This window comes from Fulvivirga sp. M361 (genome assembly GCF_007097395.1).
Taxonomy (GTDB): Bacteria; Bacteroidota; Bacteroidia; order Cytophagales; family Cyclobacteriaceae; genus Fulvivirga.
This window is the reverse complement of the sequence record NZ_VKDC01000015.1, coordinates 57672-115342: the sequence shown is the minus strand read 5'-3', so window position 1 is coordinate 115342 and position 57671 is coordinate 57672. Positions and strand designations below refer to the sequence as shown.

45 protein-coding genes and 1 riboswitch (2 of these 46 cut by a window edge) are annotated in these 57671 nt (G+C 42.2%); of the genes, 21 read left to right on the top strand and 24 right to left on the bottom strand.

Going from position 1 to position 57671, the window contains the following annotated elements; all coding sequences use genetic code 11:
- The 4 genes in view from FNH22_RS17320 to FNH22_RS17305 are tightly spaced (at most 12 nt apart) and all read right to left on the bottom strand, a layout consistent with a single transcriptional unit that may run on beyond the window.
- Positions 1–3072, bottom strand: partial view of a hypothetical protein gene (locus FNH22_RS17320; RefSeq protein ID WP_143399689.1) — the 5' portion only. Its footprint begins 1881 nt before the window's first position; the window shows 3072 of its 4953 coding nt (coding positions 1–3072); the start codon lies at positions 3070–3072; its stop codon lies off the left edge, out of view.
- Between the two features lie 12 nt (positions 3073–3084).
- A complete protein-coding gene (locus FNH22_RS17315) occupies positions 3085–3714 on the bottom strand; it encodes a hypothetical protein (protein WP_143399688.1) in 630 nt (209 codons plus the stop codon).
- Positions 3711–4259 (bottom strand): OmpH family outer membrane protein, encoded by a 549-nt coding sequence (locus FNH22_RS17310; protein ID WP_143399687.1) that lies wholly within the window; start codon positions 4257–4259, stop codon positions 3711–3713. Before FNH22_RS17310 ends, FNH22_RS17315 begins: the two co-directional genes overlap by 4 nt.
- On the bottom strand, positions 4250–7738 hold the full coding sequence (locus tag FNH22_RS17305) for a fibronectin type III domain-containing protein (RefSeq protein WP_143399686.1): 3489 nt from the start codon (positions 7736–7738) through the stop codon (positions 4250–4252). The genes FNH22_RS17310 and FNH22_RS17305 overlap by 10 nt, the downstream gene beginning before the upstream one ends.
- A gap of 617 nt (positions 7739–8355) precedes the next feature.
- Here FNH22_RS17305 and FNH22_RS17300 point away from each other — a divergent pair.
- The 8 genes from FNH22_RS17300 (at position 8356) to FNH22_RS17265 (ending at position 13880) form a co-directional block, all read left to right on the top strand.
- Positions 8356–8940: a Crp/Fnr family transcriptional regulator gene (locus FNH22_RS17300; RefSeq protein WP_143399685.1), complete on the top strand. Its 585-nt coding sequence runs from the start codon at positions 8356–8358 to the stop codon at positions 8938–8940.
- A 204-nt stretch (positions 8941–9144) separates the two neighbouring features.
- Positions 9145–9831: a type 1 glutamine amidotransferase domain-containing protein gene (locus FNH22_RS17295; protein WP_221420299.1), complete on the top strand. Its 687-nt coding sequence runs from the start codon at positions 9145–9147 to the stop codon at positions 9829–9831.
- Between the two features lie 118 nt (positions 9832–9949).
- Complete coding sequence (locus FNH22_RS17290; RefSeq protein WP_143399683.1) at positions 9950–10573, top strand: hypothetical protein; 624 nt, start codon at positions 9950–9952, stop codon at positions 10571–10573.
- Entirely contained in the window at positions 10570–10869 is a 300-nt protein-coding gene (locus FNH22_RS17285; protein ID WP_143399682.1) for a transcriptional regulator, read from the top strand. Before FNH22_RS17290 ends, FNH22_RS17285 begins: the two co-directional genes overlap by 4 nt.
- 102 nt (positions 10870–10971) lie before the next feature.
- Positions 10972–12426 (top strand): DUF4173 domain-containing protein, encoded by a 1455-nt coding sequence (locus FNH22_RS17280; protein ID WP_143399681.1) that lies wholly within the window; start codon positions 10972–10974, stop codon positions 12424–12426.
- Positions 12423–12842 carry a hypothetical protein gene (locus tag FNH22_RS17275; protein WP_143399680.1) on the top strand — a complete coding sequence of 140 codons (420 nt, stop codon included), beginning with the start codon at positions 12423–12425 and terminating at the stop codon, positions 12840–12842. Before FNH22_RS17280 ends, FNH22_RS17275 begins: the two co-directional genes overlap by 4 nt.
- On the top strand, positions 12839–13519 hold the full coding sequence (locus FNH22_RS17270) for a DUF1361 domain-containing protein (RefSeq protein WP_143399679.1): 681 nt from the start codon (positions 12839–12841) through the stop codon (positions 13517–13519). The genes FNH22_RS17275 and FNH22_RS17270 overlap by 4 nt, the downstream gene beginning before the upstream one ends.
- Positions 13500–13880, top strand: coding sequence for a diacylglycerol kinase family protein (locus tag FNH22_RS17265; protein WP_143399678.1), 381 nt, complete (start codon positions 13500–13502; stop codon positions 13878–13880). The genes FNH22_RS17270 and FNH22_RS17265 overlap by 20 nt, the downstream gene beginning before the upstream one ends.
- Before the next feature lie 322 nt (positions 13881–14202).
- On the opposite strand, the gene FNH22_RS17260 is transcribed toward FNH22_RS17265, so the two are convergent.
- The 4 genes from FNH22_RS17260 to FNH22_RS17245 all read right to left on the bottom strand — a co-directional run bounded on the left by FNH22_RS17260 (position 14203) and on the right by FNH22_RS17245 (position 25735).
- Entirely contained in the window at positions 14203–18831 is a 4629-nt protein-coding gene (locus tag FNH22_RS17260) for a glycoside hydrolase family 19 protein (protein WP_143399677.1), read from the bottom strand.
- A 107-nt stretch (positions 18832–18938) separates the two neighbouring features.
- A complete protein-coding gene (locus FNH22_RS17255; RefSeq protein ID WP_143399676.1) occupies positions 18939–23108 on the bottom strand; it encodes a glycosyl hydrolase family 18 protein in 4170 nt (1389 codons plus the stop codon).
- Positions 23109–23347: 239 nt separating this feature from the next.
- A complete protein-coding gene (locus FNH22_RS17250) occupies positions 23348–24055 on the bottom strand; it encodes a LytTR family DNA-binding domain-containing protein (protein WP_143399675.1) in 708 nt (235 codons plus the stop codon).
- A gap of 729 nt (positions 24056–24784) precedes the next feature.
- Positions 24785–25735 carry a DUF6268 family outer membrane beta-barrel protein gene (locus FNH22_RS17245; RefSeq protein WP_185154269.1) on the bottom strand — a complete coding sequence of 317 codons (951 nt, stop codon included), beginning with the start codon at positions 25733–25735 and terminating at the stop codon, positions 24785–24787.
- Positions 25736–26241: 506 nt separating this feature from the next.
- Positions 26242–26362, top strand: a riboswitch (SAM riboswitch).
- Positions 26363–26598: 236 nt separating this feature from the next.
- On the opposite strand from FNH22_RS17245, the gene FNH22_RS17240 reads away from it, so the two are divergent.
- From FNH22_RS17240 to FNH22_RS17210, 7 genes are all read left to right on the top strand, one after another.
- Entirely contained in the window at positions 26599–26943 is a 345-nt protein-coding gene (locus tag FNH22_RS17240; protein ID WP_143399673.1) for a ferredoxin, read from the top strand.
- A gap of 5 nt (positions 26944–26948) precedes the next feature.
- The gene (locus tag FNH22_RS17235; RefSeq protein WP_143399672.1) at positions 26949–28187 is read left to right on the top strand and encodes a PLP-dependent aspartate aminotransferase family protein; all 1239 of its coding nucleotides are present in this window, start codon (positions 26949–26951) and stop codon (positions 28185–28187) included.
- Positions 28188–28378: 191 nt separating this feature from the next.
- Positions 28379–30538 carry a HEPN domain-containing protein gene (locus tag FNH22_RS17230; protein ID WP_143399671.1) on the top strand — a complete coding sequence of 720 codons (2160 nt, stop codon included), beginning with the start codon at positions 28379–28381 and terminating at the stop codon, positions 30536–30538.
- The gene (cobA, locus tag FNH22_RS17225) at positions 30539–31300 is read left to right on the top strand and encodes a uroporphyrinogen-III C-methyltransferase (protein ID WP_370513187.1); all 762 of its coding nucleotides are present in this window, start codon (positions 30539–30541) and stop codon (positions 31298–31300) included.
- Positions 31290–31883: a bifunctional precorrin-2 dehydrogenase/sirohydrochlorin ferrochelatase gene (locus tag FNH22_RS17220; RefSeq protein ID WP_143399670.1), complete on the top strand. Its 594-nt coding sequence runs from the start codon at positions 31290–31292 to the stop codon at positions 31881–31883. The genes cobA and FNH22_RS17220 overlap by 11 nt, the downstream gene beginning before the upstream one ends.
- Entirely contained in the window at positions 31880–32536 is a 657-nt protein-coding gene (locus FNH22_RS17215; protein ID WP_143399669.1) for a phosphoadenylyl-sulfate reductase, read from the top strand. The genes FNH22_RS17220 and FNH22_RS17215 overlap by 4 nt, the downstream gene beginning before the upstream one ends.
- A 294-nt stretch (positions 32537–32830) precedes the next feature.
- Positions 32831–33289, top strand: a complete 459-nt coding sequence (locus FNH22_RS17210) for a hypothetical protein (protein WP_143399668.1) — start codon at positions 32831–32833, stop codon at positions 33287–33289.
- A gap of 62 nt (positions 33290–33351) precedes the next feature.
- On the opposite strand, the gene FNH22_RS17205 is transcribed toward FNH22_RS17210, so the two are convergent.
- The 3 genes from FNH22_RS17205 to FNH22_RS17195 form a co-directional block, all read right to left on the bottom strand.
- Positions 33352–34767: an NAD(P)/FAD-dependent oxidoreductase gene (locus tag FNH22_RS17205; RefSeq protein WP_143399667.1), complete on the bottom strand. Its 1416-nt coding sequence runs from the start codon at positions 34765–34767 to the stop codon at positions 33352–33354.
- A complete protein-coding gene (locus FNH22_RS17200) occupies positions 34764–35141 on the bottom strand; it encodes a hypothetical protein (RefSeq protein ID WP_143399666.1) in 378 nt (125 codons plus the stop codon). Before FNH22_RS17200 ends, FNH22_RS17205 begins: the two co-directional genes overlap by 4 nt.
- Positions 35142–35249: 108 nt before the next feature.
- Positions 35250–36929 (bottom strand): formate--tetrahydrofolate ligase, encoded by a 1680-nt coding sequence (locus FNH22_RS17195; RefSeq protein WP_143399665.1) that lies wholly within the window; start codon positions 36927–36929, stop codon positions 35250–35252.
- Positions 36930–36989: 60 nt separating this feature from the next.
- Between FNH22_RS17195 and FNH22_RS17190 the strand changes: the two genes are divergently transcribed.
- Complete coding sequence (locus FNH22_RS17190) at positions 36990–37721, top strand: tRNA1(Val) (adenine(37)-N6)-methyltransferase (RefSeq protein WP_143399664.1); 732 nt, start codon at positions 36990–36992, stop codon at positions 37719–37721.
- Positions 37722–37731: 10 nt separating this feature from the next.
- Here FNH22_RS17190 and FNH22_RS17185 read toward each other — a convergent pair whose 3' ends face one another.
- On the bottom strand, positions 37732–39090 hold the full coding sequence (locus FNH22_RS17185; RefSeq protein WP_221420298.1) for a M28 family peptidase: 1359 nt from the start codon (positions 39088–39090) through the stop codon (positions 37732–37734).
- A gap of 65 nt (positions 39091–39155) precedes the next feature.
- Here FNH22_RS17185 and FNH22_RS17180 point away from each other — a divergent pair, with 65 nt between their 5' ends.
- The 3 genes from FNH22_RS17180 (at position 39156) to FNH22_RS17170 (ending at position 40429) form a co-directional block, all read left to right on the top strand.
- Entirely contained in the window at positions 39156–39437 is a 282-nt protein-coding gene (locus FNH22_RS17180; protein ID WP_143399663.1) for a GNAT family N-acetyltransferase, read from the top strand.
- Positions 39438–39588: 151 nt separating this feature from the next.
- A complete protein-coding gene (locus FNH22_RS17175; protein WP_143399662.1) occupies positions 39589–39843 on the top strand; it encodes an RNA-binding protein in 255 nt (84 codons plus the stop codon).
- Positions 39844–39973: 130 nt separating this feature from the next.
- Positions 39974–40429 (top strand): MarR family winged helix-turn-helix transcriptional regulator, encoded by a 456-nt coding sequence (locus tag FNH22_RS17170; protein WP_143399661.1) that lies wholly within the window; start codon positions 39974–39976, stop codon positions 40427–40429.
- Here the strand turns inward: FNH22_RS17170 and FNH22_RS17165 are convergent.
- From FNH22_RS17165 to FNH22_RS17145, 5 genes are all read right to left on the bottom strand, one after another.
- Positions 40418–42334 carry a tetratricopeptide repeat-containing sensor histidine kinase gene (locus tag FNH22_RS17165; protein WP_185154267.1) on the bottom strand — a complete coding sequence of 639 codons (1917 nt, stop codon included), beginning with the start codon at positions 42332–42334 and terminating at the stop codon, positions 40418–40420. The genes FNH22_RS17170 and FNH22_RS17165 overlap by 12 nt on opposite strands.
- 10 nt (positions 42335–42344) lie before the next feature.
- Entirely contained in the window at positions 42345–42728 is a 384-nt protein-coding gene (locus tag FNH22_RS17160) for an AidA/PixA family protein (RefSeq protein WP_143399659.1), read from the bottom strand.
- 133 nt (positions 42729–42861) lie between these two features.
- Positions 42862–44577 (bottom strand): M3 family oligoendopeptidase, encoded by a 1716-nt coding sequence (locus FNH22_RS17155; RefSeq protein WP_143399658.1) that lies wholly within the window; start codon positions 44575–44577, stop codon positions 42862–42864.
- A gap of 94 nt (positions 44578–44671) precedes the next feature.
- Positions 44672–45784: a ferredoxin--NADP reductase gene (locus tag FNH22_RS17150; protein WP_143399657.1), complete on the bottom strand. Its 1113-nt coding sequence runs from the start codon at positions 45782–45784 to the stop codon at positions 44672–44674.
- A gap of 6 nt (positions 45785–45790) precedes the next feature.
- Positions 45791–48022: a DUF5916 domain-containing protein gene (locus tag FNH22_RS17145; RefSeq protein WP_185154266.1), complete on the bottom strand. Its 2232-nt coding sequence runs from the start codon at positions 48020–48022 to the stop codon at positions 45791–45793.
- A 110-nt stretch (positions 48023–48132) separates the two neighbouring features.
- Here FNH22_RS17145 and purB point away from each other — a divergent pair, with 110 nt between their 5' ends.
- Entirely contained in the window at positions 48133–49479 is a 1347-nt protein-coding gene (gene purB / locus FNH22_RS17140) for an adenylosuccinate lyase (protein ID WP_143399655.1), read from the top strand.
- A gap of 69 nt (positions 49480–49548) precedes the next feature.
- Here the strand turns inward: purB and FNH22_RS17135 are convergent, their stop codons facing one another.
- Positions 49549–49950, bottom strand: coding sequence for a hypothetical protein (locus FNH22_RS17135; RefSeq protein WP_143399654.1), 402 nt, complete (start codon positions 49948–49950; stop codon positions 49549–49551).
- A 69-nt stretch (positions 49951–50019) separates the two neighbouring features.
- Positions 50020–50763 carry a head GIN domain-containing protein gene (locus FNH22_RS17130; RefSeq protein ID WP_143399653.1) on the bottom strand — a complete coding sequence of 248 codons (744 nt, stop codon included), beginning with the start codon at positions 50761–50763 and terminating at the stop codon, positions 50020–50022.
- 92 nt (positions 50764–50855) lie between these two features.
- Here FNH22_RS17130 and FNH22_RS17125 point away from each other — a divergent pair, with 92 nt between their 5' ends.
- Complete coding sequence (locus FNH22_RS17125) at positions 50856–51443, top strand: hypothetical protein (RefSeq protein ID WP_143399652.1); 588 nt, start codon at positions 50856–50858, stop codon at positions 51441–51443.
- Between the two features lie 127 nt (positions 51444–51570).
- On the opposite strand, the gene FNH22_RS17120 is transcribed toward FNH22_RS17125, so the two are convergent.
- The 5 genes from FNH22_RS17120 to FNH22_RS17100 form a co-directional block, all read right to left on the bottom strand.
- The gene (locus FNH22_RS17120) at positions 51571–52941 is read right to left on the bottom strand and encodes a pyridoxal-phosphate dependent enzyme (protein WP_143399651.1); all 1371 of its coding nucleotides are present in this window, start codon (positions 52939–52941) and stop codon (positions 51571–51573) included.
- A gap of 319 nt (positions 52942–53260) precedes the next feature.
- A complete protein-coding gene (locus tag FNH22_RS17115) occupies positions 53261–54184 on the bottom strand; it encodes an aspartate carbamoyltransferase catalytic subunit (protein WP_143399650.1) in 924 nt (307 codons plus the stop codon).
- A 1-nt stretch (position 54185) separates the two neighbouring features.
- Entirely contained in the window at positions 54186–54731 is a 546-nt protein-coding gene (pyrR, locus tag FNH22_RS17110) for a bifunctional pyr operon transcriptional regulator/uracil phosphoribosyltransferase PyrR (RefSeq protein WP_143399649.1), read from the bottom strand.
- 116 nt (positions 54732–54847) lie between these two features.
- The gene (locus FNH22_RS17105; RefSeq protein ID WP_143399648.1) at positions 54848–56368 is read right to left on the bottom strand and encodes a hypothetical protein; all 1521 of its coding nucleotides are present in this window, start codon (positions 56366–56368) and stop codon (positions 54848–54850) included.
- A protein-coding gene (locus FNH22_RS17100; protein WP_143399647.1) for a hypothetical protein crosses the window boundary here: on the bottom strand, positions 56361–57671 show its 3' portion. It continues 255 nt past the right edge of the window; 1311 of the gene's 1566 nt are visible here — the last part of the coding sequence; its start codon lies off the right edge, out of view — the gene reads right to left on this strand; it ends in the stop codon at positions 56361–56363. Before FNH22_RS17100 ends, FNH22_RS17105 begins: the two co-directional genes overlap by 8 nt.

Here is a 57671-nt window from a genome sequence, read left to right as displayed (position 1 = left end):
AAAGTCCTTACACACCTGGCGAGGCAGGCGAGACTCATCATTGTACAGACGAACGTATAATTTGCCATTGCCAGCATCAATGTCCACGGTCTCTACGTCGACATAGCCCGTGATATATTCACTATTACAGCTACTAAGATCCGGGGTACCATTATTCATCAATTTGTACAAAAACTTGAAGTAGAGTTTATTTTTATCCCTGATGTAGCGATCGTGGATCATTTTTTTCATCAGGTCCAGCTTGCTCGCTGACAGGTCAAGGTCTGATCCGGTGTCAAGGTAAAATATATTGTTAGTATGATTTGTAGCGTTATCCAATCGTACCATCACATGAGCGACCTGATCCTGAACATAACTATAGTCATCCTGCTCATATTGTACATGGATCTGTCCTCCACTTGGCAGGGTAATGGTTTTGAGTTGCCAGGCAGCAGGATCGAAAGTGGTACTGCCCTTCTGATCTACCCACTTACGCATCTCTGCGTAGCGAGTATCCCCGTTTTCCTGGTAGTTACCCCAGGCATCCAGGTTAAATTTTGAGTATCCTGGATTTTGACTGGCATCGGCCAACTGATCCATCTCGGCCCTGATGGTAGCGTATTTGGTCGGGTAAACAGCATTGTTATATAGGTAATCAAACCGATAAGGGCTGATACGCGCCTCCGTAATACCTTCATATTCAAACCATAGTTTTTTCAAGGTAAGTTTTCCTGAACTGGCATTAGGGACACCGTTCATCAGGTGAGGGTCATGCTCACCGTTCATCAAATGGTAATCATACTCAAGGTTTACCGTTTTGATCGGTCTGGCCCCTGGCTTGGGGAAAAGGTTATCATTTATTTCCTGGACATCCTGCAATGAATAGATCTCAATGCGATCCAGCTTTTTCAGTACTTTAGTACCCTTTGCATTTCGGTTAGTGATTGCATCATTACCAGCCTCCAGCCCATCTTCTCTATCACTGGTAACAAAGATCGCTGCATGCGTTTTGGTTTCAATAGACTGCAAATAGTATATTTCTTTAAGCCCTTCACTATAGCTTCCAAGATCGTCCTTAGGGTCTGACATAGAATTCCGACTATAGGACAAACCGGTATAGGGCATTCGCCATTTGAACCAGGTATTCAAATTTGAGCCACCTGCGTGCCGTTCATAATTGAAACGTGTATATCCTCCAAGATCATCTAATGAAGGACCGTTGAACGTCTTGTCCACGTAATCAGGTGTGGTGATCTCGCTCAGCAAATAGGCAGTGGCATATCCCGTTTCACGTTCCTCTCCTATCTTGGTTTTATCGTCTTTGTAGTAGGCCAGGAAATTGGCATCAATGGAGGATGCCGGTGCATTTTGCAATCCAAACTGTAGGTTTTTCTCACTCCTGGCATACACGGGCAGTCCATAAACGTATCGGTTACCGGATTCATTAAACACTGCAATTTCACCAATACCATCAGCATTATCACCATCATCCAGTGACCTGGCCTGGCCGCTTATATCACGAAGGTCTTTCCGGTGGGAATAAATTTCATAAGGCCGGTTCCTGGAAGTCGCAATGCTGATGGTTTTGTTTGTGCTATAACCTATGAAAGAAGATCTTCCGACGGGTTTATCAAAGTTCATAATCCCGGAATTACCTGGTAACCGGGCTTTGAAGCCTTTTACACCGGGAGCTCCCCCACCGGATATGGAAGCGCTGAGCAGATCGTCCTGTGAAGCATGCAACCAGCTGCCGCCAAGATCATTGTTAAACCTGAAAAATATACTATTGGGGTCCTTCTCTATAGAAGAAAAACCGGTATTCTTTTTTTCCCAGCCCCTTGAGGTGATCGCCGATACACCAACACCTATATCTGAGCCACCTCCCCAGTTAAAGCCTGCTTCAATTTCCCCTCCGGCATTTACAATGGCTGTTTCACTTACCGTATTATTCGGTTTAAAGTGTCCAACTTCTTGCTGATACAAGCGAAACCCTCCTCCAAGCCCCTCACCAGATACTGAGAAGTAGTCTGCGTTATTGAATGGTATACCCAGAAATACGTCTCTCTTTTGATAGGGTGTTTCTTTTTCCACATAGTAATCCATCATATCCTTTTCCCCGGAATTGGTAGAATACAAATAGCCAAAAGCATTAAGGTTTTTTTCATCTTTATAGGCCTGTAGTGCTATGCTTCCGAAAAGGTCTCCTGAAGATCCCAGTTCCAGGAATGTCGGTGTCAGGTTAACCCCAATACTGGCGTTGATCGAAGTACTGACATAGTCAGAAACAGCCGTAGCACGCTCCATAGAAGAAAAGCTATGCTGAATATAGCTACTCAAAGCTGCACCTGCTACACCTAAAGATCGGGCACCCAATTCTGCCTTCTTTTGAGCGGACCTCTGTGCCTCTTTGTCCATCTTAATTTGTGAAGAGAGTTCTGAAGGGTTTTTCTCAGCGTCCTTGGATTTAGCCTTGAGAGCACTCAACGCATTAAGAGGGCTTAAACTTAAGGAGAAACTACCCTGACCATTCGAGACATTATACCCTAGGTTAACCACTCCTTTTCCCAGAGATAAACCTACACCAGCATTATAGCCAAATCCTCGATAGTTATTGTAACGCAAAGCTGCACTGGCTTGGAAGGGGAGGTCAAAACTGATGGCTTCCGCACTCACTTTTGCTCCTACTGTAGCAGTCCAATGATCCGGTACTTTATTGTGATATTTAACTTTGGCCCCATTGTAATCGTCGGGAAAACCTCGAGTGGATCGGTTTATAGCTCCAGGATTAAGCGTCCACCCGTATCCAACCCAGCTGGCTTCTTCTTCAGGGGAACTCCCACTGTGATATGATAACGAAAGGGAATAGCTACTGCCGTGAGGTCCCGGCACTTCAATCACCGGAAGGTTATAGGTAAAATCTCCGCTAAACTCATTGACCATATTCGTTGTGGCCACCGGTTCAAAACTACTAAATTCAGGCTGTGCAGGACCTGATGTTAAGGCATATGCCATGTTTGGCACCACCACCTCTAAGATTATATTGGTGGTAAAGAATAATGCGATAGCTCTGAGGTATTTTCGATTCCTGATCATTCTGTTAAGACATTATTCTATAACCAACTCGGGTATATTATCAAAATCCTCTTTTTTAAAGGAAAAATGGTTCACTCCTGTTCTCCAGTAAGGGTCATCAAACGTTAACCTCACTGTAGTTCCAGGCAATTCCAGTGAAACCTTGGTCGGCGCGAAAGCTATGTGAAATATAAGTTTGTTGCTCAATTCGTTGTAACCTTCGAAATGCGATAGTACCGGATAATAAGTAGCATCCATTATTTTTAAACTGATAAAGTTTTCTATGTTAAAATTCAATTTGTGGATACGGGCCTGGTAAGACGTATAATCTGTCAGTCCGTACCAAAGGAGATTTTCGCCAACCTGTTTCGCACTTAGCTCAATTGTAAAATTCAGCGTATTGTCATAGCGTGTTTTGATCGAATCCAACATTTCACCAGAATAAGCGGCTAACGAAGCATTTAATTCACGATAGGTCAGAAGGTCAGAAGGTAGAAAAGATGCACTAACATCTATTAATTTCCCTTTTTTGTGCTTTCTAAGGCCATTTTCAGAAGAAGTCAACCATTTACGATACTCGGATATACTTAGTTCTATATCAGCCCCTGTTCCACAGGATGACAAAAGGTTAGCTAAGAGCAATATGATAATAGATAGTCTCATTTACCAAGATATTTTTCATTCAACCCTTTCAATAAGTACTCCGTAACATCCAGCTCCTCCTTGCCATACAGTACATTTCCGTTAGCCGTTGTACCGAGAATAAGATCATAGCCATGCTTCTGGCTATATTCTTCAACATAAACATTTACCTGGTCCAGCACAGCCTGCATCATTTCATCATCGGCTTGCCGGATCTTTTCCTCAATCGCCGATGAGTAACTTTGCAACTGTCGATCTTGCTTGGACAATACCTCTTCTTGTTTCTGCCGTTGACTAACGGTTAGATTGGTATATTCCCTATTGTACGTGGCAACAGCTCTTTGTAAATCAAATTTCAACGTATCGGCATTGGCCTGCCATTGCTGCTTTTGATTGTTGAACTTTGTCATAGCTTCTTTCGTGCCTTCATAATTGTAGATCAACTCCTGTGAACGAACAAAGGCTATTTTAGGCTTAAAAAAGAAAGCGGCTGCTACCAAAGAAATACTCACGGAAACCACCACGAGCAATACTCCTGTTATCGCTATTTTGATATTCACCTGCATTCCAACTTTCCTCCGTTCAATACCTGTAAAATTTTATTTTCTATGGCGCTGATGTTATCGACCACCATCTGACCGTTGACATTCAAAGCTGCCTGCTGCCCTGATATTTTTAATGTGGTACCCGGCCCGGCATCGATCCTTACACTGCGACAATCCACAACTTTAGTAACTTCCACTTGGTAATTAGCTAATTGTATCTTGTCAAACTCAGTAGGCACTCTATTTTCCGGTGCCCCTCCTTCCGTAAGTGACCAGATCATTGGATCTGACCAATTCCCGCTAGCAATCACATAAAAAGTTTGACTGATAATAACGTTCAGTTCATACTCTTCACTGTAGATTACCAAGCCGGGAAAAGTGCTATTAATCATCTCACAACGCAGGCGCCTGCCGTCATCACCGATGATGACATTACTGATATTCAATTGAGCGGTTGTTTCTCCATTAATATTAGCCCAGTTGGTACCATCCCATTCCTGCCATGTGTAAGTAGTTTGATTACCTCCAGACCTATTGTTATTAATCTGGTAAGGTTCATTTAGGTCAGCGTTCAAAACTATTGGATTCAGGGGTGCTTTCTGAGGTGCATAGGTAAATATTCTTGGTGGTGTCCCATCTGTAAATTGAGCTTCCAGGCTCTCAAATGTCAGCGCATTACCTTGCACTCTTAACTCGTCTACACGATCGAAATAGGGGATCGAGGTAAACTGATTGTTTTCAAGGTTCATCTCATATACCTGTCCGGCCAAATCAAACGGTGGGAAATCGCCCTCAAAGTTATTCGAACTTAATGTGAGTCTTTTAAGCCTGCCCAGAGTAGAAATGGATGACGGAACTTCCCCTGAAAGCATATTACTGCCTATGTCGATGTATTCTATCCAGGGTAGATTAAGTGTGTTGGGCAAAGTTCCTGTAAATTGGTTACCGGTCAAGGACAAATGAATTAGCGACGTTTTTTGAAACAGATAATCAGGAATCTCTCCAGACATTTGGTTCCCGGATAAAAACAAGTGTTTTAAGGGCAAAGTCTCAAGAGATAGTGGAATAGAACCTGTAAGACTATTATTGGAAAGGTCAATAAACTCGATGCTCTCCAAGGAATTTATCTGTTCAGGAATGGTTCCAATTATATGATTCGTACCCATATTAAGTGTATTCAATGCTTTGAGGGTAATTAGGCCAATTGGAAAATTTCCGTCAAGATTATTATCGTTCAAGACAATTTCAGACAGATCCCCATTTTCTACCGTAATCCCATGCCAGCCGGTCAACTGATCCACTGAAGTAATGGCATCCCACGCGGCATCCATAGTGGGCCAGCCTGTATTATTGGTCCAGTTAGCTCCATTCGTACCTTCATACAGATCCCGGAGCGCCTGGAGCTCGAGGTGATCCGGCAGGTTACCTTCAACACTTGCACTATAACCTACCATAGCATATTCCCGGGCCCTGCCTGTCATAGGATCCGCGGATCGTAACACCAGGTAACGCCTCTGGGGAGTAACAGGTGCATTGGTGTGGTCCATATCCCGGACCCATAGAAGTGATCCAAGATTTGCCAACCCCTGGGCGGTATTAAAATTAATAGCGGTAGTAGTTATGCCATTGTCATTAACATCATCGTTATCATCATCCCACCATACCGCTGCGTAAGGCATATGATCTCCCGGGCTGTTAGGACGATATTGCGTCCAGGTAGAAATAATGCGCAGATCAGCATAATCCGGACCAAAATCAATATACCCTGTACGATTGTTATACCCCGGTGCATCGCTACCGCCACTCCCGCCTGTAGGAGTTTGATTTGCATCATCCCAGGTAGGTGGCCCGTCAAACCCGAACTGGATCGGGAAATATTGGGACGAAGCCGGGCCTGAAGCCAATGGGGCCAAAATACGTAACGTTTGCGGAGAAGATGGGGAAGAACTACTGGTCAGCGCAACTACTTCGGAACTATTGGAAGAATTCCCATGTGCATTTATGGCCCGTACCACATAGTAATAGCTCGTGGCGTCTGACAACCCTGTATCTGTATGGGTAACTACACCTGACCCCGTGGTAGTCACCAGGCTATAAGGACCGCCGGATACAGTAGCCCGGTAAAGCTCGAAGCCGGTCTCATTCGCTGAGTTATCCACCCAATCCAATTGAGCCGAGCTGGAAGTAACGTTACTCATCACAGGGTCTCCCGGAACAGAAGGCAACAACGACGGATTATCTACACATAAGGTAAAGGTGCCACGTTGTGACTGATTGGTCGCATTGTCTACATTGATATAATACCAGTCTCCAATGATCAGTCCTGAATGGATCAGCTCAATATCTGTTGTTGCCCCGGCATCATTGCGGCTGGCAAGCTCTGTTAAAGTACTGGCATGCAGTGCAACTTTTGGATAACGCAATGAACCTTCCACACCATCGGTTTTAACACCAATCGTAACACCGGGACCCAGCGCCTGAAAGGTGAACCAGACATTGGCATTAGGACCATTGTTCCAATTGGAAGGTCTTGACCCATCAGGTGTGGCAATCCGGGTAGTATATTCTTCCAAAGAGGTACAATAACCTGCTACATTCGTCAATACAACTGCTTGAGAGGAGTAATCATGTGTTGTCCTAGTGTCGACACACAGGGTAAACGTACCACGATGATCCCGGTTATTCCCGTTATCAACGTTCACATAGTACCAGGCTCCTATCGTAAGATTGGTGTGGCTCAACCCTATATCTTCTGTAGCTCCATCATCATTGACGCTGACCAGTTCAGTAATAGAGGCATCATAAAGGGCCAGCTTCGGATATAAAAGTGTCCCTTCAGCATCTTTTACCTTTAGACTCAAAGCCACTTCGGCGGTAGTAGCCTGAAATTTGAACCAAACATTCGCATTAGGTCCGTTCGACCATTTCGAGGGGCGGGCACCATCCGGTGTGCCTATCCGGGTCTGGTATGCAGCTAAAGCTGAACACTGGTTACTCGTATGGCTGATCTCAACAGCGCCTGCCGGATAATCCTGTGACACGGCATCATCTACACATAACAGGAACGCTCCATTATTCCCCGAACTCGATCCATTGGAGACATTAATAAAATACCATGCTCCGACCACCAGTGTGTTCCAACTTAACCCTATATCTTCTGTTGCTCCATCGTCATTGACACTCACCAATTCCGCTAGCAAAGCACCGTGCAACGCCAGTTTAGGGCGACTCATCCCATCCGGGGTAAGGTGTATTGCTACTTCGGTAGTGGTAGCCTGGAATTTGAACCAAACGTTACTATTGGGACCGTTCGACCAGTTATTCGGCTTTAAACCATCCGGGGTTGCTCCTACTGTAGTGAAGGCCCCGGTAGCGGAACAATAAGTATTGATAACTATTTCCTCTGCATTGGTCGAATTATCATTAGCCGGTTGGGCTAATGCCGCTGAAGTTAATAACAAACAAAATAGAACCGGGTAGATCAGCTTATTTCTTCTCATCTCTACCCTCTCTTCCTTTTAGCCAATAGCCAATATAATGGAAAATGACTGCCTAACTGAGTCTCATAAGCAGAAGCATAAATCAAAAGAGTCATTGGACGTGTTTCTAACCTTGAGAAGGCCTGGCTAATCACATGGAAAATGAAATGCTTTAAATAGACGCATATTAGTGATCCCTGACGTCTATCATTGACCTGATTTAAATCAATGTATTTTAAGAATAATGGCCTGATAATGCCTGAGGGTATGAAGGGGGTAAAAACCATTTGAACCAACTATAAACAAAGGGTAAACAACGGTTGGCAAGTTAATCAACCTAATAAAAAATAAAACCTCTATTTCTGGTTGAAAACTACATTGCACTCAGCCTATAATTCATATGAATATTTAAATTAGATTAACTTAAATTTTAAATGAACAAAAAAAACATTCCTTTTTAATAAAAAACTTACATCTAACTATGTGAAGTGATTAAAATATTTGAACCAAGTAGCCATTAATATGTTTTGGTCTGGATATGAAAACCAATACCCTCAAACAAGTTCGTGGTATAAAGAATCAATGGTTGGATATACGCATTTTTTAAATAAACATTCTAAAGTAATTTTGCCACCCCAATGGTATCCAATCAAGCTCAATTGTTACTCCCGTTAAAAAAACACATCGAAGAAGCCACTTTTCCTATGACCAACGAGGAATTCGAACCTATTCTGGGGCACTTCGATGTCATAAGACGAAAAAAGCACCAATTCGTTGTACAGGAACACGATCAGGTGCGCAATGAATTTTGGGTACTCAAAGGCTGTTTAAAAGCTTACTTTGTCGATGGATCCGGTAAAGAGCATATCATTCAGTTTGCGCAGGAAGAATGGTGGATCACGGACTACGAGGCTTTTTTAAAACAAAGCCAGGCCAGTATTTTCATAGAATGTATTGAAGACTGTGAGCTGCTGACTATTTCATTAGAAAACAGGGAAAAACTTTGTCAGGAACAACACCGTATGGCGTTGTTTTGGGCCAATAAAACAAAATTTGGCTTTCTTGCCCTTCAAAAAAGGATCCTTTCCTTATTGAAAAACAACGCAAAGGAAAGGTATGAAGAATTCCTGCGCCTGTATCCAAGTCTTTTGCAACGTGTACCTAAAAAGATGATCGCTTCCTTTCTGGGTGTATCCAGGGAAACACTCAGCCGGTTGGAATGATCCCGTTCTACCGGAAGTGATCTACATCACTTCATTTTAGTGATCTGCCTCCTCGCCGGAGGGATATATTCCCATGATCTTTGTGCAAGAAAAAAAGTATTAATGAAGTACACATTTTTATTAAGCGCTGTGGCTTTTATTTTAAGTTGTAGCACTACAAAGAAAGAAGACAAAAACGAATTGATCACCAACGACGAAAAAATTATGAAGGTACTATTTGTATTAACATCGCACGATAAACTGGGCAATACCGGGGAAAAAACGGGATTCTGGGTGGAAGAGTTTGCTACACCCTATTATGCGCTAAAAGACAAGGGAGTAGAGATCCACCTGGCATCACCCAAAGGTGGGCAACCTCCTATTGATCCTAAAAGTGAATTACCTGACTTTAGCACGCCGTCCACAGATCGATTTAATAAGGACAATGAGTTGCAGCAAAAACTTAGTAACACCATGGTATTAAGTAAGGTCAATCATGAAACTTATGATGCCATTTTTTATCCCGGTGGACATGGACCGTTGTGGGACCTTGCCACCGATGAGTTTTCTATTGCATTAATCGAATCATTTTATACTAATGATAAGCCTGTAGCACTGGTGTGCCATGCTCCTGCTGCTTTGCAAAACGTGAAAGATAAAAATGGAAATGCATTGGTAAAAGGTAAAAAAGTTACCGGATTTACAAATACAGAGGAAGAAGCTGTGCAGTTAACCAATGTGGTACCATTTTTAGTAGAAGATATGCTTAAAGATAATGGGGGTCAATTTGAACGTGGTGAGGATTGGAGTGCTTTTGCAGTAGAAGATGGTCTGTTGATCACAGGGCAGAACCCGCAATCATCCGAACTAGTGGCCAATAAATTGTTAGGTCAACTAACCTTGAAGGAATAGAGGGACCAATTAATTACACAAAGACCAGGGTGCAATTACACGCTGGTTTTTTTATTCTAAATGAAACTTTGTTTTTTCATTTACGTGTAGTTACTTTGAATCACAAAGTACTTTTGAAATGAATAGCAAAGATCAGTACCTGAGCGAGATCTCTGAAATAAAAAACATGATGGAACGTTCATCACGTTTCATTTCACTCAGCGGCCTTTCCGGCGTTTTTGCCGGGGTGTATGCATTAGTCGGCGCCTGGTTGGTATTTGATCGAATGTACACTTCGGATGGAATGCTGTACAGCCGGAGCTATGCCCATTCCTATACCAGCGACGTACAGTTCATGCTCATCGTGGCGGGCCTGGTCCTTTTCCTGGCTTTGAGTACGGGTATTTTTTTCACTACACGAAAGGCAAAGATCCAGGGATTAAAAATATGGGACCATACTACCAAACGATTGTTGATCAATTTGTTGATCCCACTGGGCACAGGAGGTATGGTATGTGTTATACTTTTAAATAATGGTTATTATACGATGGTAGCCCCCTCTACATTAGTCTTTTATGGGCTATCGTTGATCAATGCCAGTCATCACACTTTTAAGGATATACGCTACCTGGGCTTAACTGAAATCGTTATCGGGTTACTGGCCTTCGTGTATGTGGGTTATGGGCTCTTGTTTTGGGCCATTGGTTTTGGAATACTTCACATCCTGTATGGTACTGTAATGTATTTTAAATACGAACGGTGAAACACCTTATCGAAAAACTAAATAAGGCATTTGAAAACCGTGTGCGGCTGGGTATTATGTCTGCATTAATGGTAAATGATTTCGTGGACTTCAACTCCTTAAAAGAGCTGATCAATGTGACGGACGGTAACCTGGCAAGTCATCTTAAGGCCCTGGAAAAAACTGCTTACATTACGATGAAAAAGGAATTTATCGGTAGAAAGCCGAATACGAAATACAGCGTTACCGAAGAAGGAAAGTCAGCATTTAACGATCATATAAAAGCATTAGAAGCATTGATCAAAGGCAATGAATAAAATGAAAGATCAAGATCAGTTCGAGAGCATTGCATGCATTAAATAAAGGAAAAAAATTTATTTTATCACTTTGAATTACAAAGTACTTTTAAACAAAACATTATGAGCAATATAAAACGCCGGGACCTTCTGCTACTCTTAACCATTATTATTTATTCCTACTTGTTTTATGAACATGACATAGGTATTAATCTCCCAATTTTCAATCTGACCTTACTGGCTGCTATTTTTATTGATCGGTCTTTCAACACTGTCAGTAAACCCATACTGGTACTTGCATCCACAAGTTTGATCACCTCAATAGCTGTTATCATGATTCATTCCGATCTCGCGATAACTGCAAGCGTTCTATCCACTCTCGTACTATTGGGATATTCATTAAATTCAAAAACTTCCATGTTCGTGACCCTTCTGAATGCTGTATATTCTATTATGGCTTCCCCTTTTATTTATTTGGCGAGATATTTTCATCAAAAACCGGCAAAAGAAACCCATCCTGAACGCCGGGTATCAAGTCACGAACTCAAGCTATTACGTTTCGGAAGTTTTGCGCTACCTGCATTGATCACCTTGATCTTCCTGAGTCTCTACGCCAATGCCAATCCTGCATTTTCAAGTTTCATCAAAAGCATTGACCTTGATTTTATTTCCTGGGGCTGGGTACGATTCACTATGATCGGTAGTTTTCTGCTATTTGGATGTTTCTATGGTGTCCGATTGAACCACCTTATCAAAATGGACATAGATGCAGGCAATCGCATAGAACGCAAAAGGAGAAATCGAAAACTAATATTCCACCCGTTGGCTTTGAAGTTCGAATTGAAAACTGGCATGATACTTTTGTTCTTCCTGAATATCCTGCTTCTGGTCTTTAATATTGTTGATATCCGGTATGTACTTGGTGCCACATTACCTGAAGGACTTTCTTATTCCGAATATGTACATCAAGGCGTTTATACACTTATTGTCTCCATTATATTGGCGATCCTTATTATTCTCTACTTTCTGAGGTCCAATCTTAACTTCTATCCGGACAAAAGCAGGATGCTGTTATTTGCCTATGTATGGATTATTCAAAACATAGTACTCGCATTGACCACAGCCTATAAAAATGCCCTTTACATAGAAGAATACAGCCTCACTTACAAACGTATCGGAGTGTTTGTCTATCTTTTTCTGGCGCTGGCAGGCTTGCTTACCACCTATCTGAAAGTGGTAAATAAGAAAAACCTATGGTATTTAATCCGAAGAAATAGCTGGGTGGCCTACGGACTTCTTTGTACCATGAGTATATGGAACTGGGACAAAATCATTACACAGGTCAATTACAAGCAAAATAAGGAAGTAGACTTTGAATACCTGATCAAGTTGTCGGACGCTAACCTTCCATTACTTCAATCATGGGAAAACAATGGCCTCCTGACCAGGGATTCTTACAGAAACCTACTCCAAACTAAAAGAAAAGACTTTTACGAACGTATGGAGAAGCAGGGTTGGCAATCCTGGAATTACCGCGATGATCAAACTTTCCAGGAACTTGAAGTAGCGACACAATGAACACAGCTGTTTCCATCGTCAAAATGTCTGCAAAACTTGGCCCGTTATCCATGATCTACTTTTTAGTGCCATTTACAGTATTGGAAAAGCATCTGGACCAAACCCTATGGTTCATGATCTTTTTCTTTGGCACTTTAATATGCTGGATCATTGCTTTCGTGGCAGGCTGTCTTTTTTTTGCGCCTTTAACGTTGTGGTATGAACGTCATTCGTCAAGGGACACGCTAGAAATATTTGAGAAGGTACTCCCATTTTATCTATTCACTTTCGGAATACCCGGAGGGATAGTTTGCTATGTCTCCGATTTCGAGTCTTTTTCATCCTCACTGGCGATCAGCACCTACCTGTCAGCCATTACCGGATGGTACTTTTTTTCGACTAACTATTTCAAACCAACTCTAAAGAAAACACAATGAAGCAACCGCATAATAAAATGTTGAAAGCTATAAGATATGTCAGCACTCCGGTTGGTGTACTGGCACAACTGACTGTATTCTGCCTATTACTCATCATTATGAGCTATTTGAGGTCGTCCAATTTTACTTACTTTTTCCTGGCCTGGAACCTGTTTTTAGCCTGGGTACCTTTATTTTTTGCTCTTTTATGGCGACACAGGATGACATTCGGCCTATTGAAAAAATGGAAGGCCTGCATAATGTTTTGTTTGTGGCTATTGTTTTTTCCAAATGCTCCATATCTCATTACGGACCTGGTGCATTTAAATAACCGCTTCAATCCGGCCATCTGGGCAGACACCTTATTACTTTTTTCTTGTGCATTTACCGGACTCATTGTGGGTATCTACTCTCTTCATATCATCCATCAGCTCATCAATCGATACCTTACCATTACGAGGTCATGGATTCTTATATCCGTAAGTCTTATATTATCTGGTTACGGCATATACCTGGGCCGCGTACAGCGCTGGAATAGCTGGGACCTGTTTACCCGCCCGTTGGCGCTTCTGGTAGATACCTTCGGGCAACTTACCAATGTACAGGCACTAAAAATGACCCTGGGTTTCTCTGCTTTGCTTTTTATTATTTACTTCATGTTACAAACATTGATCCGCCATGAACGCTTTAAGAGATAGCCTGAATAAGAATTTACGGAGTTACGGATATGCCATTAAAGGAATTCGTTACGTTTTTTGCCATGAAAATAATATTCTATATCAAACAGTCGCAGCCATAATCACCATTACTCTAGGCTGTTTTCTTAGCCTGGACCGGATGGAATGGGTCTGTATCATTGTAATGATCGGACTTGTATTGACAGCAGAAACTTTTAATACAGCCATCGAAAAATTAATAGACCACCTCCACCCACAACGTCATCCGGGAATAGGATTAGTAAAAGACCTTTCTGCCGGAGCTGTATTGATCACTTCAATTACAGCAACAGCCGTTGGCATTATTATTTTCCTTGATAAAGTGATTCATATCTATCATTAAGTCATTTTTACTTAATGCTCTATTTAGACGAAAGATCGAGTCTCCTTTCAGACCGGAAATGAATTAAACTTTATCAAACCTTTATTTTCCAATAACTGAAAAGGAAAAGAGCGTTTAAGAAGGGGAGCCCCCAACTCCCTTTCAAAAACAACCCTTACCTATATTCTGCTACTCTAAGGCTCTTTAACCGGAATCATTCATTTATCATAACGTGTTGATAAATGAAAACTACCGGTTTGGCCCTTCTGTAAGTGCCTGTATCCAAAAATCACCACACTTACAGTCAATGACTTAGCAACTCTTCATCCTCACTTAATAAGCCTCATCTTTTGATAAGCTTAAGTACTTTCAAGTGTTTGTCTAGTGTAATATGGTAATAATATACACCCGCAGGATAATTTTGGGTATCCGCGGAAAGTGTATAACTGCCCTTTTCGAAGACCTGATCTTCCGCCACCGATTTCATTTTCTCTCCTGAAGTATTGAAGATCATGATGCTGATCTTTGCTTCACGATCCAGTTTTAAGGAGAAGAAAACCTCATCACGAAAAGGGTTCGGATAAGAGGTCATCTGCACCACTCCCCCGGAAAAGGATATACCTGCACTTTCTTCCGGCATTTTCCTTGCATTGGAGGCAGGTTCAGGTTCTAAACCATAAAAAGGCCCCATACCCGAACAACCACATTCTGAGCAGTCGTTTGTACCATCCAGGTCCGTAGTAACTCCCAAAATACCGGAAAAACGCTCATAATGCCCGATCCTATGGACCACCTTAGCGATCTCCGTGCCCTTACCACATTCCAATCCTCCGTTAATGATATTCACGGTCATGCCAAATCCCGGCAACCTGTTTCGCTGTTGATCATAGGTCGAGGGAGTCCAGCTACCGACCATTACATCATGTGCGGAAGGTTTTGGGAATTGAGGGGTCATCCAGAACCATATGGCCGTCTGGAAAGCCAGTGCAGCATCCTGAACTACTAATTCAGGTTGGTTGAGCAGCACATTTTTGTCTCCAAACAAAAACTCACTTACCTGTCCGTAATTATAATTCCAGCTCAATTGTATCGGGCCTCTGCCGTGGTAAGATTTACCCGGAGCGGCCGGATAGTTGGCATTATTTTCATCTCGATAAGCCAACGGGGCGCCAGGTTGACCATAACCCACTTCTTCCCGAAAATGAAGCCCCCAGGCATATCTTCCACCCGGAGCGGTATCCCAGCCTCCGGTAGTTTCCTGTGCAATGTTGGCCAGGAAAGCTGACAACTCACGCTTTTTTGTGATCTCATCACCCTCGGTGGCAAACTTTTCATAATCGACCACTTGAGTAACAATAGGTTTGGATAGGTTCCAGTCTGCATCAAAGTCCTGGTCCACACGAATAATCTGAGATTGATGGGTAGTTTTATCTTTCCGGGTCAGACGATAAAGGTTTGTTTCTGAGCGTCTTTCAAAAACCACTTCAATGTTCTTCATCCGCTCTATCGCTTCCAAAAAAGCCTGGTAGGTGAAAAAATCTTTGGCAGGATCCAGCTCGTAATTTACCAGATCGGTACCATATCGGTAGGGGAAAAAACTATCATATTCCTGCGGTGAGACTAAAAAATCTCCTGCCGGCAAAGGTTCCTTAATAGTAATTTCAAAGGTAAACAAGGAAACTCCTTCTTGATTATCATAAGCCTGCCCGGTATAAGTATATGTGCCATAGTCTGAAAAAGACCAGTTTGACTCATAGACATCCCCTCCTTTTGGTAACAAGGGCAAGTTACCTCCTGTAATGTTAACAGTAACACTTGAAATGCTACCATCCGGATCTTTTGCCCTCACACGAAAGGGTGCTGTTACAGGCAGTGAATCTGCATAAATGATAGCAGTAGTGAGTGAAGTTACTTCCGGAAGCATGTTACCACCGGTGCATTCTCCCAGTTCTTCCCATGCCATCGGCCAGGCCCAGCCTTTACCAGGCTCATATGGTCCGCCTATCGTACACCACCCTCCTACTTTACAGCGGTATTTTTTGCCATCGTTTTGAACCTCATCACCATTGCCATAAGCAGACCCGTTGACATAAGGCGAAGCGGAACATTCAGCATCCAGTCGATTACTGACTGCCAGACCGGCCGTACTACATGTCCCTAAATCTTCCCAGGCGTCTCCTGATGCCCAACCTATACCCGGTTCATAAGGCCCACCTATGGCACACCAACCTCCTACTTTACAACGGTATTTATTTCCATTATGCTGAATCATATCACCGCTATCATAGGTATTACCATCCACATACTGAGCTACATTACAATCGCTGTTACTATTGCTTACTGTAACAATTATTGTATTGGAATCGGAATTCTTTCCGCTGTTATCATACGCCCTGGCATACCATTGGTAACTGCCTTCAGAAACATTATTCCAGCTGAAGGTATAAGGCGCTGAAAAGTCATCAAACACCTTCGTGCCATCCCGATAGAACTCCACTTTGGTGATCGGACCCTCCTGGTCCGAAGCAATAGCCGTGACGGTAATATCATCGCCCTCCATATAAGTTGTTCCGGGCTGAGGAGAAGTAATAGCCACTGTAGGAGGCCCGTCTGCCTGACTCTCTTCCATGGTATTAAGTCTTTCAAGATTGTTATTGCGTATCGCTTCCACCCTACCGGAAACCTCCGAAAGTGAAAGCGCTACATTTTTGGCATGATACACCCAGTCCACTTTCATCGTTGTTGTTCTTTGCTGTCCGGATGGATTCAACCCGTCCTGATCATTAAAAAATATCCAATTGGCAAAAGCAATCTGCATGTTCATACGGGGATAAACACTATTGCCTCTATCCGAAACAGTATGGGTAGCCATTAACCGGCCGTCTATAAAATAACGTACATTTTGACCATCTGATGCCTGGATCACGAGATCATGCCACCCCTGAAAGTCATTGTATTCCTGGGTATTGGCATTATCACTAACTTCTCCGGCCCGTGCCCAGGAAGTAGTATGCATGGTCTTCTTACTCCGATCACCCCACACGTTGTAAGGCAGGTATTCAAAATCAAGTTCTGAATAATTTGGATTGCCAGGGGACCAGTTAATGGTATAAAAAGTTTCCACATTCCCATCCATAGAGCTGGCCGGAGAACTATCAAAATATACACGTGCAGCATAGGTGCCTTCAAAGAATATCTTTTGAGATTCTATCCGGGCATTTTGGATGCTGGAAGCAGTTCCCGCCGCCTTATTGATCACATGCATCACCTTGTTACCAGGTAACTGCGGGTCGCTAACAAACTGAACCTGTTCTTTTTTGTATAGTGAACCTTCGGTAGGACCGCTTACACCATCTACTATATTCCACCCAAAACCCAGCATCTCAGGGTCAGCATAACCCGTGTAGGTAAAATCATCAAAAAACTCATGTTTGATATCAATACCCGGACCGCTATCAAGCCTAAAGGTCATCGAGTTCAGGTTGAAATTATCACTTTCCATCACAACACGAATCACCTGCACTCCTGCATTTAATGAAACTGCTGTTGAAACAGTCTGCCAGTTTTGCCAACCACCGGTATTAGGAACGGAGACAGAATTACTAACGATTTGTCCTTCTACTTCAAAGTGAAAGCTCTTTCCAGGAGCCTCAGCCGCTACCCTTGCTTCCATCATGTAGGTTCCGGAAGTGGCCACGTCTACCGTATATTCCAACCACTCTCCATTTACTATCCACCCCACATTGTATCCACCTCCGGTATCTGTACATACTTCTATGTCTACCGGATCATCACGATAGGCATTACCTTCATTAACGTTAGTTAGGTCGTTGAACGCGATGCCCTGGCCTCCTGCATCATAGTTTTCCGCTTCCAGACTACCCGGTACAGACCATGGCGTTCCTCCATAGGGTGATTGGATAGGGTTGGGATCACCCCCTGGAAAATTGTCCGCCGGAAACCTTATTTTTTCCCGTATCCAGGTTCCGGCCGGCTTAAGACGCCCCACAGTCCAGGGTCCATTTGAACAGGTACCGGACTCCCATACTGCCCCGGACCTGAAATCATCTGAAAAATTCCAATTCGTCCAACTGATCTTTTTACGCTGCATCAGATCGATGTAACGTTGAGTCATGACAAAGTCATTTGGCCCATCACCAGTATATTCCTGTGAGCCGAACTCGGTCACAAAAACAGGTAAGACATCAGACGCCCGGTCCAATGTATTCAAATAAGTATCCCGGTGACTCTTGGCATAGAAATGAAAAGTATACATGATGTTATCAAAGCGAAGAGGATTGTCAATAACATCCTGGAGGCTACCCTGACCAGAGACTCCGAAAGTAGCCCATCCATGAGTACCTACCAGAATGACCGCATCATTATCAATTCCTTTAATGACAGGAATGATCTGGTCTGCATAGGTTTTTATACGATTCCACGTCACTGAGGATCCATTGGGCTCATTGCAAATATCGTAGATGATGTTGTTCTTGTTTTTGTGCTGTGTGGCAATATCTGTAAAGAACTTCCTGGCATTCTCCAGATTGTCATTAGGGTCTCCGGGGTTAAGTTGATGCCAATCGACCAAAGCGTACATTCCACGCTCAGTAGCCTCATTGATCAAACGACTGACCTGGTTGGTAAAGCCTACAGGATCCGTCTCATAACCACCTTCCTGTACATAAAGCGAGATACGCAAGATATCTGCTTCCCAGTCATAAGCCAGGGCATCTAATGAGGCCTCGGTAAGACAGTCATCCCATCCATACCATTGAATACCATGAGTGCTCATGCCTCTCAATTGAATAGGGTTATTATATTGATTACAAAGTTTTGTACCGCATACTTTCAATTGCCCGTTTTGCTCTACCGGTGTGTTTTGGGCCATTGCCATAGAAAAGACAAAAGGAAGGACCAGCAAGAACTGTATCAAGTTCCCCGGATCAGGTAAAGTTTTCTTGATCTTCATAGTGCTATTGTTAGCGTAGAAATTATCAGAACCGTTTTGAGTTGTTTTATAAGAAACAGGTTCTCCCGGTCTCATTGAAACGGGGAGAACCTGTTAAAACAGAGGAGTTATTCTTTAAATAGCTTTAAATTCTGCACTTTATCTCCATGCAACAAACGATAAAAGTAGAGTCCTGAAGGCAAATTCCCAGCATCCCATTTGATCGTATGAACTCCCGGGTCTAGCTTTTTACTATTCAGTATCACATCTATTTCACGCCCTGATCTATCCATCATAATCAGGGAAACCGGCTTGGTTTCATCCAGGGCAAAAGTGATGTTCAGTTCATTCGTAAATGGGTTAGGGTATACTACAGGGTCGGCTAAACTGTTTTCCATCACACTTTCCTTGGAGGTGGATGCAGACCGCGCCTGAGGGTCAGCGTTACAAGGACCTATCAGTGTCCACGCATCTTCCCAGTATGCACCTTCTCCTGGTCCATAAGCCCAGGAAGCGCCATTACACCATCCGCTATTAGGAAAGGGTCTACATTCATACAGGTTACCATTGTTTTGTACCCTGCTACCTTCCTGGTAACCTCCATTTTCCACATATTGGTTGGCATCACAACTTCCTCCACCGGATTGATTTACAGTCATACTGACTGCAGATGAAGTTCCTGTGAGATTATCATTATCTATAGCCTTCGCTGTAATAGAATAGCTTCCTAAGGCTGCATTCGCCCAGGTATAGCTGTAAGGTTGACTTAAGTCTTCTCCTAATTTAACAGCGCCGGCATAGAATTCGACTTTGGTGACATTACCGTCACTGTCAGATGCGGTGGCATTGATCACAATGTTATCTCCTACCGTAAAAATGCTTCCGTTGGATGGAGAAGTAACTGAAACTGTGGGAGCATTGTTATTTCCATTTCCGCCGCAAGGATCACCTGCTACCTGGTTTATTGCAGTAAGTAGTGATGTCTGAGGGCTACCGGAATCCTGTGACAGCTCCCAGATCATAATTCCCCCGGCACTCTGCAATGCCAATTCAGTTTTTGACTTGATCGTCGGAATGCCGTTATAGCTGAATCCATTAAACTGATCCGAATTAGCGCTGGCACCTTGTGCCAGAAGGTCTCTGTATGTGACAAACTGACCGCCATTCCTTCCATAAAAAGGTACACCTATGATGGCCTTCGACCGTGGCAAACCTCTTCCCACCCAATAGTTTAAGGACTGCACCGAATAGCTATACGGTGAGTGTGGATTACCACCATCATATGCCATTAAGTTCAGAAAATCCACATCATCAAAGACTCCGGTCAAAACACCATCTGCGGTCCATCCGGAGGCAACTACCGCCGCAGTGAGCAACTTACCCCGACTATGCAGCGCTTGTCCAAGTTCCTGCATTAATAATTCAAAGTTCTGAGGTTCGCTGCCTTCCCTGGGGTATTCCCAGTCCATATCCACACCATCAAGGTTATACTGTCCAATAAGATTGATCAGGTTATTTACGAAAGCAGTTCTGGTAGCTGAAGAAGATGCCAGCTGAGTAAAACGACTGTCGTTACCTCCTCCATCACCAATATCCCAACCTCCTACAGCGATCAGGACTTTTACTCCCTGCTGATGGGCCAGAGAAACGATCTGCTGAAGCTTTCCTGCATTTGGAACAGGTTCTATTGTACCATTGCTTCTGGGTAATGCAAAAGCATAATTAATATGGGTAAGCTTCTTGTAATCAATAGAATTTGGACTGCCTGCCCAAGATGGCATGTATCCAACTACTTTGAAACCTGCATTACCGCAACCCCCATCACCATTGACGGTTATATTAACTGAAGAAGATGTGCCTGTAGCATTATCATCGTCTATGGCTTTCACTATCAGAGAGTGGCTACCTGATGACACATTATTCCACGTAAAACTGTAGGGCTGGCTTAAATCTTCACCAAGCTTGGTACCTCCATTGTAAAACTCTACTTTGGCAACGGACCCGTCACTATCTGAAGCACTGGCTTCAATAGTGACGCTACCTCCTTCCGTAAAAGTGGCCCCTGGCTGTGGAGAAGTAATAGAAACCTGGGGAGCGTTGTTATTTCCTCCGCCTTCGCATGGCCCGAGGTCTTCCCACTCTGAACTTTGAGCCGGGTTTTGGTTCGTCCACCATTTGGCTTTGTACTCACGGCCTTCATAAGACACCACAGACCCTCCGGAATATCCCTGACCGGATACCCAGGCAGGCGCACTACACGGACCGCTATTACCGCCATCACAAGGGCCAAGATCTTCCCATTCAGAACTTTGTGCCGGATTTTGGTTCGTCCACCATTTCGCTCTGTATTTACGCCCCTGGTAGGATACCACGGCCCCACCGGAATAGCCCTGACCTGATATCCAGGCCGGTTCAGTACAGGTACTACCGCTGCCGGTTATGGTTATATTAACCGCTAAAGAAGCACCTTCGGCATTATCATTATCAATTGCTTTGGCAATCAAAGAGTGGCTGCCAACCGAAGCATTGTTCCATGTGAAGCTATAAGGAGCGGTTTGATCCTCTCCCAGTTTTGTATTACCCTGGTAAAACTCAACCATGGATACAGATCCATCACTATCACTGGCAGTAGCCATGATAGTTACATTGGCTCCCACCGTAAATGTAGCTCCGGGTTGTGGTGAGGTGATAGAAACCACAGGAAGTTGATTGCTACTACCGCCTTCAGAGGCAAAAACTTCGTTGATCTTATTCACCAGTGGAGATTTTACATTAGACCACCTTTTCAATTTCACTCCAAAAGACTGGGCGGAACCACTCATTTCCAGGTCACCGAATACAGTCCAGATGATGGTCCCTGCGAGGCTATTATCGTTGATAAACTTAGATTTAATGCCCACGGATTCTTCGTCGTCATAGCTCAGGAAATAGTTTCCTTTGGTCATGTAAGGTACTTTCGCCTGATCGTCCCAGTGTTTTGTCCAACCACTTCCGGCACCGGTTTTTTGCTTAATAAAGAAGTGGTTGGGAGTGCCATCATATACCTCTCGTGGCCAATTGGTATAGTCAGCGCACGTTTGTACAGGCCCATCCGGCTGTATGGTTTCCGACCTTTTAACCGTAGGTGCATTGACGGTCGCATTACCGTCTGTTATAACTCCTCGTCCATAAAACGGAATGCCAAAATTTATCTTATTCAATGGTACATTAAGTGCTTTCAGTGCGTTGAGCGTAGACTGCCAGTTAAAATCAGGAGCTTCAGCACCATCGTACGGATACACTGGTGAATTATGGCCTGCTTTATTTGACCATCCACCATTATAGTCATAACTCATGACATTGAAGAAATTGAAAGTATTGGATATCTGAGACCAGTTGTACCCAGTGAGTTTTTGTGGGTCCGCTGCCATAACTGTGGTAAGCAGCTTTCCCGGGCCTATCGCATCTCTGACTTCCTGTGCCAATATGGCAAAATTGGCAAAATCGGATTCACTCCCGGTAAAATTCATACCCGGAAATGGCCCTGGGTATTCCCAGTCAAAGTCGATCCCGTCAAACCCCATCTCGATCAAGGTCTTGCAATCTTCTACAAACCTTGCTCTTTTAACAGGATCTGCCGCCATTTCCGGAAAGTGCTTACACATGCTCCATCCACCAATGGAAGCCATAACTTTCACGCCATTTTGATGAGCTAATTCCAATAAACCCGGTGCACCGCCCTCCTTAGGAAGTGGTATCGGAACAAGTGAAACGCTCTGATTGCTGATCCTCCATTTCGGATGCCCCCAGGTATTGCCATTCACCACAAAACCAAATGCTTCTGCTCGTTGTTTGGCAGCATCATTTATCCAAGTAATACGTTCTATCTCTCCAAAAAGAATATCAAAATCCCAGCTGCTATAGTTATCGCTAAAAAGCAGTTCGGCCGGAGCTTGAGTAGCCCCCGGTTGATAGATGTTCTTGTTTCTATGATCCCCGCTGTGCAAAGAACCGTCAACAGCTACTCCAAAAAATGAAAAATTCAGAATGGTATACTTCGAGTAATCAATATTCAGGTGATTCAATGCCCCTTTCGCTGGTACTCCTGCATTGGTGGCTTTCCAGGCATCCCAGTTTGTAATATAACCTATGACCTGTTTATTGTGATCATTGGTATTACCCGATCCACCTGTATTGACTTGTGCTGTAACACTAAAAGACAAAAGACAGGTCAAACATGAAAGTAACCAATACCTCCATTTAACAACACAGAGTTTTTCTCTCCATGCCTCCGCAATAGTTGATAATTTTAATTCCATACGTTGATTGTTTATGGGTTAAGAATTTTCCATAAAGCCAACAAACAGACAGGAACAAAGCCGGAGACCAATTTAGGAGGTATACACACCAGAGTATAATTTTTTAGCTCACTCGCACAAGAGTGTAGCTAACTAGGGGAAAAAGTAAGTTATAGGCGAATATTTACCGGGAGATCAACACCAGGCAAAGGACAAAGGGGGGAGAAGCAGGTGATGAAAGTAACCAACAAGATAGTAGGCTAATCCAGGCTTTTCTTAAGAATGATCTTTTTTACTCCGGTTTGAAAATTGCGACCTATAGGAAGTTGCTGACAACCTACTTTGACAGAGTTTCCCTCCAGCATAGTGATTTTGTCTATGGCTACAGTATAGGAACGATGTATCCTTAAAAATCTATTTTCGGGCAAAACCTTACCTATTCCTATCAGGCTTTGGTGGGTGATATAGTTATCATCTCCGGTAACGATCTTAATATAATCCTTAAGGCTCTCAATATATAATATATCAGAAAGCTCAACACGGATCATTCGTTTGTCTACTTTTATGAACATGTAATCCTCTCCTTCCGCGCCCTCTTTGGCACGCTCAGGGTAAAACTGGTGATTGATCTTATCAATTGTCTTGAGAAACCGGTTAAAAGAAATAGGCTTCATCAGATAGTCCAATACATTGAGTTCAAAGCTTTCAACAGCATATTCCCTGTAGGCAGTAGTGATAACACATGAAGGCGGTGAACGAAGGCTTTTGAGAAATTCCAAACCACTGATCATAGGTAGGTTAATATCTAAAAAGATAAGATCTATGCATTCATTTTTAAGGATATCAAACGCTTCCACAGGGTCTCCACTTATAGCTACCAGATCAAAGTCATCAAACTTTTCCAGGTAGTTTTGAATGACACGGATGGCCATAGGCTCATCGTCAACTATCAGTGTTTTTATCTTCATAAAGCAGGAGGTTAAGGTTCATCGAATAGTCATTCAATGGTTCATTTATCGTATCAAAGTCAGTTGACGGACGGCGATCCTATTTGACGCCAGTAGTAGTAATTATCTGTTCTCATTCTACACATTGTCGTTCCCGTTCTCAATAAAAAAGACCTACGGATTTATGAATTCCAAGATAACCCAGCGACACCAATTAATACCTCTTGAGATATTTGAATTTTACCATTTTTCAGATTCATGTCATGTTTTGAGGCTTTTTGAATAAAGGATGACCGTGGCTCTTGCAAAAACACCTCTATTTCGATTTTTACCATTACGTATTCCATCTATATCATGCCTTCTCTCTTCCGATACCTACATTACTCTTAATAAATAGTATTTGTCACAGGTCAGTATCTTGTCCTTATCCATCGTCATTCGATTAAATGGCTTATAAGACCATTAACCCTAAACCGTAATCTATGATGTGTAGAATTTTCGAAAACTTAATGATATTGTTCATTCAATGCATTAGACAAAATATGGCGTTGGACCCATGGACACAAAAAGGAAAGCCGACTCTTCTCCCCCTTCCAAATACCCTCTTGTAACTTTGACCTGATCAATCAATGAGCTTTTTCCTCTTATAAATTCCAGGTATCGATAAGTAGTAACCCTTTCCCAGGTCAGCAATGCTCCGGTGAAAATGTGACAAACATTAGCGAAGGTAAAATAATCGAACGCTATAAATTAACCACTTCCTTTTGCACGATTGTACAGCTTAGTGGGAGGTACAATAAAAATGGAAAAATTATAGTATTGAATGGATTGGGCATCCACTTCTACCAGACTATCTCGCCGGTTTTTCCTGGGTTCAGAAAGAAATATATTGATAGGAACCCGATATCCTGCAGTAACACCGAACCATAGCCAATCATATATTTCATGTTCAACCCTTAGATTGAACCTTACGGATGATCGTCGGAATTCCAACTGATCAAAGCCGTTAAGTACATCTCCCTGAATATGATAGCTAGCTCCTTTTAATTCGGTAATAGCATAAAAATGCATTGAATTAGACGGCGAGTACCGAAGTTGTGCACTTTTGGGAAGCAACAACTGCAACCCCCAATGCAAACTGAAATCATGGTTGTAAATAAAAAGAGGAAAAACAGATGGTTGCCCCAGGTCATAACCAAAGGACACTCCATATCCTATCTGCTTGTTAGGGTTAGCCTGTTTACCATATATAAAAGATACGGAGGCCTTCAATTGATCTTCAAAATTGTTAAACTGGGGAACATCACTATTCAAAGAGTTATTCAAATAGGCAAAAACAAATCGTTTGTTTTTGAGTGTCTTTTTGAGATAGAAATTGGTACTGATTCTTTTTAATGGTTTATCCTCAAAACGCTGAAAAAGTGGGTAATCGGGTTCAGAGGCCATATCAAATTTAAACTGTTCATGGCGATAATCTACTCCTCCGATCACGTTCAATCCTTCCTTCAGAATAATTGGAAATTTGACTTTAACTTGCCGAACCAGGTTTTCTCTTACACGTGCACTGGCATTGCCAGCCAGATCCGATAAAGCATTTACATTAAACTTCCCGAGCGATTCCACTTCAAATACAATGAACTTCGGACGGGGCTTATACCGATCAGCGGCAGCTTTAATGGGTGAAGTACTTTTGATACTCAACTTTTCATCTGCTTGCGCCCGCAAATCTCCAAAGCAAACGCTTAACACGCTACAAATCATGCTGATAAAAAACCTCGATCGAGATGTGAAAAGAATATTCAACACAAAATAAGTCAACTATTTAACCCTCAATACTAGTCAAAAACACTGTGTTACAGTGTCTTGTTTAAGATAAATACATCTAAGTAGATTCTTCAATACTTGAGGAGCCTCTTGCAGCGGTATTCAAGATACACGTAACTGATGAATGAAAATCACTCAGTGAGTTCAAAAATGTTATTCTATGTTACTTCTCATAGTGCCGAACGATCCGACTGTAGTGTACTTCACCTAGACTGATCCTTCATTAAACTGCTTGAAAAACCACTCTCATTTAAATAAAATAATGTCGTAAAGTCGACCGAAAACGTTTTCCGTCATTTTTTTCAAACCCAATAGTTGCATAATCCGTAAATTATTTCAACTATTGTAGTATCAATTGCTGTTAAAAAAATTTTCGAGCATTTGATTTATAAAGAAGCGCGGAGAGATCAGGCTCTAAGATGCGCTAGCAACCTGTCAAGTTTTATTACGAAAAGGTGCTAATTCCTGGTCCATTCCGATGGAAATCGGAGGAACATATAAATTAGAATGCTATGAATCATTTTACAAACATCTCTAAACAGCACTTCAAGCACCACAGCTTGTACCGTTTAAAAAACAATAATATCAGCACTTATTGCCCTTCAGCATTAGTCTGCTGTTGTTGCTGTTGTTGTTAATTTCTTTCATTAAGGTCTTTCTTGGATAGAAACCTTACTACAGATGATTGAAAAGACATCTGTGTCAATCACTATTTTACACCACATTTAATTTTATTTACCATGGCAATAATGATCACTGAAGAATGTATAAACTGTGCTGCATGCGAACCGGAGTGCCCTAATACCGCCATTTATGAAGGTGGGGCAGAGTGGACCTGGGGCGGAGGAACAGGTTTAGAGGAAGTGGAACTTGAAGATGGTACTGTGATCGCTCCAACCGAAGAACAACAACCTTATTCAGATGAATTTTACTACATCGTTTCAGGAAAATGTACGGAATGTATGGGCTTTCATGAAGAACCTCAATGTGCAGCCGTATGTCCGGTAGACTGCTGTGTCGCTGATCCTGATTATGAAGAGACAGAGGATGAATTATTAGCCAAGAAAGATTGGCTGCATATATAGATCTTATGAGCGAGAAAAAACACTTTGAAACCCAAGCCATTCGTACCCAGTCGGACAACCAACTGCAACGCGAACACGCGACTCCTATTTACATGACTTCCAGTTTCACCTTTGATGATGCAGAGCATGCCAGGGCTCTGTTTGCAGAAGAAGTGGAAGGCAATATCTACACACGGTATTCTAACCCTAACAGCAACGAATTCATAGAAAAGCTGGCACTGTTAGAAGGCACTGAAGATGGGGTTTCCACTGCTTCCGGCATGGCTGCAATGTTCAGTAGTATGGCCGCTTTGCTGGAAAATGGTGATCATGTGCTGGCATCTCGCTCTCTGTTCGGTTCTACACACCAGATACTTACGCAGATATTCCCAAAATGGGGTATCTCGCATACCTATGCAGATATTAACAGTCCTGAAACCTGGGAATCACTGATCCGGCCCAATACAAAAATGATCTTCGTAGAGACCCCATCAAACCCGGGGTTGGACCTGATCGACCTGGAATGGTTAGGGCAAATGGCTGAAAAACACGGTTTGATTCTTAATGTAGATAACTGCTTTGCCACACCATATTTACAGCAACCTGCCAAATACGGCGCCCATTTGATCTGTCATTCTGCCACCAAGTTTATAGATGGTCAGGGGCGAACGATCGGGGGTGCTATTGTAGGGCGTCGAGACCTGATCGAAAAAATACGTTTTTTCGTCCGGCACTCTGGCCCATCTATGTCTCCATTTAATGCATGGATACTTTCCAAGAGCCTGGAAACACTGCCGGTAAGGATGGAGAAACACTGTGAGAATGCTTTAAAGATTGCCGAATACCTGGAAGGACATGAGGAACTGGCAAGTGTAAAATATCCGTTTCTTAAATCCTATCCAAATTACACCCTGGCCCAAAAACAAATGCGGCATGGTGGCGGGCTGATTACTTTTGAAGTAAACGGAGGGTTGGAAAGAGGTGTGAAATTTCTGAACAACTTAAAGATGTTAACGCTCACAGCAAACCTGGGTGATACCAGGACAATCGCTACCCATCCGGCTTCTACCACTCATTCAAAACTTACGGAAGAAGAACGTCAAAATGTAGGAATAACCCCTGGTCTGATACGAATTTCCGTTGGACTGGAAAATGTAAATGACATATTAGAAGATATTGTAAATGCATTAAATGCGTCTAAAACTGACGGCAACATTAAAGTAGAAACTGTACAGCAAGAACCCGTTAATAGCATAAAGAAATGAAGATCAGGAAGCACAATATGACGATCATCTGTTGCGACTGCATTTGTTGTTGTCCGGAGGATTATTTTGTCCGCATTACCTGAGATGAATGTACCATTTACGTCAAAGGCCTCTGCGGATAACAATCTTCAGAGGCTTTTTTTAGCCCTGGCTGGACTTAACGAAGTAAAAAGAATTTAAAAAAAGAAGAAATGAGCATTACCATAAGTGAAAAAGTAAGTAAAGAAGCCCGAAAAGACATTCTTGAACTACAAAGTAAGATCAAAAATTTCAAGCAGGGTGAGATTCAGGAAGAGCGCTTCAAAGCTTTTCGGCTGGCACGAGGAGTATACGGACAACGGCAGCAGGGCGTGCAAATGTTCCGTATTAAATTACCTTTTGGAAAGATCACGGCCGAGCAGTTAGTACGCCTGGCTGACCTCTCGGAACAATACACCAATGGTAATTTACATCTTACCACCCGTCAAAATGTCCAGCTTCATTACATCAAACTTGACGATACACCTGAATTGTGGAGTAAGCTCGAAGAAGTAGGCATAACCACCAGAGAGGCATGTGGAAATACAGTAAGGAACATTACTGCTTCAGCCAAGGCCGGCATAGATCCGGAAGAACCTTTTGATGTAGCTCCATACGCACAGGCGGTGTTCGAATATTTTCTACGTTACCCTGTGAACCAGGAGATGGGAAGAAAGATTAAAATGGCTTTCTCTTCCAGTGAAAGAGACTCTGCCTTTGCCTTCCTCCATGATTTTGGATTTATACCCAGAGTAAAAGAAGAAAACGGACAGAAGATAAGAGGTTTTAAAGTATTGGTAGGAGGTGGCCTTGGCGCTCAGGCGTTACTCGCCCCAACAGCCTATGAATTTTTGCATGAAGATGAGATCATTCCCTTCATAGAAGCAGGGTTGAGGGTATTTGATCGCTATGGTGAGCGAGAAAAACGTTTCAAAGCACGGCTTAAATTCCTTATAGAAGAAAAGAAAGGATTGGGTATAGAAAAGTTTCTTGAGCTGGTCGATCAGGAACGTACAGCGCTTCCTTTCAAAACCTACCCGATCGACCGGACTTCAGTAAAAGAAGTACTCCCCTCTGATGATGTAACTATCCCGAACATAAAAATTTCCGATCCTGACGCATATGATTACTGGTTCAAAACCAATGTATTTGAACAAAAGCAGTCCGGTTTCTATGCCGTCAAGGCAAAAGTGGATCTCGGAAATATAGATGCAGAAAGGGCAAGAAAACTAGCCGATCTGGTAAAAAAATATGCCGCCGATGACATGCGTATCACCATCCAGCAGGGTATTATTATCAAATATGTTAGGGCAGCGTTATTACCAGCCATTTACCAAGGGCTTAATGAGCTGAACCTGGCCCAGGCAGGTGCTGAAACCATTGCTGACATTACTGCCTGCCCGGGCACCGACACCTGTAATCTGGGAGTTACCAATAGTACCGATATCAGTTTAATACTGGAAAAAATGATCCGAGAAGAATTCAAAGAACTGGTGTTGGAAAATGACATTGCTATTAAAATAAGCGGTTGTATGAATTCATGTGGTCAGCATATGGTGGCCAATATTGGATTTCATGGCAGCTCGATTAAGAATGGTGAATTAGTGATACCCGCCCAGCAAGTGGTAATAGGTGGAGGAGTAGATGCTGATGGCAAAGGCTTTATAGCTGACAAAGTGATCAAACTACCTAGCAAAAAGATCCCTGAAGCGCTGAGATCTATTCTCAAAGATTACGAAAACAATGCTGAAGAAGCCGAATACTTTAATGACTATTATCAGCGCCAGGGCAAGATGTACTTCTACTCCCTGCTTAAAAGGTTTGCCGATATAAAGGCCCTTGCCCCTGAAGATTATGTAGACTGGGGACATTCGGAACAATTTATTCCTGAAATAGGCGTCGGAGAATGTGCCGGTGTAACATTGGACGTGGTAGGCACTATCATCAACGATGCACAGGAGAAACTGGACTTGGCAGCGGAAGCATTAAAAACAGAAGAATGGGCCAGTGCCATCTACAATAGTTATAACACACTTATTGTCAGTGCCAAAGCGCTACTTCTAAGCGAAGACCAACATTGTAATACACATATCGGTATTATCCGTGACTTTGAGCAATACTTTGTTCAAAGTGGAAAGTTTGACTGGAAAGATACTTTTGAAGAAACAGTATTGTCCATTAATAAAAACGAGCCTGGTGGAGAGTTTGCGAACACCTACCATGAAACAGCCAGTACTTTCCTTTACAAGGTTAAGAAGTTCCGTCAGTTGCAATTAAATACAACGGACGAAGGACAAGATAAAGTAGTAGTTGATAATTATTATAAAGCGTAAATGATGAATGCAAGAGTAACCTTAGTAGGTGCAGGTCCCGGTGATCCTGACCTGGTCAGTATCAAGGGAGTAAAAGCACTGGCTTCCGCCGATGTCGTTCTTTACGACGCACTGGTGCATCCGGACCTTCTCAATTATGCTCCCGCCAAAGCCCGTAAAGTATACGTTGGAAAACGGGCCGGTCAACATAGTTATAAGCAGGAAGAGATCAATCAACTCATTGTTGATTTCGCCCTTAGCGAAGGACATGTAGTAAGGCTGAAAGGTGGTGATCCATTTGTTTTTGCTCGTGGGAAAGAAGAAGCGGAATACGCTGAAACATTCAATATACCCGTTGCATTTGTCCCCGGCATATCAAGTATTACACTTCCCGGATATTACGGTGTGCCGATCACTCGCCGTGGCGTTAACGAAAGTTTCTGGGTGGTAACCGCTACTACAAGTTCCGGTGAGATCTCCAACGATGTAAAGTTAGTAGCCCAGTCAACAGCTACAGGTATTTTTCTCATGGGATTAGGTAAGCTAAATGCCATTGTAAAAGCCTACATTGGCCAGGGAAAAACAGATATCCCTGCTGCCATTATCTCAAAGGGGTCCCTGGAAGATGGAAAAGTGATCTTTGGCCGGGTAAGTGAACTAACCGCTTTGAAACGACAGCACAACCCTCCCACTCCGGCATTGATCGTGATCGGTGAGGCGGTAGGCACCCATGAACATTTCTATGAATTAGTAAAAACGGTTGAACGAGATTATGCCAAATAGTAATAATTTATTCCCGGTATTCCTGAAGCTTGATCAACTCACCACGCTGGTGGTGGGAGGAGGTAATGTAGGTTTAGAAAAAGTAGAGGCCTTACTTAAAAATGATCCAGGCGCTATAATTAAACTGGTAGCACCGGAAATAAAAGATGAACTATGGGCCCTGGCTGAAAACAGGCCTGCTTTCGAGATCATCAAAAAAGCTTTTACTCCGGAAGACCTGGAAGGTGTGAATGTCACCATATTAGCTACGGATAGTAGGGAAACAAATGCATCTATCAGAGCAGTGGCCAAGCAGCAGAATATTCTGGTAAATGTGGCAGATACACCGGACTTATGTGATTTCTATCTAGGCTCTACAGTGAAAAAGGGTAATCTGAAAATTGGTATTTCTACCAATGGTCAGTCTCCCACCTTTGCCAAAAGATTTAGAGAAGTACTGGAAGATGTATTGCCCGAAGACACACAAGAGCTATTGAAAAACTTAAAACAGGTACGGGATTCTCTTAAAGGAGACTTTGGTTACAAGGTAAAAGAACTCAATAAAATAACCCGATCGCTGGTATCGAAAAACGAGGAAAAATGACATTTACAGAATCATTGAACAAAAGGTATAGTGGCCTGCGTCCTGAAGAACGTCTTCAACTACTCTTTGATAGTTTTCCGGAACGAGAAATCCTGATCACTTCATCTTTTGGAGCTTCTTCAGCAGTACTGCTTCATATGCTCAGTAAAGTAAAGCCGGATCATCCGGTTTATTTCGTAGACACGCAATATCATTTCCAGGAAACCATCGATTACAAAAACCAGCTCGTTAAGTTATTTCACCTGAATGTAGAAGACGTAAAAGCTAAAACCAACCATGCACGTTTTACCAATGAGAACAGCACCTGGAAGCTTAACACTGACTTATGCTGCTTCATCAATAAGGTACAGCCTGTAAATGAACTCAAGGAAAAGCACAGTATCTGGATATCCGGTTTGCTAAAATATCAAAACGCCAACCGCAGTAAAATGCAGGTCTTCGAAAGAAAAGCGGGCATCGTAAAATTCCACCCTATGCTAGATATGACGCGGGATGAAGTAGAATTGTATTCCTACATCAACGAACTCCCCTCACATCCGTTGATAGAAAAAGGATATGACTCCATTGGATGTACTCATTGTACAGTTAAAGGTCATGGACGGCAAGGAAGGTGGGCCAATACCAAAAAAGTGGAATGTGGGTTACATCTGTAAAGGCCAGCCCTCTATCCCATTTTAATGAATAGTTTTCATATTCACCCATTCACCTGCCATGGGATGATCAAAACACCTCTGGTCCGAAAACTATAGCAAGCAACATCTATCAGCAAAAAGTGACCACTGAACATCTTTTGTTCTTTAAGCTGACCTGCCTTCCATTAGTGTTTATATTGTATCGGGCATTACGGCTCTGCTCGGATTGCCCTGGTCCTTTGAGGTGTCCTCAAAACTGCCTGACTATTCCAACCTTGATTGACGCGGTCGTGTCCTAGAATAAAAGTAATTATCATGAAAAAAAGTACCCTCTACTTCCTGATCGTCGTTATTAATTTATTTTCTTGTATAAAAGAACAAACATTGAAAAATGAGAACACCCCTACTGAGCGTACCGCGCCATCGAAAGTTGAAAAATGGCAACTGATCACAATGACAGGAAGTATGGCCAATTCTGAAAGAACAGGAGATGATATGGCCTGGCAGGAGTACTACCTGCTACATCCGGACAACACCTTTATTAAGTCACGGGAAGAATCAGGTAATGAAAGTCAGGCAGGCGGCACCTATCAATTTGTCACCTTATCAGGAGACCGTTACCTGGAATTAAACTACAAAACTGATCACAGGTTAATTGGAAACTGTACGGGTGAAGCCAAAGAATACCTGATGATACAGTCGGAAAATAAAATGTCAGGCACCTGGAATATCTGTGACGGCCCCGGACTGGAATATAAAAAGGTAAAAGGATAGATATTGATCAGACTGTCATTGTAAAAAATATAAGATGGGCCTATTCAGATGTTTTACTAATCCTATATTCTTTTTAAGGCACTTTTTGCAGCATAGTAGCCGCACATCCCATGCACACCCCCTCCTGGCGGTGTAGATGCAGAACAAATGAAAATCTTTGGGTCAGGAGTAGAATATGGGTCAAAACGAGCTACTGGCCGGGTAAAGAGCTGTGTAAGGTCAGCCACGCCGCCAGTAATGGCCCCACCGACATAGTTTGGGTTATAGTTTGAAAAGGCCCTGCCACCGGTGGTATGCCTTTTCAGGATAATATCTTTAAAGCCAGGCGCAAACCGCTCTATTTGATTTTCAATAGCTTCTGTTCTGTCCACATCAGAGCCATTGGGAACATGGCAATAGGCATATCCGGTATGTTTACCTTCCGGGGCCCTGCCAGTGTCAAACTGACTCTGCTGGCACAGCAATACAAAAGGTTTTTCATGATGTCTTCCATACCAGGCATCACGTTCGCTGGAAGCAATTTCATCTATTGTTCCTCCGATGTGTACAGTGGACGCTTTTAAACAGTTAGGGTCTTTCCAGGGAATAGGGCCGTCTAATGCCCAGTCTACCTTAAATGCGCCAGGCCCAAAATGATATCTTTGCAATCTTTTTACATAACCATTAGGAAGTCTATCGCTGGCAATCCTCATTAGTTGTAGCGGATCAGTATCAAACAGATATGCCTTTGCTGGCGGCAGGTCTTTCATGGAGGTCACTCTTGTAGAAGTTATTATATCACCGCCCAGCTCGCGAAGGTAGGAGGTCAACGCATCAGCTATGTATTGTGATCCTCCTGCAGCTACCGGCCAATCAGTAACATGGCCTGTAAGAGTAAACATCATACCCAGTGCCGCACTTAAGGGTTTTTCAAGTGGTAAAATGCTATGAGCGGCGCAACCTGCAAAAAGCGCTTTAGCGCGAGTTTCTTTGAAAATACTATTGGCTAAACCAGTAGCTGAACGAATGGCCTTCATACCAAAACGGGCCATCAAAAACGGACTTTTAGGTATCGTTAACGGCGCCAGGGCATCTTCCAGTAAAGCTTCTGCCTTAGTCACAAAAGGGCGCAACAGGCGAACATAGCTCTCTGCATCATTTCCTAAGCCAAGTGCGGTTTCTTTCAATGATCTCGTCAAAAGTACTGCTGCCCCGTCATCTAATGGATGTGCCACTGAAGCCTCCGGAAATATCCATTTTAGACCGTATTGCTCCAAGGGAAGTTTTTTAAAATATGGGGAAAGGACACCCATAGGATGCACAGCCGAACAAAAATCATGATGAAACCCTGGCAGCGTAAGTTCAGCCGTTCGTAAGCCTCCTCCCGGAGTAGTGGCAGCCTCAAATACAGCTACTTTAGCGCCATTCCTGGCCAGTTCAATAGCTGCAGCCAACCCATTAGGTCCGGACCCTATTATTACAGCGTCCACGTCATTCATGTCCTTCGCTTCCTCATTTGCGGGTTCTCGTATAGATCGCTTTCATCTTCTTCAGGCCTGTTCATGCTACATTGAAAATCCTTTTCCACCAAAACACTCATTTCCTGACCATCAGCCAAAGATATTTGACCCGAAAACCCTACCTGGTCGGTGATAGCCCATTCTTTCATTACATGGCCAGGGACTACAATACGTATTTCACTATCTTTAAAACTGGCATTGAGTGATTCGTCATCTCCACCAGCTAATGTATAAATGAGTCGACCGGTTGGGAAGGATATTGTGTCGCTGGTCATTCCTTTGTGACTCACTTCATCTACTTCTGTTTTTGAAAGTCTTAATCGCAGTGTATTCCCTTTAATCCTTAGTTTCATATCCTGATCTATCTATATTCTTGTGGGCAGATTATTCTGTGCGGCTAAAACTAACAACACTTTTATGCTACAAAAAGATGTTCCAACTGATGTTTATAGTGATTTTTGTCAGGAAAGTCCTGTAATCCTACCTTCATTATCTATATCCATACCTTCGGCCGCAGGTGTAGCAGGTAGCCCCGGCATACGCAACATGTTACCTGTAATAGGTATCGAAAAACCTGCTCCGGAAGCCACTTCTATCTCACGTACCGTCAAGGTAAAATTCACCGGCCGGCCTAACCATTTAGGATCATCGCTCAATGAATTTTGTGTTTTGGCAATACAAACAGGTTTGTCGTTCAGTCCAATACGTTCAAGTTTTCTGAGATTTTGCTTAGCCCTCGGTAAAAACTCAACATTTCTGGCCCCATAAACCTTTCTTGCTACTGCTTCAATTTTTTCCTTCACCGTCCAGTTCCAATCATAAATCGGTTTGTAGGATCCAGATCCGTTTTCAATAGCCTCTATTACTTCTTCAGCCAGAACGGTGGCCCCGGCTCCACCTTTTTCCCAACCCTCGCAAATAGCTACCTTGACATTCAGTTCTTCACACCTTTCTTTCACTATCCTGATCTCCTCTTCCGAATCTGTTATAAATTTATTGATGGAAACCACCACTGTGAGACCATAGATAGCAATATTTTCAATATGTTTTTCCAGGTTGGCAAGCCCTTTTACCAATGCTACTGTATTGTGTTCTTTTACATCGGCCAGAGACTGTCCTCCATGGTACTTTAGGGCTCTAATGGTAGCAACAAGTACAACCGCCTTCGGGGCAAGCCCGGAATATCCACATTTAATATTCAGAAATTTTTCTGCCCCCAAATCTGCTCCAAAACCAGCTTCAGTCACTACATAATCCGTCAGTGACATACCCATTTTCGTAGCTATCACAGAATTCGTACCCTGGGCAATGTTAGCGAAAGGCCCTCCGTGGATAATAGCTGGATTTCCTTCTAACGTCTGTACCAGGTTAGGTTTGATAGCTTCTTTAAGCAAAGCGGCCATAGCGCCTTCGGCCTTCAGGTCACGCGCAAATATGGCCTGTCCTTCATACGTATCTCCTATGTAAATATTGCCTATTTTTTCTTTCAGATCAGACATACCTTCCGCCAAACAGAGAATGGCCATTACTTCTGAAGCAGCAGTAATATTAAAGCCGGTTTCACGCATCATACCTCCTGGTTTCCCTCCCATACCGGAAACAACGTTACGCAAGGCCCTGTCATTCATATCCATTACCCGCTTCCATTCTACTGTACGCGGATCCAGTCCGAGATTATTCTTTAGGCTTTGAATGTTATTGTCAATCAATGCCGCCAGTAAGTTATTGGCTTTTTCTATAGCGGCAAAGTCACCTGTAAAGTGTAGGTTAATATCTTCCATAGGCACTACCTGTGAATACCCACCGCCTGCCGCTCCACCCTTCACTCCAAACACTGGCCCCAAAGAGGGTTCACGAAGCACCACAGTAGTTTTTTTGCCAATTTTATTCATCCCCTCAGCCAATCCGATAGATGTGGTGGTCTTTCCTTCACCCGCCGGCGTCGGGGTCATGGCAGTTACCAGGATCAGGTTGCTTTTGCTTACCTTCTTCTCATCGATTAGCTTCAGTGGTAGTTTGGCTTTATAATTCCCGTACAACTCCATGTCATTTTCTGCAATACCGAGCTGGTTGCCGATGTCTTTGACAGGTACGAGCTTTGAGGATTGGGCAATGTCCAGATCTGAAGGATACGAGGCCATGGAATTTACGTTTAGGTGCACTCTAAATTAAAAATATAATTCTAATTTGGCGCTCCACTCATGTCGGGAAGAATGCGGGACAAACAGAAGATATTTCACTTCAAGAAGTTCGACGTAAACCATACGGAAAGCGCTATGAAAGTAGGAACTGACGGTGTATTACTAGGGTCATGGGCAGAAAGTGAAAATGTAAACCATATATTGGACATAGGCACGGGCTGTGGGCTTATTGCTCTCATGCTGGCTCAGCGCTTCTCCAAGGCCAAGATCACGGCTATTGATATTGATAAGGCATCGGCCGGGGAAGCAAAACGTAATTTTTCAAACAGTCCCTGGAAGGATCGCCTGAATTCAATCGTCACATCCTTACAGCAGTTCAATGGCGGCCCGGAAAAATTTGATCTGATCGTATCCAATCCACCCTACTTCAACCACGGAACTTCTTCACCAAATACCGCAAGACATTACGCGAGACATATTAAATCATTAAGCCATCCGGAGTTGCTCGGGGCCAGTAGCCGGCTGCTGTCTTCGGAAGGTAAACTATGTGTTATCATTCCTGCTTATAATCAGGATATTTTTATGCGTACCATTCCTCAAAAAGACTTATACGTGCACAAAAGACTCCATTTTTACTCAAGAGCTGATAAACCTTGTGAACGTGTATTGCTTCAAATAAGCAAGAAAAAAGCATCGATTATCAAAGAAGAAGCACTTACTCATTACACAACGGATGGCAGCTGGTCAAACGCATACAAAAGATTGACCCAGGCCTTCCACCCAATGCTTTAAAACGGCCCTATTACCTTCTGATAAGACCTGAAGGGAAGACTACAACACTTTCATTACCATCTTTACCTACAGCCGTCACACCAAAGAGATAATTGTCGATCACAATGCCTTCAAGTGTAAATTGATCCACATTGCCCACATACCTGGAATATTCCCATTGCGCAGAGGTGGTTTCTCTCCAGTATATCTTATAACCTGCCAGTGTTTCACCTTCCTGCTTGTCCCATTTCAATGTAGTAGAAGGCTGTACGGCACCACCAATTTTAACATTTACCGGCTGCGGGGGCGCCCAGGCTATGCCTGCAAGGGTAATAGCATTAACGGCTGTTAACCTTTTAGTATAATCAAAGTTAACACCGGACAATACATCGCCGTATGCTATTCCATTTTCAGTACGCAGGTCCTGATGCTGTCGATTGTAGTTTTCATGTGTCTCCATAATCCTTATCCCTGCAAAACCTTCGTCATTGAACGGGCGATGATGCCCTCCTCTTCCAAAGCGGTCTAACCGGTAGATCAAAGTAGGACGCATTTCCGGCATGTAGGTGGTGGTTTGTTTGTGAACATACCGCGCCAATTGCCTCGAAATACCATCTACCTCTCCTCCATAATACCTTCTTAGCGTACGCTGTCTCTCAGTTTCAATAACAGGAGTCGGTTCAGAAAATATCCTAAAAGACCGATTATCTATCACTCCATCAATACCTTCAATATTACCTATCATGTCATTGTTCAAAACACCTACTATGCCCCATTTTAGGTCCCTAGCGACCTTGGCCATATGCTTACCACCAAAAAGTCCCTGTTCTTCCCCTGATAGTCCTACATAGACGATGCTGGTGGGGAATTTATATTTAGATAAAACACGTGCCGCTTCCATAGCGCCGGCCATTCCTGTTGCATTATCATTCGCACCAGGTGCATCACTTGTTGAGTTGAGCACGTCGGAAACACGGGTGTCAATATCACCTGACATGATGATATAGCGGTCCGGATATAGGCTACCGTGTTGAATGGCCATGACGCTTACTATTTCAGTATCTTTTTTTATTCGCGTTTCCGGATCTCCTTTTACAATATTTCTTAAATATGATACTTCAAGGCAATTGCCACAGTCTTTAGAAATTTGTTCAAACTCCTTTTTGATCCACCTGCGGGCTGCACCGATACCGCGTGTAGTTGATGTGGTATCGGATAATGTATGGCGTGTACCAAAATTAACCAGGGCTTTAATGTCCCTTTCAAGACGCGCCGCAGACACGTCTTCCACAATAGTGTAATGACGTTGATCCGTGGCAGGAGGCACTTGCGCCAGTAGTATTGTCCGGGAAAAAAGATATATTGTGATCGTTAGTAAACTTTTCATCATACATTTAGGTTAAATCAGCTTAAGTTTAAATATGACAACAAAATAACGCATCACACGTCCCGGTCATGGAAATTCTAAACAAAAACGTCGAAAATCGTGGTAAATTCTATATCCTGGATAATGGTACCGAGGTGGCAAAAATGACTTATGTATCAGCCGGGGATACAAAATTCATTATTGACCATACAGAGGTAAGTGAATCGTATAAGGGCAAAAACCTTGGCTTAAAGCTTGTAGAGGCAGCTGTTAATTACGCGCGAACCAATAATCTTAAAATCATACCTTTGTGCCCTTTTGCGCGCAGTGTTTTCGATAAACGGCCGGATTTCGGGGATGTATTGTCTTAGTAAAAAAGTGCATCGTTAGTAATACTCTTTTGGTTCATCTATCTTTAGATTAACATTTGGGTCAACCCGATATAGCATAACTTGTAGTCCTGAATATACATGCTAAATCCCCATGCTCAAATATATTTATTAACCTTATTATCCCTTAAAAATGAATATTTTCGTAGCAAAGCTGAACTTCCGAACTACTCCAGAAACATTACAGGCCTATTTTGAAGAATATGGCGAGGTATCTTCAGCAAAGGTAATTTTCGACAAAGAAACTCAACGATCAAAAGGTTTTGGTTTCGTAGAAATGCCCGATGATCAAGCCGCCCTTACGGCAATTGATCAATTGAATGAAACTGAATTAGACGGAAGAACTATCGTAGTAAAAAAAGCAAAACCAAAAACAGAAAGTATGTAACTTACTACTGTTTTATGCATTGAATAGAAGCGGGCAAAGCCCGCTTTTTTTTTAGCCATTTATCTGGTTGACAGCATATTATTATTCTCTTTCGGGAACATAACGGGACCTGATCCAGTTGTCTTAGAAAATGAAGATCAAAGAGGAAATTAACCGGTTGCCATTTAAAAATGAGACACAAAAAGCGGCCTTAAACATTTTATTTACTTCAAACTGGATCTCGTCTCAATATCAGAAATTTTTTAACCCTTACGGCATTACTTCACAACAGTATCATGTATTGAGTGTCTTAAGGATTACCCATCCCAAAACCATATCTACTTCTGAAATTAAAGCACGTCTGCATGATCGGAATTCTGACGCTTCCAGGATTGTAGATCGCTTAACTTCAAAAGGTTATGTTAAAAAATCTGTTTGTTCAGAAGACCGCAGATTAGTGGATGTGAGTCTGACAGAAAACGGATTTCAATTATTGCATGAAGTGGATAGAAACATAGACATAATGAATGACTTCTCAGGTAACCTGAATGAAAGGGAAGCCCAAACATTAAACGAATTATTGGACAAACTAAGATCAGCCTGCTGATTCCGGATCCTTTCCCGGATCATAAAGAGGTAGCTCTATTATAAAGGTAGTCCCTAACCTTTCTTCACTCTCTACCCGAACAGTACCATGGTTTAACAAGGCAAAATCATACACCAATTGTAATCCTAAGCCAAGTCCTTTTTCACCACTGGTGCCCCAGCTGCGATTATACTTATTCGTTCCAAAAAGTACATCGAGTTTTTCTTTGGAAATTCCCACACCATTATCCGTAACACGAATATCGGCCATGGCCCCGTTGGCCGAAGCTACTACTGACACTTCTCCTTCTTCTTCCGTGAATTTAATGGCGTTATTGATCAGGTTTCTAAGGATCGTTTTGAGGCTATTGACATCCGCCCAAAGCACCAAGTCATCTTCAAATTTCGACGTTAAAGTGATTTTCTTATCCTGGGCCATATGGACAAAAAGACTATGCAAGTCATCAAAAAAAACGGTACTGAGGCTCACCTGCTCAGGAGTATAAGGAATAGCCCCTTGTTGAGTAACCGCCCAGTCCAGCAGATTATCCAGAAGAACAGACATTTGATCTACCGACTTATCAAAGTGTTCATTAATATCAGCAAGGCCGTCCATGTCCTTTTCCTCAATAAACAGTTTTATCAGGTTAGAAACCCCCTTAAATGCACTTACGGGGCCACGAAGGTCATGAGAAATGATAGAGAAAAAACGGTCTTTTGTATCGTTAAGGTCTTCCAGTTGGTCACGCTGGGCAGCTATTTCTTCTTTCTGCTCGCTAAGCAGAAGGTTGGTGGCTTGTTTCTGTCTATTGTTTTTGTACAGAACAAAAGCCAATAAAACTACTAACAGCAATACCACTATCAGTGAGATCCCTACGATCTGTTGTGAGCGCTTTTGTTCTTCCAGCAGGTCCACTTCTACCTGTTTTTGTGATACTTCATATTCCGTACGAAGGTCCGCCATTTGGCGGATGGTTTCCTCATTATTTATACTATCACGATAGGCAAGGTATTTACTCTGATAGGTATAAGCTTGCTCATAGTTTCCTGCTTCCTGATACAATTCTGATAGTTTTAAACTGGCGTCACGTGTTTGTTCCTTGAGGCCCAACTCTATCGACACATCATAACTTCTCTGGGCATATTTCAAAGCACGTTGGAAATCTCCTTTCTCTCGATAGATATCGGCCATGTAGGTGTCATAAACGGCTATAGGATATCTGTCACCTAGTTTTTCCAGGATAAGTGTAGCTTCTTTAATGTTTTTTTCAGCTTCTGCATGTCTGCCTTGTTCGGCATATACCAAACCTATGTTACCTAAACTGTAAGCAATACCTATCTCATAATCTACTTGGGCATACAATACCTGAGATTCTTCAAAATAGAGTAGCGCCGTATCTAACTGAGAAGACTCCCGATAAAGATCTCCTGTATTCAATAAGCTGGAAGCCAGCCTAAGCGTATCATTTTCCCGGCGAAAGATATCAATAGCTTGATTATAATATCGAAAGGAAGTTTGTTGATTTCCCTGTACTCTATAAACACCTGCTATGGCATTTTGAGCTCCGGCAACGCCAATCATGTAATTAGCACGTTGTGCAAAATCTAAACTTTGAAAGTAGCAAAATAATGATTGCTCAAGATCTCCTTTAAGTTTGTACGCATGCCCTTTCTCAATAAAGCCTCTATGTAACCATAGGTGATTCGAATCAGCTTCGGCAAATTCAACGAGTAATGTAGAATATTTTAACGCTGAGTCAGGATTAGTATGATAAAAAGCTATTTCATGAAGCACTGTCATTTTCAGTGAATCACTATCGGTTAATTTAGCATATAAATTAACCAAGCTATCTGCTATGTTTTGATCCTGCGCTTGTAAATAAGAACTGAAAAATAAAAAGCCTATCAGAAAATAGGCTTTGTACATTTTAATCATTCTATGTTTTAATCTTTATCTCCGGATCCCAGCTATATTTCTGACTACCACCATTGATTTTAAAACGAAAAGTATAACTCTCTGTTGTATCAGCCGGAAAATTACCTACTGTCCCAGACCATGAACCATCACTGGTGTTTTTAGTAGGCGCAGGGCTAAATACCTGACCACTGTTATCTACAAATTCTGATAAATCAATGGTATCAGATTGATTAATGGAAGTTGCTCGCCAAATGATTTTGTCACCGGGACTTGCATTAATATGTAATTCAGAAGTACCTTCTCCGGTATCATCTCCGGGATTATCATCCTCCATGTAAACCGTAGTAGTACCAGCTAATGTAGTTTTTGTGTCTACAACAATTAAAACATTGATGTCTGCCATAGTTAAGTTGTTTTTTAAAAGTGTAAATGCGTTGAGTTAAATAACATCAATAATACACTTAAACTTTACAACCACACCTTAAAATTGGTACAAGAAGATGCAAATGACAGATTTCGATCATTTTTCAATTAATTTAAACCTTTTTGAGTTCTGTTTGCACGAACTGCATAAGCTCACGGATATAGCTTTTACTGAAATCAAACTTAATATTGGCAGCAGCATAAACTTCCGGTATGGACTGTGTATAGCCCAATTTTAGAGCATTCATATATCCTGCCAACCCTTGCTCCCGGTTGTCTTTGTAATTCTTCCAAACGGCTACCGCACCTAGCTGGGCCATACCATATTCTATATAGTAGAAAGGCACTTCATACAGGTGCAATTGTTTTTGCCATAGGTGGTCTTTATTCTCCTTAAGGTTATTCCAGTCTGTGATATCATCTGAAAATTCGTCAAATATCGTATTCCATTTCACCACTCTTTCCTCTTCGGTATGTGACGGATTTTCGTAGATCCAGTGCTGGAACTTATCGATCGTAGCTACCCATGGTAGTGTCTCTATGATCTGCTCCAAGTGCTCTTTTTTGGCACGTTTCAGATCTTCTTCATTGGCAAAAAACACATCCCAGTGGTCCATGGAGATGAGTTCCATACTCATGGAGGCCAATTCCGCTACTTCAGAAGGGGTATGTTTGAATTCGGTAAGCTCCAGGTCACGTGTTAGAAAAGAATGCACCGCATGGCCGCCTTCATGCAAAATAGTGATCATATCCCTATGGGTAGAGGTAGCATTCATAAAGATAAAAGGAACACCGATTTCCGACAACGGGTAATTATATCCCCCCGGGGCCTTTCCCTTCCTGGATACCAGGTCAAGGTGTCCCATTTCCTTCATAATACTTAAGCATTGACCTAAGAAAGGATCAAGCCTTTTAAAACACTCAATGGTCTTTTCTGTCAGGTCATCACCCCCTTCAAAAGGTTTTAGCGCTTCACGCCCTTTCGGGTCTACTGCTTTATCCCACGGGCGAAGGTGATCTAGCTTTAGCGCAGACTTACGCTCTTTTGCGAGGTCATTAAGCATAGGTACCACTTCCGTCTGCACAGAATCATGGAATGCAAAACAATCTTCAGCTGTGTAGTCAAACCTCCCCATAGACCTGAACATATAATCGCGAAAGTTATCGAAACCTGCATTTTTAGCTACTTGTGTTCTCAAACCGATCAGTGTATTGAATAAACCATCCAGAGATTCTTTATCTTCTAGCCTTCTTTTGGCCACACTGTGATACACGGCCTCTCGTTTGTTTCTGTCCGTAGATTGCAGGAAAACCGCAGCTTGCTGCAATGTCATTTCTTTACCCTCCACTTCCACCGTCATAGCGCCATTGATCTGTCCGTACTTTTGGGTTTCAGTCTGTATCTCAGTAAACACCGGGATATTCTCTTTCCTGAATATTTCTATATCCTTACGCATTTCACGCACGAGAATATGGTAACCTTCCTTTTGTTCAAGCGCTGATAAAAACTCACTACCAGCAGCTTTTTTATTTAAACTATCCGAATAAGGAGCAATTTCAGGTTGGATCTTAGTGACAAAGAATTTATAAGCATCGCTGTATTTCTCATTATCCGTATACCGGGTCATATTGATGTATCTCCACCCTAAATCCTCAGAGATAACTGCACTGAGCTCACTTTTATCTTTGAACCATTGCTCAAGTTGGTCCATCGAACCGATCTCTCTTTCCAGAAGGTCCTCAAAATAAGGTTTCATTCCCTCCCAGGTTTCAATGCGAAAGTCTTCAGGTAAAAAAGTTCTTGGTTTTCTTTTTATGGTGTTTGTCATCTGGTTGTTTGTTGCTGGGTTCTGGGTTCTGGTTGCTAGGTTATGGTTGCTGGTTACTGGCTTTTGGATGTTAGTTACCGGCAGTCAAATGATTTTAGCCGATTTCTATAACTACATCATCGGTTAACGGATGGCCGACACAGGTTAGTACATACCCTTCGGCTGTCTCTTCCTCGGAGAGACCTTCTTCTTCATCCAATTTCACCTTTCCCGAAATACATTTGCCACGGCAAGCGGTACATAAGCCACTTTGGCAAGAGTACGGCAGGTCTATGCCCTGATCCAATGCCGTTTCTAAAATGGTACTGGAAGGCTCCACCTCAAATTTATGCTCTTCTCCATCATAGATCACGATCACTTCTCGTGTAATGATCTTGCTGCCCGGGTCACTTTGTTGTGCGCCGTCAGTATTGGTACTCGCGACAAAACTTTCTTTTAATAATTGCTCTTTACTTATATTTTGATCTGCAAGGAAAGACTCAACGGTACGCATCATGCCTTCCGGGCCACATAAAAGGTAGGTGGTATCTGAGTGTTCCGGCAGGACATCAAAAATTTTCGTCAGTATCTCCTGATCTAACAGGCCTGCATATCCCTTCCAATCGTCAGGCGCTACATCCAGCACGTGTATCAAAACAAGGCGACCTTGATAGCCTTCAGCAAGTCGTTCAAGTGTTTCTTTGAAAATGATGCTCTCACTATTGCGATTGGCATAAATCAGGGTAATGACACTGTGCGACTCCTGATCCAGGGTGGATTTTATAATAGACAGCATAGGTGTAATACCACTGCCTCCTGCAAACATCACCAGGTGCTTGTCATTGTTCTGATCATAATCTACGGTAAACGCTCCCATGGGCTCCATTATTTTCATGGTATCCCCTACTTTGAGGTTATTTGCCAACCAGTTAGACATCACTCCATTTTCTACACGTTTAACGGCTACTGCCAAATGCTGCTCAGTGTATGGCGAAGAACACAATGAATATGCTCTCCTTACTTCCTTGCCATCTATGGTATTTATCAATGTAAGAAACTGGCCTGATTTGTATAATATTGGCGTATTCGGTTGCTCAAATACAATGGATATTGCATCCTGCGTCTCCCGAACAATATCAATTACCTTCAAATCAAAATACTGTGTGGTGTTGGACTTTTTAGCGGACTCTTCTTTGCTCTTGCTCTTTTTAAAAAAACTAAATGCCATTGAATTTCATAAGTTTAACCAGGAGGTAAGTTTAAATACGATCGCTCTGCTTTTCGCACTAAAGCTCTCCGGAAAATAATTATCTGTGTATACAATAAATAAATCTGAAACAGGGCGATAGCGCCATTGAAACCGTGCATTCATATTAACATTGTCGGCCTGTTCGTTATATTGTACAAATGTAGTAAGGAATAGTTTATCCGTGAAAGTTAAATCAACTCTTGGGCTGATAAGCCAGAAGTCTGCCTGTCCGAATTCACCTGGCAGATCGAGGCTGTTAAACTCTGCATCCAGCGCTACATTCAGGTAAGGCTGATAACGGTAGTTCATACCTCCTGATACATTCACCCTGTTTCCATTGAAAAAACCTCCGAACCGCATTTCACCGGAAGCCCAAAACAGCTTCCTGCGGTCTGTGTTGAATTCCAGTTCTAATGATCTCCAGCTATAGGAAGTTCTGTTTACCAGCACATAGTCATCCAAGGGTTCAAAATCATCCAATAACTTACGAAATATCTCATTGTATGAGAGTTCCAAATTTGCCGTGTTATTAAACTGAAACTGATAGCCAAGTTCATATTCACTATCCGTTTTTTCAAAATCAAGATCCGTGAATAGCGTAAACTCCACGTATGGCCCGTGATTATTAATATTACTACCGACAGGATAAAAGCTGTACCCATTAAAATTAGTGACACGAAAAACATTTTTCCGCTGCACGAAACCTGCTTCGGCATTATAATCTTCCCCAACTGCATAGGCTAATATTGTGCTCTCAAAACGTGTACTTTGATAACTCAAAAGGCCTCCTCCTGAAAATGTATCATCTTTTTTCTCTTCGTCAAAAGAGTTATGAAAATAAAAATCTCCGGTCCATCGCCCATCCGGACTGATCAGGTTATAATCTACCCCCAACACACGATTATATTTAGTGGTAGAAATGGTTGAATCACCGTCATCATAATTCAATGCCTGCCGATTAACGGCAATCACACCTACGTTAGAACGATCGAAAACCTGGCGTTGCAATACCCCCACCGTATAGTTTTGTGCTAAAAGCCGATAGGAATTAGCTATTTCGTCCACACCCGTCAGTAACGCGCCGTTTTCTTTCCGCGTTTGCATATTCAAAAGCCCAACACGCCATTTCTGACCTATTTTACCACTGAGTCTGGCGCCGTAGAGAATAGGCACTTGAAGGGCATTATCGGCGGTATCCTTTGCTATTCCAACCCTTCTGCTGAAAAAGGGGCGTGTATTGCGTAACCCTCCCTGTCCAAACAGGTCTTGGTTTTCCAGGAAAAATTGTCTTCGTTCCGGGAAAAATATTTCAAAGCGCTGTAGGTTAGTCACTTGCCTATCCACTTCCACCTGTGAAAAATCAGGGTTGACCGTCAGGTCAAGGTTGAGAGAAGAAGTAACCCCTACTTTGGCATCAAACCCGGCATCAAAAGTGCTTTTTGTAGAGGTATCTTCTTCGAAATCTTTACTTACACCGGAGGTTATAAAAGGAATCAAAACAACATTTGTCCCTGCTTTTGGCAAAGGTGCATCAAAGGTCAGCCTGCCGGCAAAAACAAAGTCAGAGGGCCCGAACCCCTGTGGTACGACAGTCCAGCCGGACCGTTCATTCAGTTTAAGATTATTTCTAAGGAAAACGATATTCCACTGGTCATTTTGATCATCGTATCGCAATGTTTTGAACGGAATAGCCATTTCGAATTCCCAGCGGTCTTTATATCTTTCTACCGCTGAAAACCATTTGTTATCCCAATCGGGACGTACTTCTCCTCCCTCAATGACCAGTCCTTCCCGCTGCACACCAAAAGGAGTAAGCCCAAATGTGAACCCATTGGTATAATCATTATAAGGATCAATGTAAATACTGATGTTTTCATTGAGTCGCCAGATAAAATCACGTCTTAGTGAAGCGACAATATCTTCTTCATCCGTAGCTTCGTAACAGACACCACCTATGTACAGGTTCTGTTCATCAAAACTGATCATGATGCGTGTCTGTGCCCGGGCTGCTATTGAATCTTGTGGGAAGTTCTGCACAAAATCTTGTGCTGCCTGAGCACTTTGCCAAACATCTTCCAGTAATTTACCATCGAGCTGCAGAGGTTTAAAAACTTTATTGGCAACCAGTCGATATTTTTCAGCATATTGTTGTGCTTGCACACTGACGGAAAAACACGTCAGACTTAGCAAAACCACTGTAAACCAACCTTTCCTCATTATGATTACAAAACTAAATAATGGAAAAACCATTGTGCATCTATATATTAAGATTTACATGAACGGAATTATTTGCTACTTTTGTGCGCTTTGAAATCAAAGCCTATTTCATGATCCTCAATGCGCTCACTGCCACCTCTCCAATAGATGGACGATACCGAAAACAGACGGAAGCTCTTTCCGGCTATTTGTCAGAATTTGGGCTGATAAAATATAGAGTCAGAGTAGAAATCGAGTATTTCATTGCTTTATGTGAGGTACCTCTACCTCAGCTCAAGAGCTTTTCGCACGAACATTTTACCGCATTGAGGAATATTTATGAGAATTTTGAGGAAAAGGACGCTGAGCGAATAAAAGAAATTGAGAAAACCACGAACCATGATGTCAAAGCGGTCGAGTACTTTCTAAAGGAAAAGTTTGAGGTACTGGGCCTTGAGGAAACGATGGAGTTTATCCATTTTGGGCTTACATCACAAGACATTAACAACACGGCCATACCTCTTTCGCTTAAAGAAGCTCTAACCGGTGAAGTCTTTCCTTTACTGGAAGAGGTTAGTTCTATGATCAATGGTTTTGCTGAACAGTGGAGTATTGTCCCTATGCTTGCCAAAACACATGGCCAGCCGGCCTCACCTACTACTCTTGGTAAGGAAATAAAGGTCTTTCATAAACGAGTGGCGAATCAGGTTGCATTGCTAAGGTACATTCCTCATGCTGCAAAATTCGGAGGAGCCACCGGTAATTTCAATGCACATCATGTGGCTTATCCGGATGTAAACTGGATTGAATTTGGCAATTCATTTATAGAAAAATCCCTGGGGCTTACCAGAAGCCATCCTACAACACAAATCGAACATTACGACCACCTTGCTGCATTGTTTGACAATCTAAAACGAATCAATACTATCTTAATAGATTTTAGTCGTGATGTATGGCAGTACGTTTCGATGAACTATTTTAAACAAAAGATCAAAGCCGGAGAAGTCGGTTCATCTGCGATGCCACATAAGGTCAACCCTATCGATTTTGAAAATGCCGAAGGCAACCTGGGGATTGCCAATGCTGTTTTTGAACATTTAGCTGCAAAGCTACCGATATCAAGACTCCAAAGAGACCTGACAGACTCCACCGTATTAAGAAATGTAGGTGTGCCACTGGCTCATATGTTGATCTCATTACGATCTCTTAAAAAAGGACTCCATAAATTGGAGCTCAACCCGATAGCTATAGAAAACGATTTAAATGAAAACTGGGCCGTTGTAGCTGAAGCACTCCAGACCATTTTACGCCGTGAAGGGTATCCTAAACCTTATGAAGCGTTAAAAGATCTTACCCGCAAAAACGAGCAAATCACAAAGGATAGTATACAAAGGTTTATTGATTCACTTAACGTTAGCGATACCTTAAAGGCAGAGTTAAAAAAAATCACTCCATTTAATTATACCGGGGTCTCCTGAATGTTGATATGATCCCTTAAGTGTAGTTGCCTGTACACCAGGACCTGCTTTCCCCGTGATGCTACCCCACTACCCTATATAATCTCCTGTTTCTCTGCGGCATTCTTTTGTCTTTTTCTTGAGCTTAAATTTCCAAAAAGGGCCATTTCGGAATAAGATGCGAATTTTTGCTCCCAGGTTATGAAGTAGCCGGTTGGTTTCTGATTTATAGCCAGTCTGCCCCTTAACCTGTATAAGGTATACAAAGCCCATAGAATAGGTCAATTCATCTACACACTTATTGCCCATATAAAGACCTTTTGCGGTAGGTTTTACCCAATGAATGATATCACGTTGACGATGATCTTTGTCTCTCGGTTTGTACTTGGGTTTAGAGGTAGTAGTTGGTGTATCGCCAAACTCCAGCTTTTCCTGGGCAAAAAGGTTTGACGAAATTATTCCAACCAAAACAATCAAGACTATCAACCTCATGTCACTAATTTAACTAAAAATTATGCGTTGAGGTCAACACTTCTAAATCAACTGTGAATGAAGGTGTTATCAGTTCACATTCTCGACTTTCCCTGAACCCACTACCTTAACATCTATCAGTGAAGGTGTCCCTTTATACTTTATCCTTCCGCTGCCGCTAATGGAGCCCCTCAAGTCGTCCGAAACGAATATATCAGTATCTCCCGAACCTGCTATCGTCACCTCATAGTCATTGACAATCAGTCCAAAGGCCCTGTAATCACCGGACCCTGCTATAGAAATGTCAACGTTATCCGCCTCTCCGGACAGTGTTACATCACCGCTACCGGATATGGAATGGTCTAATCGCTGCACATCCAGTATAGCATCAATACTTCCGGAACCGCTCAGGTTTATGATCAACTCGTTTGTTTCCCATGTGTTAGTACCCTTAATGTCAGCACTACCTGAATTAAATAGGCCCCTGAGTTCAAAAAGAGAAAGGTCTACGGTGATATCACCGTCATTGATACACCTTGATGACTCGATGATCAACTCTCCTCCCCTGGTATATATACTTACATGATCCAACACATTACGTCTGCCTTGAACAGTCAAACGGTGGTTACTCACCCCGGTAGTTATGTTAATATCAGCGTCAATTGAGTTAGAAACCTTGGTGAATTCACCAAAGTTATAGTTATCTGTTTTGACAGACCCACGACCATCAATACAGTTATTATGACCGTCATCATCAAGATCTATATAGCACGACGAAGTACCTAAAAGGAATAAAAGAGATAGTAGCGTAGTTATTGAGTTAAGTTTATTCATAGTTAATGAGTTTTTTTCCAAAGACTTAACGTAACTAAGAAGGTTTCCAAATTTTCAAACAAATCCTATAGGTTTAGTTAATTTTACTCATTATGGAAAATGATCAATACGAGCAATACATCGAAATGCCGGAAAAATTTCATTCCTTTTCTACAGGTACCCTCTTTGACAGATGTATAGAGTGTGATAAATATCTGTTGGATGCCGATACCGAATATTATATTGAAAAGGCGATAAAACGTTATGATGGATTTAGTGCACAGGATGTAATCTTTGAATACGCCATATGTATAGATTGCGTAGAGCGAATCAGAAAAGAGATGTCAGAAGAATCGCTGAAAAAGATTGAAGACTTTTTCGTTCACAACATGGATATGGAAAGACGTATGAACCTTGTCAATACTAACCCTGGAAACCCTGATGTCTGGACCAGTGAATGTCTCATAAAGGGGACAAAGGTTAACCAACTCCGGGAATTTCAGCTTTATGCACATTGTAAAGGCGAAAAGCTGGATATGCGTGAATCACCCTACCTGCTAGGAAATGAAGCTCTCGACGAAATACAGCACTTACTCTCACAAAAAACATTGGATGAGCTAAACGGCTTCAGGGACAGGAATTTCGGCCCTCCTCCGGAATTAGAGGAAACATTACCCTATCGAAGAGTATTGCTTGTCTGATACATTTGATTTAAAATGGTATGAAATATAAAACCCTGCCAGGTAAATACTAGCAGGGTCCCATCCAAAACTTAAATAGATTATTAAATTATTAACCGTAATACCTAAATAACATTTGACAATTTATTTAGTTTGTCATAGCCAGTAAAATATCATGCTGTGTAATAATATGCACCTCAAGGGCCTCGTCTCTTACCAGTACTGCTTTATTATCTCTATTGATCATCGATGATAGTACATCCAGGGTATTATCCAATCCTACGAATGGAATAGGTTGGTCCATTATTTCCTGTATTTTCTTTTCTGTGATATCCGGTTGTTCTATAAGTTTTTCCAATAGCTTGGAAGTACTTACGCTTCCTACGAATTGATTTCCATTCGTAATGGGTACCTGATCAATACCTTGCTTGTTTAACATTTTCACTACCTCTCCTACTTTTGCATCCTGATCTACAGTAAAAAGCTTGTCTGCCCCATTTTTATGTAGAATGATATCATTGGCCGTAGCAAAATCCCTGGACTCGATGAACCCATGGTCTTTCATCCAGTTGTCATTATATATTTTACCTAAATACCGGGTGCCGTGATCCGGAAGAATAATCACCATTACATCATCTTCTTTCAGATTTTCACGCGCATATTCCAGAGCACCATGCACAGCAGACCCACAGGACCAGCCAATAAAAAGGCCTTCATGCCGGGCTAGTTTTCTCGTGGTTATGGCCCCATCTTTATCCGTTACTTTGACAAAATGATCTATAAGAGAAAAGTCCACATTCTTTGGCAGGATATCTTCACCAATACCCTCCGTCAGGTAAGGATAAACTTCGTTTTCATCAAACTGACCAGTCTCTTTATACTTCTTAAACACTGAACCATACGTATCAATACCCACCGTTACGACGTCCGGGTTTTGCTCTTTAAGGTATTTGGCTGTGCCGCACATAGAACCACCCGTACCAACTCCTGCAGCATAATGGGTTATTTTACCTTCTGTTTGTTCCCATATCTCAGGGCCAGTGGTCTCATAGTGTGCTTTAGCATTAGATAAGTTGTCGTATTGATTAGGATAAAAAGAGTTGGGTGTTTCCTTATTAAGCTTTTGTGCTATAGAATAATAGCTACGTGGATCATCAGGAGATACATTGGTAGGACAGACAATTACTTCTGCACCCATAGCACGTAAAATATCTATTTTTTCCTGTGATTGTTTATCTGCCAATGTAAAAACACACTTATAACCTTTAGCAATTGCCACTAATGCCAGCCCCATACCCGTATTGCCTGAAGTGCCTTCTATGATAGTACCACCGGGTTTCAATATGCCGGCTGCTTCTGCATCTTCTATCATTTTCAGCGCCATACGATCTTTCATAGAATTACCCGGATTGAAGTATTCTACCTTCACCAGCACGGTCCCTTTTATGCCTTTTGAAAGGTTGTTAAGCTTTACCAAAGGAGTATTTCCAATGGCCTCAATTATAGAATTGTAATACATGATCCATGTTTTATTTTAATCTGTAAAGCTAGTAAGATGCTTTGTTAAATGACAGCGACAGGCCCCTAAAAAAATGTCAGCATCTTGCTGATTAAAGTATTAGCACTAGTGCTGTTCAATGATTAAACGACGTGTCCAATGCAGATTATGCATGGTGCCTGGAGGGAACAGTGCTATTCGATGAGTTGGCAGTTAGCAATAAACAGTAAGCAAAATTTTATAACACGCCATTACTTACTGCCGACCCTATTATCGGTTAATGGTTGTGTTCATTGTAAATAAATCATAATTGAAAACTAAAAGTGGCACAAACATGACACTAGTGCCTCCCTGCCAATAGATAAAGTACGGCCATCCGCACTGCTACCCCATTTTCTACTTGCTCCAGGATAATTGAGTGATTGGAATCCGCCACATCACTGTTCAGTTCCACTCCACGGTTGATCGGTCCGGGATGCATAATAGTGATCTCTTTATCCACTTCTTCCAAAAGTCTCTTATTAATGCCGTAGTAAAGTGAATACTCGCGCAATGAAGGAAAATATTTGATTTGTTGACGTTCCAGCTGTATTCGTAATACATTGGCGATATCGCACCATTGAAGCGCTGATTTCACATCCAATTCCACCTTCACCCCCAATGACCCGATGTATTTGGGCAGCAATGTATTCGGCCCGCATACCATTACCTCGGCACCTAATAATTTAAGCGCCAAAATATTGCTAATGGCTACACGTGAATGCAGGATGTCGCCTATAATAGCTACTTTCAATCCTTCCAGCGATCCATATTTTTGATGTATTGAAAAGGTATCCAGCAACGCCTGTGTGGGATGTTCGTGCGTACCATCTCCGGCATTAACAATAGTGGCGTCAATGTGCTTAGCCAGAAAATGTGGAGCTCCCGGGCTGCTATGGCGCATTACTACCATATCCACCTTCATAGCCAATATATTGTTCACTGTATCCAGCAACGTTTCCCCTTTTTTGACGGAACTCCCGGATGATGAAAAATTGATGATATCAGCAGAAAGCCGTTTTTCGGCAAGTTCAAAAGATAATTTTGTACGGGTAGAGTTTTCGAAGAAAATATTGGCAATTGTGATGTCTCGTAAGGAGGGTACTTTTTTAATAGGCCGGTTAATAACTTCTTTAAAACTGGCTGCCGTCTCAAAAATCAGTTCAATGTCCTTTCTGGTGATATCTTTAATGCCAAGGAGGTGTTTCTGACTGAGTTGCGACATGTTAGCTTTCCTTATTTATTAACCATATTTTATTCTTCTTAAAGCCCTGTGCCTCCAGTTCTACCAGTACACGCTGTGACTCGATAGTATTTACGTCTTGCCCCACATAGTCCGGCGCTATTGGCAAATGCCGGGTATACTTTCGGTCTACCAATACCAACAACTCCACACTGCTTGCTCTACCAAAAGCCATCATAGCATCCATCGCTGCGCGAACTGACCTACCCGTATACAGCACATCATCAATGAGCACCACGTGCTTGCCTTCTATAATAAAGTCCACCTTAGTACTGTTGGCCTTAGCCGGAATATCTCTTCTTCGAAAGTCATCACGGTGAAAAGTGGTATCAAGATATCCAAGGTCTATAGCCGAAGTGGTTTCTTTTTCTAACCTTTTGTGGATCATTTCAGCAAGGTAAATGCCCCGGGGCTGCAACCCTAGTATAACGGTATCTTCAAAATTTCCATGAACCTCGATGAGTTGATGGCAAAGCCTGCTGACAGTAATTTCAAGAAGATCAGGACCGAAAATCAGTTTCTTTTGCATATCGAGACGATTGCAAATATAAAAAAGTTTGGATGTCTGCTTTACAATGAAGCGATTAAAATAACAAGACCATATAACAGTACCGACCGGGGCACTACAATAACCACAGGCGCTGCTTACTTATAAACAAGCTTATTAATAAAAAACACTTCTCTATGGACGTTCTGGATGTCTGCTTGAATATTAACAACCCTTTGTGTACCATAGGTATAAAAAGTATTATCAAACCATTTTTCTAATCCCAGGATATTCGTACTGCCTTCAGGAGAGCGGTCTCCTTCATACATTAGCTTTATGTCAAGTTGTTCTTTGCCTTCTAAAACATCATTTTTTTGTACAATCTTATACCTGATCTGGTTATCAAATACATACAATAGCGCTATTTTATCCCCGCTAGTGGCAGCATGTACAAACTGTTCCAGTTCAAAAGATAGAATATCATTTATCTCAAAACTATTATCCCAAAGTAGATCTCCATTTTTATTAAAACCCATCACCACAGCATGCGTATACCGGTATCCTTCAAACATCATCCCGGAAGCAGCGCCTCCTCCGTTTCCTGACCAGGAAGGGTTGAAAAAATTCGCCCCTGTTACAGGAGAAGCATTCCTGTACTTCGGATAAAAGGCTTCTCCCAATAAGATATAGTCATCTCCATTATCAATAAGGTCGTGTACTCTGAGACGGTAGTTAAACTTAATTTTTTTATCCTTTATCTTCCTGCGTTCTATGCGATCTTTCACACGCTGTTCCCTCCGCGCCTTCATATAGCTAAAGAAGTTTTTGAACTCGGCGTAGTTATAGTATTTCACTTTCTGCTCGCCGTATTGATTGACGTTAGTCACGAAAATACCCCGGGAATATTCGGTGTTAAAGCGTCCATATACGCCTGCCACGATCTGGGAATTTTCTTCCATAGCCTGTGAACGACCAAACAATAGGTTATGTGTTTTGTCAGAATCCAGTATTATCCTTTTTACCAGGCTGCCATTAATATCAAATGTATTGAAAAACATTGTATTACGCTTATCAATCGTGCGCCCTGAGAGTAACACATCAAAAGTGTCATTTGTATTGATCTGTATCTCTATCAACTTGGATTTATCATTAAACAGTCCCGGAAGTACCCTGGGTACTCCATCCGTCATGTTATATAATATCACCACCGGACGATAGTTAAAATATCCCGATACCATCACCGCATTTTTTGTGGCCTTAAAATCAAAATAAGAAAAGGGGATATAATTACGAATGGGGCTATGGAAGACATTACCGGCCAAATCCCAGCTTACCAGTTCCAGGTTCCGGTTTTTTACATCGAAATTGTTGAATAACACATATACCCTGCCATCGTAATAATGATAGTCTATGTACCCAAAGTCTTTATTTAATGCATAACGCCGTATCCATTGTATGTCAAAGGAAGTATCCAACAACGTTATTTCTACCACGGAGTTTCCCTGGTCATCATTTTCCAGGTCCTTCAATATAAATAAGCCATCTTCCCCAGCCGATATCAACCGACACTCATGGTTATTATCAACAACCATTTCAAAACGTTCGGGCTGAGTAACCTGACCTATACTAAATATGGGAACCAAAACAGGTAGTAAAAGAACCAGTGCTTTTTTAATCAAAAGTAACTTTGTTTATATATAAGACATTTCTTCGAGGCTCGTCTGAGTAGTTCACTTTATTTTCCACCCGATGGTAGCCCCAAATAAAAAACACGTTGTCATACCAATGAATTGTTCCATTCATACCTGTGTAGGTATGTTTAATTTCATCATATTCGTCTTGTAAAGCTATTTCCTGCTCACCTAACATCACTGTATCGCCTTTGTTTATTATTTTATATTTAATTTTTTCTTCTTGCAGATACATCATTTTGATCTGCTCCCCTACCTGGCCAATATCTACCACACGTTCTAATGACAGGGTTTCCGTATCTTCAATGGCAAAACTATTGTCCCATTGTAATCTACCTTGCTCATCAAGTTGTATCACTACACTTTCATAATATTCAAAACTATTAGCTTCTCTGTTATTCGCCAACTGGTTGGATTCTTTGATGTAACGTGTATTTGATCGATTGCTATAAAAACTGGTATTTGGATAGAACGGGTTACCATAAAAACCAGTGTACGGGTTGCGGGATACCTGTTCAAAAGTAGGGCGGTACACTTCCGCAGATATCAGATAACCTGCTCCATTCCAACTCACCTCATTCAATAAAATTCTGGAAGAATATTTAAAGTCTTTCCCCAATTCCGATCGTTTCTTTACCTTCTCTTTGATCTTACCGGCTCTTGAGGGTTTCATATAATCAAAAAAATGCTCAAAATCGGAAAAAGGATATTCATTTATCACGTTATCCTGGCCCTGAGGCTTGGCAATTACAGAATATATGCCCTGAGCATAATTAGAGTTAGTAAGTCCATAAGCGCCTACTATTCCAATATTACCTCCTTCCAGGCCCGTAGATTTGGCACTCATTACACGATTATCTTCAGGCATACGGACTTCTCTTTCAAACAAAATATCACCCAGCACACTATACGTACGTAAACGCAGAAAATAGCCCTGATAGTCTTTTTCCTGTGTTACGGCATTGAAAGTTCTATTGTCATTCGCCCTTAAATCAAGTATATCACTTTTATCTTTGAAAAACCCCGGAATTACTTCGAGTTTATCATCTCCTAGTGTGTAAGAGAGCAAAGTAGGACTATATCTTACATAGCCTCCAAAGATCAATTTTTCATTGACCAGTATAATATGGCGTAGTTCCAGTTCTACTTCGTTTGATATATCATAACGCTCCACTTCTCCGTCGAATATCCCGACCTGTACTACATAATAATCACTTTTTGCAAATTCACTCTTCCGGAAAATAAGGTAGAGGTGATCATTCTTTAATTCATAGGCAGTAATAGTGTATTT

Excerpts from the sequence above, each read along its gene's own strand:
- FNH22_RS17215 (WP_143399669.1), top strand. The coding sequence starts at position 31,880 with ATGACATTTACAGAATCATTGAACAAAAGGTATAGTGGCCTGCGTCCT.
- FNH22_RS17155 (WP_143399658.1), bottom strand. The coding sequence starts at position 44,577 with ATGACAAACACCATAAAAAGAAAACCAAGAACTTTTTTACCTGAAGAC.
- FNH22_RS17170 (WP_143399661.1), top strand. The coding sequence starts at position 39,974 with ATGAAGATCAAAGAGGAAATTAACCGGTTGCCATTTAAAAATGAGACA.
- FNH22_RS17210 (WP_143399668.1), top strand. The coding sequence starts at position 32,831 with ATGAAAAAAAGTACCCTCTACTTCCTGATCGTCGTTATTAATTTATTT.
- FNH22_RS17295 (WP_221420299.1), top strand. The coding sequence starts at position 9,145 with ATGAAGGTACTATTTGTATTAACATCGCACGATAAACTGGGCAATACC.
- FNH22_RS17220 (WP_143399670.1), top strand. The coding sequence starts at position 31,290 with ATGCCAAATAGTAATAATTTATTCCCGGTATTCCTGAAGCTTGATCAA.
- FNH22_RS17165 (WP_185154267.1), bottom strand. The coding sequence starts at position 42,334 with ATGTACAAAGCCTATTTTCTGATAGGCTTTTTATTTTTCAGTTCTTAT.
- FNH22_RS17315 (WP_143399688.1), bottom strand. The coding sequence starts at position 3,714 with ATGAGACTATCTATTATCATATTGCTCTTAGCTAACCTTTTGTCATCC.
- FNH22_RS17125 (WP_143399652.1), top strand. The coding sequence starts at position 50,856 with ATGGAAAATGATCAATACGAGCAATACATCGAAATGCCGGAAAAATTT.
- FNH22_RS17190 (WP_143399664.1), top strand. The coding sequence starts at position 36,990 with ATGTCGGGAAGAATGCGGGACAAACAGAAGATATTTCACTTCAAGAAG.
- FNH22_RS17235 (WP_143399672.1), top strand. The coding sequence starts at position 26,949 with ATGAGCGAGAAAAAACACTTTGAAACCCAAGCCATTCGTACCCAGTCG.
- FNH22_RS17205 (WP_143399667.1), bottom strand. The coding sequence starts at position 34,767 with ATGAATGACGTGGACGCTGTAATAATAGGGTCCGGACCTAATGGGTTG.
- FNH22_RS17280 (WP_143399681.1), top strand. The coding sequence starts at position 10,972 with ATGAGCAATATAAAACGCCGGGACCTTCTGCTACTCTTAACCATTATT.
- FNH22_RS17145 (WP_185154266.1), bottom strand. The coding sequence starts at position 48,022 with ATGAGGAAAGGTTGGTTTACAGTGGTTTTGCTAAGTCTGACGTGTTTT.
- FNH22_RS17130 (WP_143399653.1), bottom strand. The coding sequence starts at position 50,763 with ATGAATAAACTTAACTCAATAACTACGCTACTATCTCTTTTATTCCTT.
- FNH22_RS17135 (WP_143399654.1), bottom strand. The coding sequence starts at position 49,950 with ATGAGGTTGATAGTCTTGATTGTTTTGGTTGGAATAATTTCGTCAAAC.
- FNH22_RS17185 (WP_221420298.1), bottom strand. The coding sequence starts at position 39,090 with ATGATGAAAAGTTTACTAACGATCACAATATATCTTTTTTCCCGGACA.
- pyrR (WP_143399649.1), bottom strand. The coding sequence starts at position 54,731 with ATGCAAAAGAAACTGATTTTCGGTCCTGATCTTCTTGAAATTACTGTC.
- FNH22_RS17250 (WP_143399675.1), bottom strand. The coding sequence starts at position 24,055 with ATGAAGATAAAAACACTGATAGTTGACGATGAGCCTATGGCCATCCGT.
- FNH22_RS17230 (WP_143399671.1), top strand. The coding sequence starts at position 28,379 with ATGAGCATTACCATAAGTGAAAAAGTAAGTAAAGAAGCCCGAAAAGAC.
- FNH22_RS17275 (WP_143399680.1), top strand. The coding sequence starts at position 12,423 with ATGAACACAGCTGTTTCCATCGTCAAAATGTCTGCAAAACTTGGCCCG.
- FNH22_RS17115 (WP_143399650.1), bottom strand. The coding sequence starts at position 54,184 with ATGTCGCAACTCAGTCAGAAACACCTCCTTGGCATTAAAGATATCACC.
- FNH22_RS17300 (WP_143399685.1), top strand. The coding sequence starts at position 8,356 with ATGGTATCCAATCAAGCTCAATTGTTACTCCCGTTAAAAAAACACATC.
- FNH22_RS17240 (WP_143399673.1), top strand. The coding sequence starts at position 26,599 with ATGGCAATAATGATCACTGAAGAATGTATAAACTGTGCTGCATGCGAA.
- FNH22_RS17270 (WP_143399679.1), top strand. The coding sequence starts at position 12,839 with ATGAAGCAACCGCATAATAAAATGTTGAAAGCTATAAGATATGTCAGC.
- FNH22_RS17150 (WP_143399657.1), bottom strand. The coding sequence starts at position 45,784 with ATGGCATTTAGTTTTTTTAAAAAGAGCAAGAGCAAAGAAGAGTCCGCT.
- FNH22_RS17265 (WP_143399678.1), top strand. The coding sequence starts at position 13,500 with ATGAACGCTTTAAGAGATAGCCTGAATAAGAATTTACGGAGTTACGGA.
- cobA (WP_370513187.1), top strand. The coding sequence starts at position 30,539 with ATGATGAATGCAAGAGTAACCTTAGTAGGTGCAGGTCCCGGTGATCCT.
- FNH22_RS17120 (WP_143399651.1), bottom strand. The coding sequence starts at position 52,941 with ATGTATTACAATTCTATAATTGAGGCCATTGGAAATACTCCTTTGGTA.
- FNH22_RS17160 (WP_143399659.1), bottom strand. The coding sequence starts at position 42,728 with ATGGCAGACATCAATGTTTTAATTGTTGTAGACACAAAAACTACATTA.
- FNH22_RS17200 (WP_143399666.1), bottom strand. The coding sequence starts at position 35,141 with ATGAAACTAAGGATTAAAGGGAATACACTGCGATTAAGACTTTCAAAA.
- FNH22_RS17195 (WP_143399665.1), bottom strand. The coding sequence starts at position 36,929 with ATGGCCTCGTATCCTTCAGATCTGGACATTGCCCAATCCTCAAAGCTC.
- FNH22_RS17175 (WP_143399662.1), top strand. The coding sequence starts at position 39,589 with ATGAATATTTTCGTAGCAAAGCTGAACTTCCGAACTACTCCAGAAACA.
- FNH22_RS17180 (WP_143399663.1), top strand. The coding sequence starts at position 39,156 with ATGGAAATTCTAAACAAAAACGTCGAAAATCGTGGTAAATTCTATATC.
- FNH22_RS17310 (WP_143399687.1), bottom strand. The coding sequence starts at position 4,259 with ATGCAGGTGAATATCAAAATAGCGATAACAGGAGTATTGCTCGTGGTG.
- purB (WP_143399655.1), top strand. The coding sequence starts at position 48,133 with ATGATCCTCAATGCGCTCACTGCCACCTCTCCAATAGATGGACGATAC.
- FNH22_RS17255 (WP_143399676.1), bottom strand. The coding sequence starts at position 23,108 with ATGGAATTAAAATTATCAACTATTGCGGAGGCATGGAGAGAAAAACTC.
- FNH22_RS17260 (WP_143399677.1), bottom strand. The coding sequence starts at position 18,831 with ATGAAGATCAAGAAAACTTTACCTGATCCGGGGAACTTGATACAGTTC.
- FNH22_RS17305 (WP_143399686.1), bottom strand. The coding sequence starts at position 7,738 with ATGAGAAGAAATAAGCTGATCTACCCGGTTCTATTTTGTTTGTTATTA.
- FNH22_RS17290 (WP_143399683.1), top strand. The coding sequence starts at position 9,950 with ATGAATAGCAAAGATCAGTACCTGAGCGAGATCTCTGAAATAAAAAAC.